Genomic DNA, 50,530 nt, shown 5'->3' with positions numbered 1-50,530 from the left:
GCCCCCGCCAGACGCTCGACTGGGCAACCCCAGCCGAACGCCTGGACCACCTCATCGCTACCTAACGATTGCACTCACCCCTTGACCCCAAGCCGTGGCGCATGACAACAACCTCATGATCAACCACGCGACTCGCGTCCGTCGTCGGTCACCCGTCGCCGGCGGCGCGGTGACGATCGGCCTCGGCGTCCGCGGCACCTGTCGGCACGCCGCCGCTGTCGCGGGTGGCATGGGACAGGTCAACATCAGCGCCGGTACGGGCGGCGTCGGCCGCCGCGTCGTCCGCGCCGACAATCTCCCCGCCGGAGTCGGCGCCCGCCCCGTCGTCGTCGATGAGCTGTTCGGGGGCGGCCACTGCAAACGGTACGTACCTGGGCTCGGTCATCTCGTCCTCCTCCGGGGTTTCGGTGTGCCTCTCTACCGCTACCCCGAGGAGCGCTCGACACAACCTCGACCACACCGCCGAGTTATGACCGACGTCGATCGCTCGGCGCCGGGCGCGCCAACCACCGGAGGGCCTCGTCCCCGTGCCCTGACCTGGGGATTCGGACCGGCCGGGGCCTCCTGGGTCAGCGGTCCACACTGCCGGTTGGTGCCACGTCGCCGTCCGACGTCATACGTCAGACGATGATGCTAATCTATTTCGGCGCGGTAAACGGATCTCGACTGCGGAAGGATCACGATGCCATCGGATCGGTCGACAGTCGACTCCGCGTCGCCCGTCCCTGCCCGCACGGACGTCCGCACCGCGTCAGCCACGCCGTCCCCTGCTGGCCGCCGTCCCGACAACCACAACGGGACGTCCGTCCAGCCGCGTGTCGCCGACGCGGATCGGACGCCGCACATCGTCAACAACGCAAACCCAAGGAGGTTTGACTGTGCCACTTCGTAAACTCGCCACCCCCTGGATAGGGGCGGCCATGGCCGCCATGATGCTCGTCGCCGTCGGGGCGTACGTCATCATGACCGGCGCGTCGGCGTCCGCGGCCAGCACCGCCGGCTGCGGCAAGGCGCCCGGGTTGAACAGCGGCACCCACACCATCCAGAGCAGCGGAAAGACCCGCAGCTTCATCCTTCGGCTGCCCGACAACTACAACAACACCTATGCCCACCGGTTGGCCTTCGGGTTCCACTGGTTGGGTGGCACCGCCAGCCAGGTCGCGAGCGGCGGCACCGACGGAGCCCCGTGGGCCTACTACGGCATGCTCTCCCAGGCGAACAACACGACGATCTTCGTCGCGCCGCAGGGCATCGGCAACGGCTGGGGTAACTCCAACGGTGAGGACGTGACCTTCACCGACGACATGATCCGCATGATCGACAACGCGCTCTGTGTGGACACCACCCAACGCTTCTCGGTCGGGTTCAGCTACGGCGGCGCGATGAGCTACTCGTTGGCGTGTTCCCGGCCGACGGTGTTCCGTGCGGTCGCGGCAATCGCGGCCCCCGGGGCGATCAGCGGATGCAGCGGCGGCACCCAGCCCGTGGCGTACCTGGGGATCCACGGCATCAACGACAACATCGCGAGCGGACGGTCGCTGCGCGACAGGTTCGTCCGTAACAACGGTTGTGCCGCGCAGAACCCGCCCGAGCCGAGGGCGGGCAGCCTGACCCACATCACCACCGCCTACTCCTGCCGGGCCGGATACCCGGTCCTCTGGGCCGCGTTCGACGGCGGCCACCAGCAGGGCCCGGTCGACGGGTGTGCCGGCTGTGAGAGCGGCGCGCGGAGCTGGGTCAAGCAGGAGGTGTGGGGGTTCTTCAGCCAGTTCGGGTCCACCCAGCCCACCAGCGCACCGCCCACCACCACGCCGCCGCCGTCGAGCCCGCCGCCGGGTGGTCAGCAGAACGTGCTGATCGCGGGTAACCAGTCCGGGCGATGCATCGACGTCCCCGGTTCCAGCACCACAAACGGGGCTCGCCCGGCGCTGTGGGACTGTCACGGTCGCACCAACCAGCGCTGGACCCACACCACCAACCGCGCCCTGACCGTCTACGGCAACAAGTGCCTCGACGCCAGCGGGGCGGGCACCAGCAACGGCACCGCTGTCATCATCTGGGACTGCAACGGTCAAGCCAACCAGCAGTGGAACCTGAACTCCAACGGCACCATCACCTCTGCCCAGTCGGGGCTCTGCCTCGACGCCGTCAACTCCGGCACGGCCAACGGAACGCAACTGCACCTCTGGGCCTGCCAAGGCAGCGCCAACCAGCAGTGGAGCACGCGCGCCTAGTGCCGCATCCGGCCTCTGCCGGCGACGCGCCGCCCGGGTCCCATCCCGGGCGGCGCGTCGCCGTCCGGCGTGCGAAAACCCCCCACCCCACCCCACCCCGCGTTGATCATGGAGTTATTGCTGCGACACGCCGGCGCGCAGGGCAATAACCTCATGATCGACGAGGCCCGGGGCACCGAGCGGCGCTTCGCCGGGGTCGGCGCCGTCGATCATGGCCGACCGTCATGATCATGCGGCTGATCGACGGATGGCCCGCGTTGACCTGCTCCGTAGCATCAGCGGCGATCACGGCCCAGACGGAGGACACCATGAACCAGAAGCTTCAGACCCGCGCGTTCGAGCGGGTCGCGCCGATCCTGCGGCCGGGGGAACGGCCGATCACCGCGACCCGAGCGCTGGTCGGGAAATTCTCGGCCAGTCGGCTGGGCACGGTCGTCGCCCAGGGGCTGATCCAGGCGGGGGCCGGAGCGACGGGTGCCGCGCTGGCGCGTACCAAGAAGCAGTTCCTCGTCGTCACCGACCAGCGGCTGATCTTCCTGCCGCAGACCTTCTTCGGCGGGCCCGGCACCGGCGTTCTCGGCGAGGTGCCCCGGGAACACGTCGCGCTCGCCGAGGCGAAGATCGGCATTGTGAGCCTGTTGCGCGTCGCCTTCGGCGGTGCGGGCGACGGCATCACCCTGACCTTCCCCCGGGTGGACAAGAAGAACGCCGAGGCTCTCGCGGCAGCCTTGTCGCCGGTGCCGACGGCCTGATCAGGCCCGGCCCACGTGGGCTCGACCGGGAACCATCGTCCCGGTCGGGCCGCCCTCGCTTCCGCCGACCGAGCGCCGAGTCCTCGGCGACATGCTGACGTCGCGACTGGTGGCGAGCAAATCCACCAGCACGACCTACGGCACCGAGTTGGCAGCGCACTTCCAGAACTTCTGGAACGCCTACCAGAAGATGACCCCGGAAGAGCGCGCCAATCTCGCCTCCCACGCCCGACAACAAGAATGACGTCTCGCTGACAAGCTCTCTGCAGCGCGTCCGTCTGCGTCCGGGAATGTTCGTCGCCTCGGAGTAGGGACCTGCGCTGTCCTCGCCTGCCCATCCTTGTCCAGCGCGGTTGCTGTTCGACAGGTCATCACCCAGGGCCCCGGCAAAGTCGGGCCACTAGACTCCGCGCATGCAGCAATGCCGACCTTCCTCCGCCAAACGCACAGCGATCGGGGCGTTACTGCTGGTCTTGGCCGTAGCCGGCTGCAACTCCAAGGCGGAGTCGTCCTCCGATGCCACGTGGTCGAGCCCTGACACCGCCGCTACCGCGACAGCCTCCCGCGCTGCTTTTCCTCCATCAAGTCCCCGTGACGCCGAACCTTCCGCATCTTCCTCCCCCACCGCGGACGAGTCACGGGAGGCCGAAGCTGCACAGGAGCCCAAAGCGGCACAGAAGACCGAGCCGCCGAGCGGGGGCGGCACCAAGTACACGGAGTGTGCCGACGGCGACTGCAAAGTGTCCTTCTCCGGTTCGGTCAAATTCCCACTCGGCAGATGGACGGTGTCGTCCTCCGTGGAGAATGGCGGTGTCCGGGTGCGACTGACCGACGCCAATGGCAGGGGCGGCGGTGGCGGCTTCATGGCGCGCCCCGGGTGCACTGTGGCGATACACGCAGACGGCGGCGGGCAAGTCGGATGCGACCAACCCGGAGCCGAGCCGAAACCGGGAGGGTGGGTCGTACACCTGCTGGAACTGGGCGGGAAAACCGCGGTCATCCGAGCGATCCTGGGCTGACTGTGAGGATCACTGTCGCAGCCTGATTGCGCTGGGGTGACCGCTTCCTGGTAGCGGGCGACGGCGGTGTCGAGGTGTCCGCGTGCGCGGTGGCAGTTGCCGAGGCCGAGCAGGGACATGCCTTCGCCTCGCGTGATGCCGGTGACGGAAGACCTCCCGTGCCTGGCCGTAGAGGTCCATAGCCTGGTCCATCTGCCCGAGTTCCTCGTGGATGAGGCCGCCGAGTCCGTGATGCATCGGCGTGTGAGTCGGCACGACGTGCACCTGAACGTGCGGCAGCGTGGCATACGCGGGTACGGCTCACAATGAGTCGCGCTTGCAGCTCCGGTGGCCTGGATGGTCTATTCCAAGGGGCTCGGTGAGCAAAGTTGCTGGTGCGTCTGATGGTCGAAGACAGTGCCGGCGACGGCGTCCGGGGCGCGGGAGGCAGTTGGCAGGGTGAATCTTGGACACTTTCCGTTGGCGGCTAACGGAAAGTGTCCAAGATTGCCAGCGAGCGCGGGTGAAGCGGCCCGAGGTCGTGCCGCACGGGAGCATCTGGTCCCTGTCGTCCGGCGGAGGTCAACTCGCCGCGAGACGTGACCGACCGACGGGCGTTCGGCGGTTAGACCCCCTGGAATAGGTCATCTAGGTAGACGACGGCGAGGCACCGCGGGCCGAGCGTAGGTTGATCGCTGCCTGCCCGAGGTGGCAGTGCCCAGGCGGCAGTGCCCCAGGCACGCAAAAGGCCCCCGACCTGCGCCGAGGGCCTTCGCGGTGTCCTCGGTCAGCCGGCGTCCCGCGCCATCGTGACGAAACCCCGCCACGCGGCGGGGCTGAACGCCAGCGTCCCGCCGTCCCGGTCCTTCGTATCGCGGACAAGGACCACGCCCGGCATGTTGTCGGCGACCTCGACGCACGCGCCGCCGTTGCTGCCGCTCTTCGTGCTCTTGCGCCACTGCGCTTGGGTCATGTCCATGATGCCGCCGCTTTCCTGATGAGGTCCAGTGATTGCGCCCGGGGTAGGGCCTCGCCAACTATGCGCGCCCACCGCCGCCCCAGGGTAGCAATTTCCGCCGCATCGTCGATGATCTGCGCACTAACCTGACCGTCCTCGTGCGCCAACTGCGCGCCGTCGGGCATTTCCGCGATGATGAACGGCCCTCCCATCCCGAGGTACATCGGTGTGTCGGCGGGCACGACGTGCACCTGAACGTGCGGCAGCGCGGCACACGCCGCAATGTGCTCGCACTGCTCGCGCATGACCGTGCCGTCGGCCCCGACCCGGCGCCGAAGTACCGCCTCGTCGAGCACCGCCACAACCAGCGGCGGGCGGGCGCGGTGAAGGATCGCCTGCCGCTGCAACCGCGCGTCTACGCGTTCGTCGATCTCGTCCGGCGTCAGCGATTCCATGGCGAGCGTCGCCCGCGCGTACGCCTCGGTCTGTAAGAGCCCCGGCACCCACGCGAGTTCGAACCACCGCAACGCGACCGCCTCGCGCTCGATTTCAACCCACCGTCGGAACCACACGGGCGCCCGTCGCTTAAGGACGTCCGGCCATAGATCTTCCACACTCCGCCCGAGAATTTCCGACGTCTCGGCGCGCTGGCGGGGCCTCGGCGTACGTCCGGGGCTGACCCACCGCTGAACGGTCTTCGGATCTACCCCCACCTGCCCCGCAAGGCTCTCGGCGGTCTCTCCCGCCTCACTCATTGCGGCAATTAAGAGGTGGTTCACTACGCCTCCATTACGGACGTCCCGAACATCCCGTCAGCATACGCGCACGGCGTGTGATCGTCCCAGCACAAGGCGGCAGGGTGTTGGGTGAGCGGCACCGCTGGTGGAGGCGCAGCCCGGCGGCGGTGTCAGCCCGGGGCCGCCCCTTGGGCAAGCACTCACGGGGCGGCCCCCGAGCCCACCGAGGGGGAGCACATGCCGGATAGCCCGAAGCCGGAGCCGAAGACCGATCCGAAGCCCAGCCCGCCGCCGGTCCCGTGGCCACCGGGGACCATCGTCCCGGTCGGGCCGCCCTCGGTTCCGCCGATCGAGCGCCGAAACCGCGTACCGGAATCCCGCTGGCGCTCGTCGGGGGTGGTCGCATGACGGGGCCGCGCTTGCGCGGAGGCGACCTGGTCCGCCTGACCGTCACCGCAAGCGTGCAGTTCTTCCGCCCGATCACCGTTCGGGTTATCCGGGAGTTGGAGCACATCACGTACGACGGTTGGGTCTGGCTGGACGGGTACGAGTTGGACGTGAAGGGTGCCGCTGTTGCGCGGCGCGAGCTGTATGTCCGGCGCGTGGGCGTGCAGCTGGTGAAGGCCGCCCCGACCGCCGCCCCCGGCATCCGCCAGCCGGTCCGCCGCGCCCCGGTGCGCGTCGGATGACCCCCCGCCCGCGTTCGCGTGCGCGTTGGATACGCCCCCGGCCGCACCACCCCGGATGCCCGCACTGGCGCTGCACGACATGCGGTGCCCTGTGGCCGTGCTCGCCTGCGCGGCTGTCGCTGTTGCGGCAGTGGGAACGTGACTTCGACGGCTTGGGGCAATTGATGCACCTGCTCGCGGTAGAGGCACTGACGGATGCCTTCAAGCTGGGTCTGGATCCCAAGCCCGCGGCGTACGCGGAACGGTTTCTTGGCTGGGTGCTCGACCGCGCCCGGAAAGACGTCGAGACGTCGATTGTGGGGAGAGGTTAGTAGCGCGCGGCGAGGTCGTCGCGCTCTTGGGTTGTCATGCCCTGGTAGGCCTTCCAGAAGGTCCGGAAGGGCTGTGTCAGCTCGTCGCCGTACGTGGAGATACTTGCTGCCTGCCGGAGAGTGAGTTGTCCGTCCTGGACGGCAGCGGCCATCTCTCGAAGGAGCGGGTTGTTGCTCTTACCGAGGTGCCCGAGGGCGTCTCGTAGAGCGTCGGCTCGTCGTGGGTCTCCGTCGACAATATCGTCCAGGTCGTCCATGGTTGCTATGCCCTTGCTCCGGCGAGAGGGTGGTCGTAGCGGCCCCCGTCGGGTAGCGCGGGTAGGGCCGAGGTGTCGAGGTCGTTGAGTATCCGGACGAGGGCGGTGCGGAAGACGAGGACTGCTGCGGCGATGTGCTGGCACAGTTTGGTCGCTTCGCCCCAGAGGCGGAACATGTTGGCGACCTCGGCGGCGGCGAGACCGTAGCCCACCACGGCGCCAATCCCCGTCGCACTGGTCGCGGTGCCAGCGACGGCGCCGACACCAGCGATGATGGCGGCGTCGATGATGCTCTTCACCACGCCGCCGAGCGATTCACCTGCTGACCAGACAGCGTCTGCCAACGCAAGGTAGGCCTTGCTGATCTCGCCCAGAGGTCCACGAAGGTCAGCAACGGCATTGGCGGTGGTGGTGAAGTATCGGAAGGCCCCGTCGCCGGCGACGCCCTGCCAGAGTGGATGCAGGGTGGTGACGCCGGACTGCACGTTGTAGGCCAGCTCGTACGAGGCTCGTCCGATGTTGTCGACGACCGGCGCCATCTTGGCCAGGGCTTCCCAGTCGCCGGAGACCCGGTTCTGGATCTCGCCGATCGGATCGAAGCCGAAGACGTCAGCGAGGATCTGGTTGATCCAAGACGATGGGCTGAGGTAGTCCATCCAACCCAGCGCATTCGACGGGTTGTCCGCCTCCCCCGGGGCGTCGAGTTGGCCTCGGACGTCACGGGAGTCGACGAAGTTCGCCGGGGTGCAGGGGTTGCTCGCCAACTCCAGCTCAAGCGGGGTGATGCAACGGTCGAATGTGCCGGGCAGGGTGCGGTCGAGACCGTCTGCGGCGGCGAGGTCGATGCTGCGGTAGTAGTCGGCGCTGACCCGCAGTTCGGGGGCGGAGTTTTCCAGGAGGCAAGCGAGCCGGATAAGGGTGGCGTTGATGACCTCGACCGCGTGCTCATGTGCCGCCTTGGCGATGTGCAGCGCCTCACCTCCGGTAGCGACCTCGGCGTGCCGGTTGAGGTAGCTGCGGATCTCCCAGACGTCGGCAGCGGCGCGGTCGACCTGACGTGCGAAACCAACCAGCGCATCGGGCTGAACGAACAGCGTCATCTCGCCGCCTACTCCACGAGGAGGACGCCGACCAGGCCGGCGACGGTAAAAGCGACGGCAGCGACGAGCACGTAGAGGCGCGCACGAGCCTCCCGCACGGCGTAGGTGCTCAGTCCGAGTGCCCCGCCCACGATGGAGGCGGCGTACCAGGGCAGACGCGCACCTGTGACGTCACCGATGACGATCATCAGCGCGACCAGGACAGCCCAGATTATCGTCCCGAAGGCGATCGACTGTCGGAGGTTTCGATAGGCCGTCGCCTGCAACCGCGCAACCGAGTCGCGGTAGGCCTCCGCTGCCTCGGCATGTTCCTCCTCCGGGACCTTCCGCCAAACGCTTCGGCTGCCCGGCCTTCGCCCACGACTCATGCCGGCGAAGATATCAACCACAGTCACACCGCCGCTGCCCTGCGTAACATCCAGCGCCGGCAGAGCGGTCGTCGGCACGCCCGCGTCGATCCGCAGTCCGTCAGGTGAGGTAGTCAGCAGACGACAACGGGAGGAACGCGGTTGGACGGGGCAGCAGACATCACCGAACGGTGCGTGGCGATCAGTCGCGCGGCCTTCGGCCGGGGTGACCTGGACGCGGCGGTCGAGGACCTGCACCGGCTGCCGGCCGACCTGACCATCCGGGGTGTCCTGGCGGCCGACCTGCTCGGTGCCCTGGTCCGCGGCGGTCCGACGGCGGATCTCCACCGGCTGCGGCAACTCGACAGCCTTCTCGAGATCGCCGAGAGAAATCCACCCGACACCCCGGAGTGGCCGATGGTGCGCGTCGCGACCCGGGTGACGGCCCTGCTACGCGCCGGGATGGAGGGTGAGGACGCCGACCCTCGGGCCACGCTCGCCGAGGCGGAGTCCCTGCTCGCCCTGGCGCCGAGTGTCGGCGACGACCCGACTGTGGCGCCACTGTGGGACGTGATGAGGACCATGATCGGTCTCCTGCGGGCGATGGAGGACGGTGACGAGGCCGCGATGGGCCGGCTGCCCGAGGAGGCCCGTCGGGTCCGCGAGACGTTGGCCGGGAACCCGGCGCTGACGACATTCGGTGACGCCTTCGCCAGTCTGACCGACATGGTGACGGTGCACCACAGCGGTGGCGACTTTCGGCCGGCCTTCGGCCTGCTCCGCGAGACGGTGCAGCGGTTGCCGGCCGAGGATCCGCTGCGGGCCTCGGTGCTGTCGCTGGAGCCGATGCTGATGCCGCTGGCCGCGGTCTTCCGCGAGGACGTCGACGAGACGGGGTCGTCCGTCGTCGCCACTGACGAACAGCTCGCCGCCATGACCGCCATGGCGCAACGGCCTGACCTCTCCCCCGGCGACCGTGCGATGCACTACGCCGGGATCGCCGGCACGATGCTCGGCCTCGGCGAGGAGACCGATCAGGCCCGTGTCAAACAGGCCGTCGCGCACTTCCGCACGGCGGTGGACATCGCCCCACCCGAGGACCCCCGCCTCACCTCCCATCTCGTCGGCCTGGCGCTCGGGCTGGTGACCCAGGGCGAGGTGACCGGCAGAATGTCGGACGCGGTCGAGGCCGACGAGGTGCTGGGGCGGGCGAAGCGCCTGGCCGGCGGGCCGGCGCACCCCCTGTGGTCGGTCATCAACGAACTGCTGGCACAGGTACGGCGGCGGCACGCCGGGGTGGCGGAACCACACGCGGTCGCCCTGGAGGGCCTGCGCGAACACTCCTGGCGGGTGCTGCTCCAGACCGACCTGCGGGCGGCCAACTCGGCCGCCCGCCGGGCCGCACAGGAGGCCGTCGACGTCGCCCGCCAGTGCCTGGTGTTCCACGATCCGGCCAGCGCGATCCGGGCACTCGACGCGGGCCGGGGCCTGGCCCTCTACGCGGCGACCGAGAACCGGCAGATCCCCGGTCGTCTTGCGGACGCGGGCCGACCCGACCTCGCGTCGCGCTGGCGGACGACCACGGCGACCGGCGCGGCGGAGGAGGCCCCGATCGACCTGCGTCGCGAGGTGCTCACCGTGCTCACCGAACAGAGCAGCACGGGAGCACTGCTCGACGCGCCGACGCTCGGCGAGATCCGGGCCGCGCTGCACACCGTGGACGCGGACATGCTCGTCTACCTGGTGCCGAGCACGGCACCCATACCCGGCTACGCGGTCATCGCGCCCGCGCAGGGCCCACCCGCCTACCTACCCCTGCCCAACCTGCATCTCTTCGACGACCTGGACGTGGAGCGCTACCTGACGGCCCTGGTCCGACGCGACGCGGTCATCGCCGACCCGGAGCGGGACCTGACCGCGCTCGACGACCCCGACGACCCCGACGACTTCGCCGGCAGCCTCGACGCCATGTGCGACTGGGCGTGGCGGGCGGCGATCGGCCCACTCGTGCAGCAGTATCTGCCGACCCTCCCCCGCCCGAGCACCGGGCGACCGCCCCGGATGATCCTGGTGCCGATGGGCGAACTGGCCCGGATCCCGTGGCAGGCGGCCCGCCGGCCGGACGGCACGTACGCGGTGCGGCTGGTCGCCATCTCGCAGGCCGCCTCGGCCCGGATGCTCTGCCACTCGGCGGCGCTCCCGCCGATCGCGCCGACGCCTGTCGGCCTGGTCGTCGGGGATCCGGACCCGGGCGGCGCGGCACCGGACCTGGCCGCGGCCCGGGCGGAGGCGTACGCCATCCACCGGTCCTTCTATCCCGGCGGCCGGTACGTGGGCCGGCGGCCCGACGGGTCGACGAGCCGGTCCGGTCCCGGCAGCGTCGAGGAGGTGCGAGCCTGGCTGACCGGTGCGCACCCCGGGGCCGGCGGGATGCTGCACCTCGCCTGTCACGGCGTCATCAACACCGATCCGGCGGCGGCCACCTCCTACCTGCTGCTGGCCGGCGGTGGACGGCTGACCGCGGAGGAGTTGGTCGAGCTGACCTCGCGCTCCCCGGAGCGCGCCATCGGGCTGATCGTGCTCGCCGCCTGCCGGACGGGTCAGGCGATCAGCGGCTACGACGAGGCGTACAGCCTGGGCACTGCCTTTCTCGCCGGCGGCGTCCGGTCGGTGCTCTCGACCCAGTGGGCCATCCCCGACCGGGCCACCTCGGTGCTGATGTACATGTTCCACCACCACCTGATCACGAAGGGGTTGCCCGCGTGGGAAGCGCTGCGGCAGGCACAGAGCTGGATGCTCGGCCCGGACTGGCCCATTCCGGAAGGTATGCCGGAGCCGTTGCGCCGGCACCTGGACCAGGACGGGCTCTCCCATGTCACGGCCTGGGCCGGGTTTGTCCACTGGGGGCAGTGATGCGACCACGCGAGGACGAGAGGGGCCAATGGTGAACGACGACAAGGAGAAGCGTCTGCGGGATCAGCTGGCCCGGCTGACCGGGCCCGCCCGCGTCCGCCCCCTGATGGAGCTCTCCCAGATCCTGGCCGACCGCTACTGGCGCATCGGCCCCGGCCAGGCGAGCGGCCGGCCGGCGCTCGACGACGCGATCGCCTGCCTGGTGGAGGCGCACGGCATGTTCGACCCGGGTGACCCGCTGCGCGCGCAGATCGCCGCCCAGTCGGGCTGGCTGCTGAGCGCACGGCACGTTGCCCACGGCAGCCCGAACGAGGACCGGGAGCAGGCCATCAAGCTGCTGGAGGAGGCCGTGGCGGCGGTCGGTCTGCCACCCGTCTTCCCAGTCATCGCCCGCTTCGCCCTCGGTCAGCTCTACGTCACCGGGCTGGCGCGCAGCCTCGCCAGCGGGAACCTGGCGGGACGGCTGAGTGGCGCCCCGGCGGACCCCGCCACGCTGGCCGAGGCCGAGCGGGCGGTGGAGTGCTTCCGCGAGGTGACAAACGCCGAGCAGTTGGGCGCCGAGGTGGCCGAGGCCACGAAGGTCATGCTGGAGTTGGCCGAGGCGATGCGGGACTTCTACGGTGCTCCCAAACGCGGCGCCGCCCCGTTCGATCTCGGGCCGATGATGCGGTTGATGACCAAGATCCAGGAGATGCAGCAGCGGATGCAGGGCGGGGTCGGGCTCCAGATGCCCTCCCTGTTCGACCTGTCCGCCCAGGCCACCGGTGACCCACTGGACCGCCCTCTCGCCGTGGTGACCGTGCCGGACCGCGTCGAGGAGACCTTCGTACCCACGCCCCGGCCGGCCGCGGCACCGCCCGACCCGGCGACGCTGCGCCGCGCGCTCCGGGAACGACTCGGCGACGGTGAGCTCGACACCGCCCTCGCGGCTCTGCTGCGCCCCGGCGCTCCTGCCCCGCAGGTCGGGCTGGTGGACGACCTGGTGGGGCTGGCCAGCTCGGTCGCCCACGCGGCGGGAGTCGCGGCCACCGCGCAGGACCGGATCACCCTGGCGGTGGCGTTGTACCTGCGCGGCCGGGACGACGCCGACGACGGCTGGGGCGACACCGACGACGATGTCCGGTCGGCCGCCGCGCACCTGCTGGCCGCCACGGACGCCCTGCCCGCCGAGCCGTTCGGCGTCGTCCCACTCGCCGTGGACCTGGCCAGGCTGCTCGACGAGCGCCACCCCGCCGGACGGCTGGGCGAGACCCTGCGCGCCAGCTTCGCCCCGGTGGCCGCGGCGCTGCACGGCGTCCGGGTCGCGGCGCTGGGCTGGCCCGGGGCGGACGGGATGCTGCTGCTGCACACCGAGACCGGCCGATTCGACCGCGTCGGGCCCGGTCGGGCCCTACCCGACCGGCTCGCTGTCGTCGGCGGCCCGTTGCCGGACGACGACCAGGTGGTGGTCTCCGCGGTCACCTCGGCCCACCAGGCGACCGAGTTGGCCCGCCGGGTGCCGATGCGGGTCACCGAGGCACCGGTGCTCGTCAGCGATCCGCGCGGCGACCGCGGCCCGGCCGAGATGGAACGGCTTCGCCGGCTCTACCCACGGTCGGTCGTCCTCGGCCGGGTCGGCCCGGGCGCCGACGGCGCCGGCACCCCGGACGACGTCCTTACCCACCTCGACGCGTCGATGCTGCACCTCGACTGCGACGTCGACGCTGACGGTGCGCTGGCCCTGGCCGGGCCGGCCACGCTGACACCCGCCGCCATCACCGGGCAGGCGGGCCGGGCCGGAGCCGAGGGCGGGTTGGCCGTCCTGCCACCCGTCGGCACGCGATCCGCACCGCTGGCCGAGGCGTTGCTCACCGCCGGATTCACCGCCGTGGTCGACTGGGTCCGGCCGGTACCCCGCCCGGTTGCCACGCTGATGTTGACCCTCCTGCACACCGAGCTGGTGCGCGGTGGGTTACGCCCCGCCGCGGCCGTCCGGGCGGTGGGCCGACGGCTTCGGGACCCGGGACGAATCGCGCCCGCCCTGCTCCCGGCGACCCTCGCCGGCCGCACCGACCTGGACCTCACCGACCCGGCCTATCGGAGCGCCATGGTGCTGCGAGGGCTCTGACCCGACCGCTCAGCTCCGGGGCACCTCCACCTCGAAGGGAACTGTCACCGTCGTCCAGTCGTACGCGCCGTCCTCGGCGGAGGCCACCAGGTCGCGGTGCTGCACGGCGCGCCCGATCCGGTCGAGGAACCCCCGGACGGCCAGCGGCCCACGGTCGACACCGCGCGGCGCGCCGAGCGCCGGCAGCTCGAAGGGTGCCGGGCTGAACTGTTCCTCGGCCACCACCAGCTTGAGCCAGTCCCGCACCCGGGCACCCGGCTCGACTGCCTCCCCCGGTGGTAGGGCTGCCACGACTCGGCGCCCCCGCAGGGCCGCCGCCCGGGCGCCGGGGGCGACGAAGCCCCCCGGGAAGAGCTCGGCATGCGCCCGGAACCGCTCGGTCAGATCCAGCAGAACGCAGAACAGCATGCGGTCACTGCGGTTGTGCAGGCGGACGAAGATGGTCGGCGGCGTCCAACCGCCCGGCCCCCGCTTGTAGCGCAGGCGCAGCACACCGTCGGCGTCGGCGGCGACGGGCGGCCGGTCGAACGGCGCGATGCGCTCGCCCGGTCGTGCCGCGACCACCTCCACCGTCACCGCGCCGGCCAGGCCGGTCACCGGATTGTTCAGCTCCCGGATCTGTCGCCACCGGGCGATGTGCTCCAGGACCTGGACGGTCTGCCGCGCCCCGTCCCGGTCGATGTCGGTCACCTCCTCGGCGAGCGGTGTGCCGCGGCGGTCCAGCACGATGGCCAGCCCGCGCCGCGGCACCCGCACCAGCAGCTCCGGCGAGGTGTCCACGTCCGACGGATCGACCGGGCGCAGATGCGGCGACGGCCCGCCTCCGGGGCCGGCGGAGCCCAGCGCGGCAAGCACCGTCGCGGCGGTGACCGGATCCTGGCCCGGCCCGCCCACCAGGACGGTGGTGGCCGGCAGCGGCACCCGGCTGAGCACCATCCGGTACTGCCGGTCCCGATCGGGCTGCCAGCCGACCGGCTCGACCAGGCTCCGTTCGGCGAGCACCTGGACCGTACGGACCTCCCGGACCGAGGGCTCGCCCACCACGGCCAGCCGGATCTCCTCAGTGGTGCTGGCGACCAGACCGTGACAACTGCCGGCGTCGACCTGCCAGCCCTGTCGCACGTAGCGCAGCAGCAGGCCGGAAGCGGGTGGGGCCAACGGGCCGCCGAGGAAGGGCTGGTCGGCGACCCCCAGGTGGGCCGGCGCCAGCTGCGGCACCTGCCGGTAGGCGTTCTGCTCCACCTCCGTCTGTGCCGCGGCCAGCAGATCCCGGTACGTCGCCGCCGGGCCCAACCGGCCGAGGGCGTTGAGCAGAGCCCAACTGAACAGGCCCCGCCGCCGGCCGCCCAGCCTCATCTCCTGAGCCAGCTCGTCGGACCGGCAGGCGGCCAGCGCGACGTGCTCCGGAGCGGACGTCTGGCCGGGCACCGCGACCAGCAGTTCCGGAATCAGCAACTCGCGGACCGGCGCGGCGGCCATCGGCACCGCCATCCGGGCGCGGGTGCCCGGCAGCTCGCGGTTGCCCGGCAACTCGCGGGTGGCACCCGCCGAGTGGCAGCAGTCGAGGACCGCCGCCACGTGCCCGGCCCGCAGGGCGACCTCGTCGAGCAGGATCGACAGCTCCTTGTCCAGCAGGTCGGGCACCTCGCCGTCCCTGCTGTCCGCGCAGACGAGGGTCTGCAGCATGCCCGTCGACTCCTCGAACCACCACTGCGGGGCGGGCGCCTCGGCCCCGTGACCGCTGAACCAGAACAGGACGGAATCCGCCGGGCCGGCCTGGCCCAGGTGGGACCGGATCGCCTCGATCACCGCCGCCCGGGTCGCCTGGCCGTCGTACAGCGACAGCGGTGCGAGGGCGACGCCGGGCGCCAGCCGGGTCTCCAGGAAGGCCCGCGCCTCCACCACGTCGGTGCGGCAACCCTTCAGGTCGGCCACCGTCGGCGCCCGGTACGAGTCGATGCCGACCAACAGGGCGTAGAGCGTGCTCACACTGACTCCTCGGGTCCGATGTGCAGCCAGCCGTGCTCGACGAACCCCTTCGCCGGCAACTCCACGGTGACCGGCGTGAAGTCCGCCGGCAGCGGCGGCTCGGTGGCCTGCCGGATGACGTCCTGGAACAGCACGTCCGGAACGCCCAGGACGAAGTCGACGGCCGGACGGGCGGTCATCGCGTCGCGCAGGGGCGAACTGTCGAGGATCCGGTGCACCGCGATCGCCGCCACCCCGACCCAGCCGTTCGACCCCGGCTTCACCAGACCCCGGTGCAGTGCCACCCGCATCCGCAGCCGCTCTGCTACCGACCGGCCGGCGTTGAGCGCACGCAACTGCCGACCCAGGCCGGCGACCAGACGGGAGATCACCACCGATTCGTCGATCCCGGCCGGCAGCACGGTGAACTGGCCGTCGCCCTGCGGCTGGGGCCGGACGGACGACTCCGCTACGCCAGCGCCCTGTCGGACCCGGGACAGCAGCTCGACGAGATCGCGCTGAACCTGCTCGGTGCCGGCGGTGCTGCGCCGGCTGTAACCGGTGACGTCGACGGCCATGCAGAGCCGGACCGCCGCGCCCTCGGCCGCCCCGCCCGCCTCAAGCGCCTCGTCGAAGGTCACCGACTCGCGCAGCCCCGCGCCGTACGGGTCGCGCCCACCCGTCACCCGCACCCGCACGTCGAGCGCCCCGGCGACCCGGGTCACGCCGGGCGGCAGCTCCAACAGAGCGTGCATGCCGTGCGCGCGGGGCACCAGCAGGTCCCCCCGGGGATCCTCGTACACCCAGCCGAACTCGTGGCGGTGGATGCCGAAGACGTGGGCGCGGGGCGACTGCGCCCGACTCGCCAGTCGGGCCAGCCAGCCGGGCCGAGCCCGGGCCGCCGCCACCGCGTGCACCGCCGTCGCCGAGGTCGGCTCGGCGTGCGCGTCCGGCCAGCTCAGGCCGAGCGTCCCACCGTCGCCGTCGAGGCGTACCGCGAGGGCCGCCGGGTCGGTCAGGATCACCTCGAACCGGGCGGCCGAGTACCGCTGCCGCCGCGGCAGGGTGTCGAGGTCGAAGGCGAACAACGCCCCCACGTACCGCCGGCCGGTGGCCTCGGCGCGGCGGCGCAGGTGCACGGGCAGATCCTCGCCGGGCACCGGATACAGCAACGGCCGCCCGCACCGTACGCGGATCGGCTCGGTCGGCCGGTCGTCCCCCTGGCCACGGCCATCGGCCGGCACCAACTCGCCGAGGGCGAGGAGGTCGCTGTCGCCAAGCGGCACCGCCGCGCCCGGGCCCGGAGCGGATGCTGCCGGGCCGCCCTCCCCGGCCGGGCCGCCGATCACCGCGACGGCCCGGTCAGGCCGCTTCTCGCGGCGGAAGCCACCGGTGCCGTGCTGCGCCAGGTGAAGCCGACACCGCCCAGTTCGACTGTCTCGTCCGGGCCGCAGGTGCCGACCTCCCGGGCGGCGGCCGAGCCGTCCCGGGAGTAGCCGATCACCAACCGGACCTCGGACGCCCCGACGGAGGACCGGCGCGCGGTCACCTCGCCGTACCCGGGCAGCCCGGTCGAATCCGCGGTGATGGCGGTCCGGCGGCCGCTGAGCACCAGGTCACGTTCGGCGCCGGAGGCGTCGCGCAGACGCAGGGTGCCGGCGAGAGCCGGCTGCCGCCGCCGCCCGCGCCCCCACCACCCGGCGACTGCCATCGCCGCCAGCAGCACCGCGCCCAGGGCCCACCACCCGATGCTGCCGCGTTGGGCGGAGAGGCTGCCCCGGGTGGGGCCGCCGTCCAGCCGTGGGGCGAAGTCCACGCCCAGCTCATCGGTGAGAACCCCGGCCCACGGGGAGTCGACCTCGCCGTCCAGCGTCAACGCCGCGTCCGCCGTGACCCGGGCCAGCGGCGCCACCCGCCGGGGGCCGGCGTCCCACTCGACCGTCACCGGAACGACAGCGGTGCCGCCCGCCGGCAGTTCCACCGGCCCGTCCGGCACGGACAACCGCACGTCGGGCCGGTCACTGCGGACGACGAGGTGGTCGACGACAAGCGGAACTCTGGTGCTCGTCGACCGAAGCTGGACCTCCAGCCGGGTCCGGCCGGCCCCCAGCCGCCCCGCGTCGGCCGGCCAGACGACCTGGACACCGCGGGACGCGTCGTCACCGAGGACGCTGCGCGCCTTCGCCGCACGGGCCGACGCCTTCGGCTGTTCGAGTTGGTCGCCCAGCCGGTCGATCGCCGTGGGCGCGAGCAGCCTGGTGCCGGGATAGACCCGGGCGAGCAGCGGCGCACCCGTCGAGCCGGTCAGCGGCACGGCGTACGCCGTCAGGGAGGTCTTCGTCAGCGACCGGCCGGCACGGGTCAGCTCGTTCCAGGCGTAGCCCTGCTCGAACGGGTACGCGCTGCCGACTGGTGGATCGTGCCGCCCGTCGGTGAGCAGGACGACTGTGGCGATCTGCGGCGCGTCCCCGCGCGCCAGCAGCCGGAGACTGGTCTCGACGGCCGCGCCGATGTCCGTGTACCGCCCGTCCGCGCTTCTGGGCAGCTTCGCCACCAGCTGGTCGGGGGCACGGCCGGCCGGCCCGTCGTGGACCACCCGCGCCGAATCGGCGAAGGTGACGAGCGCGACCCGGTCGTCCGGCGCGAGCGCGGCCAGGAAGGACCGCAGCGCCCGCCGCACCTGCTCGTACCGGCCGCCGTCGCGCATCGACCGGGACACGTCGACCAGCACCACGTAGTCGGCCGCCACCTGGTTGACGCCGAGCGCCGCGTACACCTCGTCACTGCTCACCGGCGCCCCCGCCGCCGGAGCGACGGGCAGGCAGACCACCGCCGCCGCCGTCAGTGCCGCCGCGGCGGCTGCCGCCGTACGCCGAATCATGCTGATCGCCCTCCGCGTCTGCCGATCGTCGTGTGTCCCTGACGGACGACGCGGCTGTCCGTCAGAGACACACGACGAGACGCCCACCGTGGCGGCGGACGGATCAGGGGAGGAACACCGGTGCACGAGGAAGCGCACGGTCCCGCGCAGGAGGCCACCGAGCCGGTGGCCGAGCCGCCGTCGGAGCCGACGGCCGAGCCGCCGAAGCCGCCGGCAGCGGCACTCGGGGAGCCGGCGAGCGAGGCTGCCGCAGCGCCGCCGACCGAAGCCCTCGCGGAGCCGGCGAGTGACGCCCTCGCGGAGCCGCCGAGCGAGACCCGCGCGGAGCCGGCGAGCGACGCGCCGGACCGGCTGGACCGGCTGACCGAGCGGCTGGGGGACGAGCTGGCCGGGCTGGCGGATCGGGTCACCGGCGAGTTGGCCGGGCTACGGGCCGAACTCGCCCGCACGCAGGACCGGGCGGCGGCCCGCGAGCAGGTCATCGACCGACTGCACGAGGAGAACCAACGACTACGGGCCGGTGAGCGGCGGCTCCTGCTGCGCCCGCTCCTGACCGACCTCCAGCGGCTACGCCACGACCTGCTGCGCACCGCCACCGGGCTGCCCCCGACGTTCGACGCCACGGCCGCCGCGGAGATGCTGCGCAGCTATGCCGCCAACCTCGAACTGACACTGGAACGGGGCGGCATCAGCGTGCTGGCACCCGCGGTCGGCGCCGTCTTCGACCCGTCGACGCAGCGGGCCACCGCGACCGAGCCGGCGAGCGACCCCGCACAGCACGGCACCGTCGCCGCCGTGGTCCTGGACGGCTACCACGACGTCGAGGCGGGACGCACCGCCGTGCCCGCCGCGGTCCGCGTGCACCGCTGGACCTCCGACCCGGAACCTCCGGCGGGCGAGCCCCATCCGGAGCCGGGGCACGGCAACCAACACGCGCCCACACCGTGACAGCCGATCGATCGGCGGACAGGAGCAGGATGTCGGACGAGGACCTGACCTTCTACGGAATCGACCTGGGTACCACGTACTCGGTCGTGTCGTATGTCGACGAGACCGGACGGCCCGCCGTCGTCCGCAACGTCATCACCAACAACGAGACCACACCCTCGGCCGTCTACTTCGAGCAGGACACCGGTGAGGTGGTGGTCGGCGAGGCCGCCAAGAACGTGTCCCGGCTCTACCCGTCCCGGGTGGTCGAGCGGGTCAAGCGGAGCATGGGCAAGGAGGCGCAGTGGGAGTTCGACGGGACGACGTACACCCCTGAGTCGATCTCCGCGCTGATCCTCAAGCAGCTGGCCCAGGACGCCGAGTACTACACCAACCGCCCGGTCCGCAAGGTCGTGATCACCGTTCCCGCGTACTTCGGTCTGTTGGAGCGCGACGCCACCCGCAACGCCGGTCGGATCGCCGGCCTGGATGTCGTCGAGGTGGTGCCGGAGCCGGTCGCCGCCGCCCTCCAGTACGACCTCGGTGCCGACACGACCCGGACGGTGCTCGTCTACGACCTCGGTGGCGGCACCTTCGACACCACTGTCATCCGCATCGCGGCGGACGCGGTCGAGGTGCTCTGCACCGACGGTGACCAGCAGCTCGGCGGCACCGACTGGGACGCCCGCCTGGTCCAGTACCTGGTGGACGAGTTCGTCACCCGCGCGCAGCCGCCCGAGGACCCGACGCTGGACGAGGAGTTCATGCAGGATCTCGCGCTGACCGCCGAGGAGGTCAAGCGACAGCTGTCGACGGTGACGTCACGCAAGGTGCCGATGCGGTACGCGGGTGCGTCCGCCTCCGTGGAGGTCAGCCGGGAGACGTTCGAGGAGATCACCGGCGACCTGCTCAACCGGACGCTGGTGTACACCGAGCGGACACTGCGCACCCTCGGCGAAAAGCTCGGGGTCGACGACCCGGCCGCCGCCATCGACGACGTGCTGCTCGTCGGTGGTTCCAGCAAGATGCCCGCCGTGGCGCGGCAGCTGACCGAGAAGTGGGGTTGGACGCCACGTCTGCACGACCCGGACCTCGCGGTGGCGAAGGGCGCGGCCCGCTACGCGCTGAGCCGCGCCGTGTGGGCGTGGGACGGCGAGGGTGCCGCACCCACCGCCGAGGAGAAGCGTGAGCGGGTCCAGGCGCTGTCGCTGGCGACCGGGGTGGACGAAGAGGCGCTGTCCGCCAGCGCCAACAAGCGGATCGTCACGGTGCTACCGAAGTCGTTCGGGGTCAGGCTCCAGGACACCACGGCGGCCGACTGGGCGGCCCAGCCGGACCGGCACTACGTCGAGCACCTGGTGCACGCGAACGAGTCGTTGCCCATCAAACAGCGGGAGCTGCGTGCGAGCACGGTGGTCGAGGGCCAGACCGCGATCGAGATCGAGCTGCACGAGCAGGCCGGCGCCGAGGAGAGCCCCGAGCTGTCGGCGAACAAGCCGGTGGACAACGGTGCGCGCCAGATCAGCGGGCTACCCCCGCTGCCCCGGCACTCGCCGATCAGCATCACCATGGATGTCAGCGAGGGCGGTCAGCTCACGTTGCACGCCGTCGAGCCGACCAGCGGCAAGGAGCTACTGATCGAGGTGCAGGTCAGCGTGCTCACCGAGGAGGAAGTGCAGAAGGCTCGGAACATCGTCGCGGGGATCACGGTGCGGGGCTGACCACGATGGCGTTCGACCAGCGCGCATACCTGCGCGAGGTGATCGGTCCGCTGCGGGACCGCCCGGGCGGCCTGTCGCCCACCGACCTCGCCCGGCACTACGCGGTCAGCCCGGAGATGTCCGCGGCCGAGCTGCGCGAGCAGCTGATCGCGGTCCGGCGACTGTGGAACCAGCGCTCCAGCGGCGTCGACTCCGCCGCCCGGGTCTGCGCGCAGCTGCACAGCCGGGACGAGCAGCTGCGCAACGAGCACGGCACTGCCATGTTCGAGCCGTCGTGGTGGCGGGATCGGATCGAGGAACACGGTCGCGGAGCACGGGCGGAGTCCGAGCGGTTCGCCCGGGACCTGGCCCAGTCGTACGGCGCGCTCGGCCGGATCACCCAGGCGCAACTCACGGAGATCGCCGAGCACTGGCCGGGCCTGGACGCCGAGCAGATCGACACGTCGGTCCGGCGCGCCGGCCTGGCCGTGGTCGACCCGGTGGAACTGCCGACCGGGCCGGGCATGGAGCGCACCGCCTACCGCTCCCTACTCCGGCTACAGGACCTGCTCGGCGCGCCCACAGTGGTCCAGGTGGTGCATCCCGGCGCCGCGCCGTTCCGGCTGCTCGGCGCGGAGGCGGTGCCACTCGACGCCGCCACCGTGCGAGCCCGGACGCAGGAGGCGAACCGGCTCGCCGACGCCGCCGCGGTGCGCAACCGCAAGGAGGCTCTCGGCCTGCTGGAGCGGGCCGCCGCCGACGGTGTGGACCTGCGCCTGTTGGCGCTGTTCCAGGTGGTCGACCGGCTCCGGTCGGGGCGGGCCAGAGGGCTCGCCGACGGGTTGCTGGTGCGGATCGCCACCGACACCGGGCTGGAGCAGTCCGACGCCCGGTCGGTGGTGGCCAACCTGCCGCTCGACGCCGGCCAGGACGCCGGTCCGGCGGGTCGGATCCGTGACCTGGTCGCCGACGGGCAGCTGCTCGCGGCCCGGCAGGCCGTCGCGGTGCTGCCCGTGGACGACCCGCACCGGGATGAGCTGCGCGGCCAGGTCGACACCCTGCTGGGCGAGGTCGAGTCGCTGCGGCGGGCCGCCGAGGAGGCCACCCGGTCGGAGCGCGAGGAGGAGGCCACCCGGCTGCTCCGCTCGGCGCTCCGGATCGCCGCGGACGACGACGACCTCGCCGAACGGCTCGCCGCGCTCGCGCCTGCGCCCCCACGCGGCCTGGCGGCCCGGGCGACGGAGACCGGCGTACGGCTGACCTGGACGGCCCCGCCCGGGCAGGTCGCCGAGGTGCGCTACCGGGTCGTCCGGTCCGACCGGCCACCCCGCTCGGCCGCCGAGGGCGAGACGGTCAGCGAGAGCGCGCTGGCCGAGGCGACGGACCCGGCCGCGCCGCCCGCCCGGTCCCTGCACTACGGCGTCTTCGCCAGCGTCGGTGGGGACTGGTCGCGCCCGGCCACCGTGGCGACGCGCATCGTCCCGCCGGTCACGGCCGTGCGGGTGTCGGTCCGCCCCGACGAGCTGTCCTGCTCCTGGCGGACGCACCCGGCCGCGGAGGGCGTCCGGGTGCGTCGCACCCTCGGTCGGCCGCCGTCCTCCGCCCAGGACGGGGAGCCGGTGCCCGCGAGCCGTGCCGGGCTGTCGGACGACACCGGGGACGGCGTCACCGACCGCTACTACGGCATCGTCGCGGTCTACCGCGACGAGCGCGGCGCCGAGGTCGAGGGGCCGTTGGTGGTGGCGCGCGCGGTCCTGCGGGACGCGGCGCCGTCGCACGTGGAGCGGCTGCGCGCCCACGTCACGGCACTCGACGCCCAGACCGCGACGGCGCACTTCGCCTGGCTCACACCGGTCGGCGGGACGGTGTCGATCCGCCGGTCGGAGCTGCGCCCCACCTGGGCGCCGGGCACGCGGATCCGGCGCGAGGAGATGCAGGGGTACGGCGAGGCGCTGGTCAGCGACCGGATCGTGCAGGAGGCGGAGACCCTGCTGGAGGTGACCGTCCCGACCGGACGCTTCGTGTACGTCCCGTTCACCCTGGACCGGGCGACGGACACCGCCGTGGTGGGCGAACCGCTCGCGCTCGGCGTGACCGAGCCGGTCCGGCAGCTCATCGCCCGCCGCACGGGTGACGAGGTGAACGTGGCCTGGGTGTGGCCGCCCTCGGTCAACCTGGCCGAGGTCACCTTCACCCCACCGCACGGCGTGCCGACGGTCCAGCGGCTGACCCGGGGCCAGGTCACCGAGTCGGGCTGTCGCCTGCGGGTGGGTCCCGCCGGCGGCCGGGTCTCGGTCCGGACGGTGGAGCGCGGCCCCGGCGGCGAGGCGTACTCCGCCGCCGAGTCGGTGCCGGTGGACGGGGTGCCCGTCGCGTTCCGCTACCGGATCCGGCGAGACGGCGGCCTGTTCAGCCGCAAGCGGCTGCTGAGCGTCGACGTCGACCAGCCGTGCGAGGGAGTGGAACTGCTCCTGGTGGCCGCGTCCGGGGTGGCGATGCCGGCCCGACCGGAGCGGGGCACGGTGCTGAGCCGGGTGACCGGGCTCTCGCTGCACCCGGACGCGCCGTGGCAGCTGCCCTTCACGCTGCCCACCGGGCTGACCAAGCCGTACTGGCTGCGGTGTTTCGTGATCCGACCGCCCAACGCGCGAGTCACCGATCCCATCGACGAAATGAAGGTGTCCTGAGATGACGACCCTCTCCTGCCCGTACTGCTACGGGAAGATCGACCCTCGCGGGCCGTGGTTCCGGTGCACCGGGCGGCGGTCGCCGGGCAAGGAACCCTGCAAGCCGCAGTGGGACGAGGCGCGGGAGCAAGGGCTCGGCATCAGGGAGCTGGTGCTGCCGTCGTTCGCCGGGCCCCGGCGCGCCCTGCGCCCGGTGGTCGCCGCCCCCTGTCCGGACTGTGGTAGCGAGTCCGCGGTCAAGGTCTGCCCGCACTGTCACAGCCGACTGCCCGCGGCGTTCGGCGAGGGACGCAGCCCGCTGATCGCCATGGCCGGTGCCCGGCACACCGGCAAGAGCGTCTACCTCAAGGTGCTGTCGCACCAGCTGCGCCGGGGCATGGGGCAGCGGTTCGGCGCCGACGTGCGGCTCGCCGGCGACGGTCAGTTCCGGGCCGAGACCGGTGGCGGCATCGACTTCCTCGATCCGGCCGGTGAGCTGTTCCCGGACGGGACGCTTCTACAGCGCACCAACCAGGCCACGCACGGCCGACGCGCACCGATCGTGTTCGCCTGGCGGCAGAACCGCCGCATCACCGGCTACGACACGACCTACCTGTCCTTCTTCGACACCGCGGGCGAGGATCTGCTCGACCAGGAGACGGTCGACAACCTCGGTTACCTCGGTGCGGCCGACGCGCTCATCCTGCTGCTCGACCCGTTCATGATTCCCCAGGCACGAGACCGGATCCGGCTGCCGGCCTCCGCCGTCGACACCCACGCCAGCACCATCGACGTGGTCAACCGGGTGACCGAGAACCTACGGATCAGCCATCGCCTCGGTGGTCGCCGCAACATCCCCATTCCGGTGGCGGTCGCCTTCGCGAAGATCGACGCGTTCTTCGACGTACTCGGCGCCGACCATCCCCTGGTGCGCCGCCCGGAGCCCGGGCCCTACTACGACGAGCAGGCCGGGCGGGAGACCCACGAACACGTCCGCGCGCTGCTGCACGACTGGGGCGCGGACGACATCGACACCCACCTGACCCTCAACTATCGGAACTTCCGCTATTTCACGGTCTCCGCGTTGGGCACCGAGCCCGACTACGACGCCAACAAGGTCGACGCGCGGGGAGTCCAACCGTTCCGGGTGGACGAGCCACTGCTCTGGCTGCTCAGCGAGTTCAACGTGGTGCCGCGCCGCCAGGCGGCCCGATGAGCGGTCGCTTCGAGACGTTGGTCTACACCGACTGCCGGCCGGGGCAGGGGCTCAACGGCAACGCGGGCCTACAGTTCCAGGCCCGGTCGGCGGACTCCGCCGCGGCGGCGGAGACCCTCGTCCGGGACCATCTGCTCTACGAGCCGCCGTCCCGGTGGATGGCCGACCGGCGACCGGTCGAGCAGTACCCACCGTCGTTCGCGCACATCAGCTCCGATGGCATCCTGGCCACGGCGAGCGGGCTCTACCTCGGCCGGGAGGCCAACGGCACCCGGGAGGGCAACCAGCTGACCCACGCCGTCGTCACCACTGACCCGGCCAGTTACGCCGACCTGCGTCCGGCCCAGTTGTTCCAGGCCGGGTTCTGGTCGGGCGTGCCGGCACCGACCACCCGCTCGGACCCGGTGCGGCTCGGCGACGCGGTGGGGACCGACCATTCTCCGACGCACGCCCAGGCCTTCGTGCTCGGCCAACCACACGGCCGGGAGACGTTGCTGGCGCTGGTGTCCGCGCTCGCCGACGCCGGTCGGCCCGGACGGTCGCGGGTGCTCTTCGTCGGTGACGACATCGCCACGGTCGTGGGGTGGCTCGTCGCCGGCACCCTCCTGCTGCCCCGCGAGCGGGCGCTGGAGCTGGGCTTCAAGATCTTCTCGACCGACCCGGCACGCTCGGCCCTACCGGTCGTCGCGGTCCTGCCGGAGTTCGCGGGCCCGGCCGGCCGGATCGACAACCCGCTCGGCTACGCCGTGTTCGACCTGCTCCGGCACCAGCACACACCGATCGAACCGACCCCGTCGGCCAGCCGATGGGTCGATCTCTTCCTGACCGAGGACCCGCGGGACGTGGTGGACGCCCTGGGTGTCGCGACGGCGTCCGGGCTGGCCGGCGACGACGGCCGCGAGGAGGCCGCCGCCGCGCTCGGGTTGGCCGCCATCCTGCACCGCCGTCCCGATCCCCGGCACGCCGAGGCCATCGTGGGGTGGTTGCGCACCGGGCCGGAGGGGATGCGCCACGCGTACGGCCCGGACGTGGCGGACCTCTTCGCCGAGACACCCGAACGGTGGCCGCAGCGGGTGCTGGTGCTGCTCGACGAGGTCGGCTGTGACGGCCTGGTGCCCGGCCGGGCGGCCGATGTCCGGCTCGCCCTGATCATCAGCGAGTTGGAGGACGCCCGCGTCCGGGGCGCGGTGACCGACCGTCGGCTGCCCCCGCTGCCGGCCGGCGAGTGGCACCCCGACCACAGCGACCACGTACGGCAGCTCCTCACCGAGGCCCTCACCTCGGGCGTGCCGCCGCAGCGGTTCGAGGCGCTACTGCGGGTGGCGACCCGCTTCGAGGTGGACGTGCGGTGGCCCGACATCGCCGGGGCCGCCGAGAGTTTCGTCAGGTACTGGGCGGACCATCCCCGGGATGTACGGCCCGCCGGGCTCGCCTGCCACGACCGGTTGGAGGAGCGGCTGCTGTCGGTGTTGGAGGACCGCGCCCGGCTCGGTTCGAAGGACCAGGCGGAGGTCGGTGACGGTTGGTGGCAGTCGCTGCTGCCCCGGCTCGAGACGCTGAACTCCCCGTTGGCGGAGGCGGTGCTCGGCGCGGCGGTGCGGCACCGCGACGAACGGGACAGCGTCGTCGAGCGGCACCTGACCGCCCACCGGCACGATCCCGGTGGTTTCTCCTGGGTGGCGGGGGCGTTGTGGAGCCAGTCCGCGCCGACGACGGCGGAGCTGGAGCTGCTGCTCGACGTCGCTCCGAAGGGCGCCCGCCTGACCCGCCAGGTCTTCTGGAAGGTCACCGACGAGGTGACCCGCGCGGCGGTGGCGGACCTGCGTCTCTTCGACCTCTGTCGCCGGCTGGTCGCCTCCGGCCTGATGACACCCAGCACTCGGGTCGCCGCCACGCTGGCCGAGGACGAGGAGCTGACCGACATCCTCACCGAACTGCGGCACCGCCCCGACGGAGGTCGCAGTTCGGTGTTGCTGCGCCGGCTGCGCGACTGCCCCGCGCGGTTGGTCCAGATGCGGCAGGCCGAGGTGGTTACGGCGCTGAGCCGGGTGGTGGCCCTGCTCAGTCTCGACGGTGTCCTCGACCAGCATCCGGCCCTGCTGGACCCCTTGGTCGACCGGCTCGTCGACGCGTTGACGACGGAGGACGGGGAGGCACCCGCGGTGCTCGCCTACTATCTGACCGCCGGCTCCGGCGCGCCACCCGCGCCGCAGGTCAAGCGCCTCGAACAGGCGCTCGGGCGGTGGCTGACCCGGGTCCCGGACGCTCAGCTCGAACGGGCCGCCCAGCACTTCGCCCGGCACAGCAGTGACTGGCGCAAGGGTTGGCAGCGGTTCGCCGACACCTACAGCGGTCGGCGGCGCAGGTACCGTATCGCCCACCCGTTCCGGGACCGGTGAGCCGTGCGATTCCTCGGGCGTCTCCTGCACCTCGCCGTCAGCGTCACTCTGCTGTTCATCGTGACCCTGCCGTTGGCCAACCTCGCCGCCCTCGCTGGCCTGGCCGCCGGGGCCGCCGTGGTGCTCGGCGTCGCCGGCGTCGTCCTGCTCGGACGCGCCTCCTGGGTTCGGGTACGCACACCCGACGACGTGCACGGCGGCGCGCTGGCGGGGCGGGTGGCACCGGCGTTCGTCCGGCGGGACCGGGCCTGGCCGCAGTACTTCGCCGCCCAGGTGCTGCTCGACGCCCGGGCGCTCGTGGAACGCGTACGGCTGATCACCCGTGCGGTCTGGGTCCGGCCCCACCGGTGGGCCCGCACCCACCGGTGGCGGTTGTGGTGGCCGTTCTACGTGCCGGTCCTCGCCGTCCAGGCCGGGCTGACGGTGGGCGTGGTGGCCGGGGTGCTGGGCGCCGGGCTGGTCACCGCCGGCGTCTCGGCGGCTGCCTGGCTGGTCGGCGTACCCGTGGTTCTGCTGCTCCGCGGGTTGGACGCGGGCTGGCAGGCGGTGTTCGGCGCGCGGGCGAGCTGCCGGCACTGCCACCAGCTCGCGGCGGTCCCGGCGTACCGCTGCCGTGGACCGCATCCCCCCGGCCACCGGCTGACCGGCGCGGACCTGCACCGGGATCTGCGTCCCGGGCGCCTCGGCGTGCTGTGGCGGCGCTGCGGCTGTGGCGACCTGCTGCCCACGACCGTGCTGCGCGCGGCGTTCAGCCGCCGGCTGGAGGCCTGCTGCCCCAGCTGCACCGAAGCGCTGCTGCCGGGCGCCGGGGTGGTCACCGACGTACGGATGCCGGTGTTCGGGGCCGCGTCGGCGGGCAAGACCCAGCTGATCATGTCGGCCCTGGCGGGTCTGGAGCAGGCCGCGAAGCGGGTCGGCGTGACGGTGGCCCTGCCCGACGAGCACAGCCGGCAACAACACGAGGTGTACGCGCGGCTGATGCGCGAAAAGGCGTCGCCGGCCAAGACCGAGGCGTCCGGCCCACCGGTGGCGGTCACCCTCCGGTTGGCCCGAGGGCCACGGGTGGCGCTTGTGCACCTCTTCGACGCCGCCGGCGAGAACCTGGTGGACCGCGAGCAGAATGCCCGCCTCGCGTACCTCGACCACGCGCGTTCCCTGATCTACGTACTCGACCCGTTCTCGGTCCGTCGGGTACGCGACGAGTTCGCCGCCGGGGCGCCGGAGGTCTTCGCCGCGGCGAACCCGGCGAGCTACGACCCGGAGGACGCCTACAACGCGACGGTGCAGCGGTTGCAGGAGTTCGGCGTCCCCACCGGCCGTCGGCGGCTCGCCTTCGTGGTGTCCAAGGCGGACCTGCTCGAGAAGATGTCCGCCGGTCCCGACGGTTCCGCCGGGGTGCGGGCCTGGTTGCGGGAGAACGGGCTGGGCAACCTCGTGCTGGCGGTCGAACGTGACTTCCGGGAGGTGCGTTTCTTCCTGGTGTCCGGGCGCGAAGCCGGCCCGGACGGCGGGTTCGGGCCGGCGAACTGGATCCTCACCAGAGAGTGGAGCGGTCTTGACTGAGCAGGGGCAGGGAGGGTTGCCGCCCGGTCACCGGGCGGCACGGCTGGTGCTCCTCGGCGCGCTGGTGGCCGCGTTGGCCGCCGGTGTCGTGTCGCCGGCGGCGGACGGGTTCACCAGGGGCGCCTGGGACCAGGTCGGGCAGGTCGTCGCGTACTTCCTGGCGCCGCTGCGGGACCGGGCCACACCGCCGCCCACGCCCACGCCGTCGCCGTCGCCCACCCCCGTCAAACCGAAACCGAAGCCCAAGCCGACCAAGAGCCCGGCCGGCTGAACTCAGCCGGCGCGGATCACCGTGCCGTGCGGCTGCACCGACAGCCGCAGCGCCGCCTGCCCGGGACTGGCGAAGACGTGCTCGACCAGGGGCTCTCGTACCAGGCGGTCCAGGACGTCCCGGATGCTGCGCACCCCCAGCCGCAGCGCCTCCGGCCGGCGCATCACCTCCTGCACCCGGGTGACGACGCTCTGCTCGTCGAGGGTCAGTCGGATCCCCTGCCGGTGGGCGCTGGCCACCAGTTGCGCGAGCAGCTTGCCGACGATCCGATCGACGAACTCCGGTCGCAGGATGTCGAAGACGGTGATGCCGCCGCCGAGGCGGCCGAGCAGCTCCGGCCGACCCAGGGTGCTGGTGAAGTGGTCGCGCACGGCGCGTTCGAAGTGGGCGGTGACCTTCTCGTAGTCGGGCAGTTCACCGCCGTCGAGCCAGCCGTACGTCTCGGCGGCCCCCAGGTTCGAGGTGAAGATGATGACGGTCTCGGAGAAGTACGCGGTGTTGCCGAGCGCGTCGGTGAGCCGACCATCGTCGAGCACCTGGAGGAACTTGTCGAACACCGACGCGTGCGCCTTCTCGATCTCGTCGAAGAGCAGCACGCTGAACGGGCGCTGGCTCACCCGGTTGGTCAGCTCACCACCGCGTTCGTGGCCGACGTACCCGGGCGGTGCGCCGGTGAGCCGCTCGGCGGAGTGCGCCTCGGCGAAGGTGGACATGTCGAAGCGGGCCAGCGCGGTCTCGTCGTCGAAGACGAACTCGCTGAGCGTCCGGGCCAGCTCCGTCTTGCCCACCCCGGTCGGCCCCACGAAGAAGAAGATCCCCTTGGGCCGGGACTCCGCGTTGTGCGGGTCGGCGACGAAGTCGATGCCGACGGTGGCCGAGGTCAGCGCCCGGCGGACCCGGTCGACCGCGACGGGCTGGCCGATGACCCGTTCACCGGCCATCGGCCCGAACCGGGCGAGCCGGTCACGCACCCGGCGCCACGGATCCTGGCGCGGGCCGAACAGGGTGCGCTTCATCAGCGTCCGAGGTTCGTCGAGCGGGATCTCCTGGAGGTTGCTCATCCGCCACAGCCCGTCCAACTCGCTGATCGCCATACCCTCGCTCAGGTTGGCCAGCACCCGCAGATCCTCCGGTGCCTTCTTGGCGGTGGCCGCCTGGTGGAAGTGGCGGGCCTGCTGGTGCAGGTAGACGTGCCGCTCGTCGAAGGTCGGCAGGGCCGCCTCGACCACCTGGACGTACGGGCGGTCCCGGTAGAGCCAGGCCGGCAGGGCGGCGAGGTCGTCCGCGACCAGCACGAGGAGGTTGCGCAGCTTGCCGGTCTGGGCCGCCTCGGTCATCGCCTTGGCCATCGTGCCGAGCAGCCGTCGCTCGGCGTCGCCGCCCCGCTCGGGTGGGGAGAGCATGAGGTCGGCCTGGTCGATGAGGAACGCCGACGACGTGCCAGTCTGCCGCAGCACCCGCCGGATCGCCGCCACCGAGTCGTACGGGCTGGTCAGGGTCGGCGCGGGCGCGTCCCGCAACGCGGTGGAGAACCGGCTGCGGGCCGTCGCGGCCCGGTCGTTGACGGCGGACGGCTCGGCCGCGGCGGGCCGGCCGACATCCGGCACGACGAGCAGCCGGTGGAACTCCCGCTGGTCCTCCGCGTTGCCGAAGCTGAGCCCGTCGATCGGATCGAAGTAGCCGGTCAGCTGGTAGCCGAAGATCGACAGCAGGCCGGAGACGGCGGTACGCAGCGGGTGGAACGAGCGGTCCCAGCGGACCAGATCACGCACGTTGCCGTGGATGACGACGTGCCGGCCACGGGCGATCTCGGCGGTGACCCGTTCCAGCCAGGCCGCCGCCGGTGGCGCGGTGGGCCGGCCCGGCTGCGCGGTGGTCACGACCGGCTCCGGTCGTCGTGCCCCGGCCGGCGCAACGCCTCCACGGCCGGTGGCCGGGGCTGGCCGGGCTTGCCCTCCCAGTGCAGGCCGTCGGCCGCCACTCCCTGGTCGGCGAGCTCGGTGTGGAAGCGCTCGAGCAGTTCCTCGGTCAGGTCGCAGCGGGAGATCACCCCGTCGACCGTGTTCTCCACGACGATGTCGGAGCCGTCGGTGCGGTACTCCAGCCGGTTGCCGTCGGTGTCCCCCGCGTAGACGGTCATCTCGACGGGTGAGCCGTCGGCGCGTTCGGCAACGAAGACCACGGAGTCGGCGCGCTCCGCGAGGCTGTCCGGCACTACCCGAAGGCCGGCTGCCGGCAGCGCGGCGCTGGCCGCCTCGACGATCAGGGCCATCCGGTCGAGCTGATCGAGTCGCTCGTCGGTCGCCTCGGTCACCGCCTCGACCCGGTCACGCAGGCCGGCGACGCGCCGCTCCCACCTGTCGACGTTGCCGCTGGACGCCTCGTGGCGCAGACCGGTCAGCTCGGCGCGCAGCGCGGATTCCTCGGCCACCTGGACGCCCGCCGCCGCCGCGTCGGCCAGCACGTCGACGAGCTGGGCGGCGAGCTCGTCGGTCTCCGTGGCGAGGCGCAGCAGGTGCGCCTGCCGGTCGCGGACCGTCTCCAGATGGGCGCCGACCGCCTCGCCGAGCCGCTGGTGCAGGTCGGCGAAGCCCCGCGGGTCCCCCGCGCGCCGCCTGGTCTCGTCCACCAGCGAGGCGATGGTCCGGTGGCCCACCGGGTCGAACTGTTGCCCGTCGGCCAGTCCGCGCAGGGGCGCGACGGCCAGTTCCACCGCCCGGCCCTGCTCCTGGCGGGACAGTTCCCGGGACACCGCGACGGTGAGTTCGTCGGCGCGCCGTTCGGCGCCGCGCAACTCCCGGCCGATCCGGCGCAGCCCGGCCTCGTCGGTGGGGCGGCGCAGGTCGACGACCTGGTTTCTCGCAGCGGTCACCTGGGCCTGCTGGGGCAACCCACGCGACATGTCGGCCAGCTCGCCCAGTCGCGCCGTCAGCGTGTCACGGCGTACGTCGGCGGCCCGGATGCCGGCTGCGAGACGACGTTGGCGGTGCTCCTCCCGACGCCGCCGGCGCTCCTCCGCACGCCGTCGCCGGGCGGCCTCGAGCTCGGCACGGCGGGCGTTGTTGAACGCGACTGTGGTGTACATCGGGCTGCCGGACATCATCGGCCTCTCTCGTCGGCGGGGTCGGTGGGCGGGTGCGGTGCGATCTCGACGCCCTGGGCCCGCATGGCGGTCTCGAACCCGGCGCGGAAGTCCGGCACCGGAGGAACGCCGATCCACTGGACGCCGTCGTCGGCCAGCTGCAGCTCGATGCCGGCGGACGTGTCCTGCGCCGCCGGCGCGTGCCGGTCGGTGAGGAAGTGCAGCCGCTGGTTCGTCGACCCGCGCCAGAGCAGGTCGGCGTGGCGGGCGGCGACGTACGGGCCGTCCACCAGGATGTCGAGCTGGCCCAGCAGCCGGAGCTGGTCGGGGTCGTGCTGCCGGCGCAGGTGTTCGATGGTCCACCCGGTGAACGACAGCACCGACCAGTCGCGGTCGGCGCGGATCCGGTCGACGAGCGCGCTGAGCCCGGCCGCCTGGGCCATCGGCTCGCCGCCGGAGAAGGTCACCCCGGTGATGTCGGACGGCAGACCGCCGAGCCATCCGGCCAGGTCGTCGACGGTGCGGGTGACCCCTCCGTCGAAGGGCAGGTCCTCCGGCGCGACGCAGCCGGGACAGCGCAACGGACATCCCCGTACCCAGATCACCGCCCGCAGACCTGGCCCGAGCACGGCGGTCCGGTCGGCGACCCGGCTGATCTCGATGGTCGTGGTCATAGTCGACTCCCGGGAAACGGATCGGGTGCACCGGCGGCCACCATCGCGCACCAGGGGCAGTCGCGGTGCTCGCGCGAGAACACATGAGTCGGCCTGGTGGAACAGTCGACAAGTTGGTCCCGCAGGTACGCCAGCGCGGCGGCCCAGGACTGCGGGCCGGGCCGCACGCCCGGCGCGTCGTACCCGAGGTCGAGGGCCTCGGTGAGGCGGCGACGCAGCACGGCCGGCAGCGCCTGCGGCGGTACCGCGGCGATCGGCGCCCGCACGTCCGCCCCGAGCAGCCGGCAACAGCGCAACCGGACGTTGTCGACCTCCTCCACCGGGCCGGTCGCCTCGGGCCGCACCCCGCCGTACGGGTGGAAGCCGAGGCAGACCAGTTGGGCGGTCAGCACGGCCAACGCCCAGTTGTCACTGGCCACCTCCCGCCGCCGGCTCGAACGACCGAGCTCCTCGGGCGCGGTGTACTCCGGGCGCGAGAACTCGCACGGCAGGTCCTCGCCGGTCTCCCGGTCGTGCAACTGCCAACCGTCGACGTCGATCAGGCAGACGCCGCCGCCGGCCGAGACGAAGATGTTGGCCGGCGCCAGGTCGCCGATCACGTGCCCGCGCGCGTGCACGGACTGCACGAGCCGGGCCAGATCCTCCGCCAGGGTCAGCCACCAGGCCCAGGTGGCGCCGGGCAGCATCCGGGCCCGTACGGCGGGGTTGAACAGCAGCGGCAGGGGCGCGAACCGGGGCGGCGCGAGCCGCGGGGCGGCGTAGCCGAGGAGCCTCCCGTCGTCGCGGCGGTGCACCGCGGCGGTGGGCCAGGCCACCACGGGTCGTCCCGCCCGCACGGTCCACCCGGTCGGCTCGGCGAGCATGACCCGGGTACGGGCGGCCAACTCCTCCGGGTCCGCGCGGTGCAGGATCTTCGCCACGGTGTCCGGCCGTTGTCGCAGCCGGAAGACCTGCCCCTGGGAGCCGACCGAGCCGATCGGCGTGTCGAGGGTGTCGGCCGCCCGGTCGCCGTCCGGGCCGGTCAGCCACACGTCGACGCTCATCGGGGCACCGCCAGCAGGAGGGTCCGGTCGTCGTCGGTGAGGGCGCCGACCCGCCTGCCGTTGAGCAGCCGGACGAGCGCCGACGGGTCGGTGTCGGCGGCCTCGACGAGCGTGAACAGCTGCGCGAAGGCCGCCGCGCCAGGCTCGCGGGGCCGGCTGCCGTCGTACTCGACGAGGAGGCTGTCGAGGCCGTCGGTGCACACGGCGAGCCCGGTGAGATCGGGCAGTCGGGCGACGAGCCGACGGGCCTGCCTCCCGGCGCGGACGTTGGGCAGGAGCGTCGTCGCGCCGGGCTGCCGGTCGGCGCCGCCCGGCGGGGCCAGCAGCAGGTCGAGGGTGCCGTCGGCGGCCCGGACCACCACGAGGCCGTCGCCCACCGCGAGCACGGCGACCCACGGCGGGCGGGCGACCACGACTGTCACAGTGGTGGCCAGGTCCTCCGGCTCGATTCCACCGACGGCTCGGGCCACCGCTCGCGCCGCACGGCGGAACCGGCGGAACAGCCGGTCCCCCACCACGTCGAGCCACCCGGACCAGGCGGCGGCGCAGGTCGGTGGCCGGTCGCGCAGGAGCGGGACGAGCATCTCCACGGCCAGGGTGACGACGAGGGACGCGCCGGTCGCGGCGCAGCGGCGGCTGCCCGCACCGTCGGCCGTCACCAGCAGCAGGGTGCCGTCGACCTCGTGGACCGCGTAGGCGTCCTGGCCGCTGACCCCGGCCCGGACGTGCGCCCCGCCCGCCGCGCTGCCGCCGAGGATCGACCATCGCGCCGTCATGAGAGGTCGTACCCGTACACCTGGCTCCGCACCCGCTCGAAGTCGACGTGGTCGGAGGTGGCCACCAGGATCAGGTCGAGCAGCTTGCGCAGGTCGAGGTCGTCCAGGGGAAAGTAGCCGCTCGGGGTGGCGAGGGCCCGCATCACCTCGTCGTCCACCCCGGGCACGCCGAACGCGAACAGTTGCAACCGCCCCGTCGACCGCCACTGCTCCAACCGTCGGGCGAGCGGCCGCCAGTCGTCGCTGGGGTTGCCCTCCTCGTCGGTGGGGGTGCCGTCGCTGACCAGGATCAGTCGGGGCCCGCCGGTCTGCTGGGCGTGCGCCGTCTGGACGTGCTGGCGACGCTGCTCGACGAGGGTGAGCGCCAGGTCCACCGCCGCCACCATCGGCGTGGCGCCGCCCGCGACCAGGGTCGGCAGCTCCAGCCGCGCCGCCGGCACGAACGCGCCGTCGTCCTCGGCCGATGGCGTCCCGTTGCCGGAGACCACGCTCACCCCGCCCGCGCCGAACGTGACCACCAGGAACTCGACGTCGCGCAGGGAGCCGCGCCCTTCCGCGCGCACGGCGGGCAGCCACCGCGCCAGTTCCTGGTTGAGCGCGTCGATCGCGCGTACGCCGTTGCTCTGGGTGGCCGCCATCGACCAGGAGGTGTCGATCAGGAGCGCCACGAAGCGCCGCCGGTGGGTGTCGGTGATGAAGGCGACCTCGTCCGGCTCGTCGGTGTCCTCCTCGAACAGGGCAAAGGGGTTCATGCTCCGACCACCGCCTCGGCCAGCCAGCGCTCGCCCGGGTCGGGCCGCCGTCGGACGCGCGCGCCGGCCGCCGGCGGTGGCCCGTCGCCGACCCACCAGGCCGCGACGATGACCCCGTCGGCCTCGACGAGCCCCCGCGGCCGCAACGTCGCATGCACAGTGCCCAGTTCCGGACCGGGTCGCGGCGCATCACGCCGGACCAGGTGCCGGGCCCCGAACTCGCCGGCCCGAAGCCGGGCGGAGAAACTCGCCACGTTCTGATCTGACGGACGGCCTCCGAACGGGCCCGCCGCGACGCGCGAGCCACGGCCGTACGAGTCAGGTGCGCGGATCATCGGCGAAGGTCCACGCGATCCCGTACGCGTAGCCCTGCTGCAACCCGTCGAAGACCGCCGTCACCTCGCCGACGGTGTCCGGGTGCAGCCGGTCCGGGCCCGGCGTCCGGTCGTCCACCGCACGGGGCGGGACACCGTCGAGCCGCCAGGCCGTCGCCGGCCCGGAGTCGGCCGGGAACCGCAGTCGGACGGTGCAGTGCGCGCACGGCGTCAGCGGTTGGAAGACGTAGTGCTCCCGCATCGGTTGCCCCTCGGGCAACCGGTAGTGCAGGCAGAGGTCGTGCCGCTCGCCCGGCTCCAGCGTCCTCGGCAGGGCGAGGGTGAGCCGGAAGCACTGGTCCGAGATGTGCCGGGTCAGCGCCCGGATCCGGGCGCCGAACAGCACGTCGGCGTGCACGCCGTGCTCCGGACCGACGTCGTCGGGTTGGCGCGGCAGGCTGAACTGCACGGTCAGCTCGTCGATCGGGCGGGTGGCCACGACGCTGCGCGCCTCGTAGAGCTCCGGTGTCGGCGTGTCGAGCCGGAGCAGCGCGTTCACCGCGCGCAGGTGCCAGCCGGGGCCGGTGTCGGTCGCGCTGGCCGGGGTCTCCGGTACGGCGGCGCGGACCAGCCGGGCCACCGCCTCGTCGATCCGGCGACGGGCCGTGCGTTGTTGGACCGACAGCTCACGGGCGAGTTGGTCGGTGCGGCGGTCCAGCCGGAGATAGGCATGGGTGGGATCGAGGGCGTACGCGAGCACGACGGCCCGGCGCAGGTCACCGGGCATGTCGGCGGAGAGGGCGAGCAGAGTGCCGCGCACCTTCGCCCGTACCGCCGATTCCGACTCGGCCGGCGAGACGCCGCAGAGGTCGGCCAGCCGCGGCCCCAGCCGACGGTGCAGCGGGCTGCTCTGCAGGCCGGGACCCCGGCGAAGGCTCAGCAGCTCCTGCCGGAGCCCGTCGGAGGGATCGGTTTCGTTCCCGGGAGACAGGGCCCTCTCCTCTTCTGTGGATGGTCCGTCAGGACCGTGCGGAGGTTACCGGCACTCCAGCGGGCCCGTGGTCCTGTCGTGCGCCGAGTATCCCGTCCACGGCCATTATCTGGCCAGGAAAAGGGCCATTTTCTGGCCAGTGTCGATGCCCCCTGCCCACGAGGATGGACGCGTCACGTCGCCGTCTCAGCGAACGAGGGATCGATCCGCGCCATGCGGGTGAAGACAGTGGATGGTCATAGCACACTTCGGCCCAGGTGCCGAGCCGCCGATCGGCCGGGCTGCGAACGGGGGTCGGTCGCCCTGACGGCCGTGCCGGGGTCGACGGGAGGGCCGGCACGGCTCGCCGGATTCGCCAGCGATGCACGACGAACCGCTTCTTCGACGAGCGAGGGCTCGCCATCGCCGCCTACTCGCCACATTGTGGTTGGTAAGTGCCGGATTCTTTTCCGGCGCAATGTGCAAGTCGCCGGCGACGTGACTCATTTCGCATTCTGGAGGGGGCGTCATGACGATCGCGGATGATCCGACCGTGCGACGCTCTCCGGTTCGCACGGCTGGGGAGCACTGCGCCCGTGCCGCCGTGGACGACCTGCGCGACCTGGCCCGTCGCGGCGAGTTGTCGACGGTGGTCGCGTCCGCGACGCCCGAGGTCCACGCCCGGCTCAGCGGAGCCGCGTACGCGATCGTCTGGCCGATCGTCTTCGCCCGGGTGACCCGTCCGATGGAACGCCGGCGGGGGCACTGGGTCTGCGCCACCTCGGTGCAGCGACTCGCCGACGACTGCCTCGACCGACACCACGACGACGTCGAGGCCGTCGTGTCCGACCTGCTCACCAACGCCAAGGTGCCGATCGTCGACGTCGAGCGGTGGCTGTCGGCGCGGCTCACCGCGGCCACCGTGGACGGTCACCGCCGTCGGCGCGGCAGTCGGGGCGCGTTGCAACGCCCCCGGGTACCGGCCTGGCTCGCCGCGGAACTCGACGGTGATCCCTGGCTGACCGAGCTGGCCGTGCACATCCTCACCTGGGTCGGCGTTCCCACCACCGCCGGGACGCAGCTGTGGCCGCTGGACAGCTGGGCGCAGCGGCGGGAGGCCGCCACCGGGGACCTGGCCGGCAGCGACAGCCCGCTGCTGTCGCTGGACATCGAGCGGGTGCTCGCCGCGATGCGGCGGCGGCCCCGGTGGTACGCGGACTACGTGGAGCGGCCGCTCGGCCACAAGTGCGCCCCCGTGCTCGCCGTCTCCGACGACGGGGTGGCCGGCCCCCGACCACTTGTCGTGATCGATGCACACGAGCGGGACGAGGGGCGGCTCGCCGATCTCGCCGCCGCCGCCGTCGAGCTGATCGGTCATCGTCTTCGCGACGGCGCGGACCCGGCCGACGCGGTGGTGGAGGTGCTCGGCGTGGTCTTCGGCGCCGGCACCGGAAGTGAGCGGATGGACCGTACGCCAGACGATGTGCCGGCCCCGGAGGAGCGGCTGTCAGTCCTGCTCGCCGACGACCGGACGGTTCGCCGGATCGTCGACGAGGTGCTGCGGATCGTCGCCGACGGCGGCGCGTGACCACATCTCCCGCACCTGGTCAGCGGTGGCGTCCGCGAGGGTGGCCGGGTTCGCTCCGGCCGCGAGGGTGGCCCGCCACGCCGCGCCGAACTCTCGTTCGAAGAGCCGCAGGAGGCGGGCCCGTTGCTCGGACGAGAGTTCCCCGGGCGGCTCTCCGGCCGGCGGCGGCGTGCTCATGGCCCGGCCACCACCCAGCGGGTGTCGGTCGACGGGTGACAGGTAGCCATATCCCCTCCGATCCGTGCCGCACCGCCCTGCGGGTCATCTGTCACACATCTGACGGACCGGCGGGCGGATCGCCGGCCCAGCGGGGTGCGTGCCCGCTGGGCCGGCGATTCACCATTCGAAGGGAGCGGTACGACTGTCAGCGATGGGATTCCACGGCAACTCCCCTCGTCAGGTAACGCATCCGGTCCTCTGCGGGTATTGCATCCCGGCCCGACGAGCGGTATTCCGGGGAAGGACGGGTTCTCGCCCGGTTCCACCCCCAAGGAGGCCCGGTCATGTCTGCCGTACCGCTGGACGTCGACGCGGTCTGGGCGGAGGGGTCGTTCCTGGACCGGATCACTCCCGCCGACCGCACGGAGCTGCTGGCGCTCGGCGTGACCCGTACGGTCTCGCCCGGCCGACGCCTGCTGACCGAAGGAGCGCGGGACACCCACGTCGAGGTGATCCGGCGCGGCTTTGTCAAGATCACGACGAGCGCGGACGGCGCGGACCGGCTGCTGGCGATCCGCCTGCCTGGCGATCTCGTGGGAGAGTTCGCCGCGATCAGCGGTCAGGGTCGCTCCGCGACCGTGACGACCTGCGGGGAGGTGGTCTGCACCGTCATCCGGCAGGCCGATTTCCTCCGCTTCCTCGACCGCCGCTCGGCGGTGGCCGCGCAGGTCGCCGCGACGGTCGGCCAGCGCCTGCGCTGGGCCAACGATCGCCGGGCCGACTTCGCCGCCTTTCCGGTGCACGTACGGTTGGCCCGGGTGCTCGCCGAGATCGCGGCGAGCTGCGGCTGGACCAACGACGACGAGCTGGTCATCGGTGTCGAGCTCAACCAGGCGGAGCTTGCCACCCTGGTCGGCGCGGCGACGGACACCACCCAGCGGGCGCTGCGCACGCTCCGCGCGCAACGGCTGATCCGCACCGGGTACCGCCGGATCGCGGTGCTCGACCTGGCCGGTCTGCGCGCGCTCGCCGCCCACGGCGAGCCGCGGTGACGCCGACCGGTCGCCCGAGGCGTGTCGCGGCCGTCGACAGCGTCGACGCGACGACCCGACCCCACCCGCGGCGCGGTGCGACCGCGGGCAGGCCGGCCGCGCCCTACCGGCCGCGGTCCGGACGCGGTCGACGCCAGCACGGCCTCAGGTGGGCGGTAGGGCTCCCTTCAGCAAGCCGTCACTGCGGGCGACGGCAGTAGTACACGAGCGCGGGCGGCAGGTTCGCCCACTCCGTCCGGCTGATGACGACCTCGTCGAACATCGCCCGCGCGGATCGCAGTAGACGCCGCGCGGGCGCCGTCCACCGGGTGTGCACGTACGCGAACGTGGTGAACACGCCGTGCGGTGGCAGCGTGGCGACCACCGAGTCCAGCACGTCGCGCTGGTGGTGCTCCGCGAAGGCCGCCCACGGAAGGCCGCTGACCACGACATCGGCCTGACTGAGCCCGCGCCCCGCGAGCACCCCGGCGAGGTCTGTCGCGTCCGCCCGCACCACGTCGACCGCCGGGTGCAAAGCGGCAAGTCGCCGCGCGAACCGTGGGTTGACCTCGACCGCGATGTGCCGGCCGCGTCCTGCGAGGCGCTGCTGGATGGCGGCGGTGAAGGCACCCGTGCCGGGCCCGAGTTCCACGACGACCGGGGACCCGGTTCGAGGGACCGCCGCCGTGGCCACCCGGGCCAGCGCCGTGCTGCTGGGCGCGATCGCGCCGACCGTACGGGGATCGCGGACGAACTCCAGGAGGAACGACACCGTCAGCGCCCCGGGTGGGGCTGCCCCGCGCGGTGCGATCCGGCCAGGAATCTTCTTGTCGCCCAGACGTGGAATGCCAGCCCGACACCCCAGCCAAGGATCGACCACACCGGCCAGAAGAAATGGTCGGGCGTGGCGAACCACCACACCACGATCTGGGCCGGATTGGCGATTACGTAACTGAGAACGTGGAGCCGCAGGCCCAACATCATGGCCGCTTCGCTCTTCATCGACGTCATGATCGCAGATTAGGTCGACGGACTTGACGAAGACGGAATTGGTCGATGACCGGCCGGCGGCATCGTTCAGTGCTCGTCAAGTAATGCGATCTAGGTTGAGCCGGAATCACGACCGAGAACGATTATCGAAAGGTCTACTTCAATGACGACAACTCGTCGATCGTTGCTTGCCGGTTCCGTTGCCGCCGCGACCGGCGCCGTGCTCGGGGCGCCCGCCGCGCAGGCCCACCCCCGGCCCGGTAACCAGCCCAAGCCCACTGTGGTCCTCGTGCACGGCGCCTTCGCCGACGCGTCCGGCTGGAACGACGTCGCCACCCGACTCATCCGCGAGGGCTACCCGGTCCTCGCACCGGCGAACCCGCTGCGCGGCGTCGCCGCCGACTCCGCCTACCTGGCCAGCGTCCTCGCCACCCTGGGTGGCCCGATCGTCCTCGCCGCGCACTCCTACGGCGGAATCGTCACCACGAACGCCGCGGCCGGCAACCCCAACGTGAAGGCCCTGGTCTACGTGGCCGCGTTCGCGCCCGATCAGGGCGAGACGCTGCTGGGTCTCCAGACGACATACCCGGGGAGCAGGCTCAGCGAGGCGGCACTCGACTTCCGGCCGTACGCGGAGGGCCTCGTCGACGGCTACATCAAGCGGGAGTTCTTCCGGGAGGTGTTCGCGGGTGACGTGCCGAAGACGACCACCGAGCTGATGTGGGCCGGGCAGCGGCCGGCCGACCTACGCGCCCTCGGGGAGTCCTCCGGCGCCCCCGCGTGGAAGACCATCCCGTCCTGGTATCTCGTCGCGCGCAACGACCAGGTGCTGCCGGCCGCGGCACAGCGGTTCATGGCGCGGCGGGCCGGTGCGCAGGTCCGGGAGGTTGGCGCGTCGCACGTCGCCATGATCTCGCAACCCGCCGTCACGGCCGACCTCATCAAGCGCGCCGCGCGCTGACGCGACGCGGTCCGACACCATGCACCAGCACGCGTACGAAGGCCAGTGCGCCGCCGAGGAGAGTCGGCGCGCATCCACGAAGCCACCGATCAGATATCCGAAGCTGACGTTGCTCGCGTTGGCACTGGGCACCTTCGCGATCGGCACCGGCGAGTTCGGCAGCAACGGCATCATCCAGCTCTTCGCGTCCGATCTGGACGTGTCCATTCCCGTCGCGACGTACGCGATCACCGCGTACGCCATCGGGGTGGTGCTCGGCTCCCCGGCGATCATCCTGCTCGCCGCCCGGGCCAACCGGCGCACCCTGCTGATCGGCCTGATCGTGCTGTTCCTGGTCGGCAACGGGCTCTCCGCGCTGGCACCGAACATCACGCTGCTCGTCCTCTTCCGATTCGTCGCCGGCAGCGTGCAGGGCGCCTTCTTCGGTGCGGGAGCCGTCGTCGCCGCCTACGTGTACGGGCCGGGCCGGGGCGGCAAGGCATTCGCCACCGTGATGGGCGGCCTCACCGTCGCCACCATCGCCGGGTCCCCGCTGGGCACCCTCATCGGTCAGAGCGCGGGCTGGCGCGTCATGTACTGGACGGTCGTCGCCGTCGGTGCGCTCGCCGGTGTCGCCCTGGTCGCCTGGCTACCGCGAACCGACGACCTACGCGGCAGTTCGGTCGCGAACGAGCTGAGAGCGCTGCGTCGGGGCAACGTCTGGCTGATGGTCGCCGTCGCGGCGCTCGGCATCTCCAGCATTTTCGCCGTCTACACGTTCATCGGCCCGTTCGTCACTGACGCCGCACGGCGGGACGCCTCGCTCATCCCGCTCGCGCTCGCCGTCTTCGGCCTCGGCATGGCGGTCGGCAACCACCTCGGTGGCCGGGTCGCCGACCGGCACGAAAACCGCGGTCTGATCTGGGGTTACGGCGCCGTGCTGGGGCTCCTCGTGCTGATCGGGTTGGCCGGCGGCAACCTGGCGGTTCTGCTGCCGTGCCTGTTCGGCGTCGGCGCGACAATGATGTACGCGATCCCCACCATCCAGGTGCGACTGACCGGCTTCGCACCCGACGCCCCGACGCTGATGGGTGCCCTCAACCTGGCGGCCCTCAACCTGGCCAACTCTCTCGGCGCGATCGGCGGAGCGGTCACCCTCGACGCCGGCTGGGGAACCCTGTCCACCGTGTGGGCCGGTTTCGTCCTCACCACCGCCGGCCTGCTCCTGTACGTCGTGGCCGTCGTCCGACGCGCGCCGGATCCCCCGATCGACCTGGCTCGGCCACGACCTCGGCAGACGATCGGGTCCGGCTCGACGGGACCTGGCGGATCCGGGTGAGCGACGGCGCGGCCCGGGGCAGCTCGTGGAGAGACTGTCCCGGGCCGTCGCCCCGGCGGGGCCGCTGTGGTCAGCGTGCGGTCTCGTGCGCCGCCTGCTCGATCAGGGCCACCGCGGTCTCCGGGTGCGAGACGAACACCAGGTGCGAGGCGCCGTCGACCACTCGCACCGTGGCCCCCGCCCGCTTGGCCATGAACTCCTGCGTCTCCGGCGGGATGATCAGATCGGCGCCACTGATCAGGGTGAAGGCCGGGATCGTGGCCCACGCCTGCGGTCCGGCCGCGGGCTCGCCGAATGCCGCCGCGGCGGCCGGGCGCTGTGCGATCGCGTACACCGCCGCGTCCTCGGCGGGCACGTCGGCCGCGAAGCGGGAATGGTAGACCGCCGGGTCGATGTACAGGTCGACCTGGCCGTCCGTCAGCGGCACCGCCTTCAGCGACTCGTTCACCGTGCTCCCCGGGAACCTGACGACCAACTCCCCGACCGCCTCACCGGTGTCCGGGACGAACGCCGCCAGGTAGACGAGCGCCCGCACCTGGTCGCTGCCAGCCGCGGCGGTGGAGATGACGGCGCCGCCATAGGAGTGGCCCACCAACACGACCGGCCCCTCGACGCTGCCCAGCAACGCCCGGACGGTGGCCGCGTCGGAGGCGACGCCGCGCAGCGGGTTCGGGGCGGCGAGCACCGGGTACCCGTCGGCCAGCAGCCGCCGGACGACCGCGTCGAAGCCGCTGCTGTCCGCGAACGCGCCGTGTACGAGAACGATCGTCGGCTTGTCTTCCCCACCCACCATGGCATTCCCCTTCGTTGATCCCTCGTGCTGTCGCGTTCGACCGTAGGCACCGGGCGTGGACAGCGACTGAACGCGCCGATCATGGGGGCCGCCGGGCCGTCCAGCGCCCGTCAAGTCGACCCCGGCGAATGGCGGGGACGACGTGTGGGCACGGTAGAATCCGCGTGGTCCACGTACGTCGTGCAGGTGGGCGCAGGCGACGGTCGAGTCATGTCCATTCGGGGTCGGGAAGCGTGGCGGTGTCAGTCCATTCCATCCCGCCCGGCGGCGCGGAGGTGCCGACTCGCGGGTCCTCGGTGCGTCTGCAGATCCTCGGCCCGCTCCGGTTCTGGCGCGACGGCTTCGAGCTGAATGCCGGGCCCCGGCAACAGGCCTACCTCCTGGCTCTGCTGCTGGCCCGCGCCGGCAGGCTGACCAGCACGAACGAGCTGATCGACCTGGTCTGGGGCGATGACGCCCCCGCCAGCGCCCTCAACGTCATCCAGAAGTACGTGGGCGCGCTACGACGCCTCCTCGAACCCCAGCTTCCCGCTCGTGGCACCGGTTCGTTCCTGCACCGTCGCGGCAATGGCTATCTGTTCGCCCCTGCTCCCGGCACCTTGGACCTGGCCGATTTTCGTCAGCTCGTCGACGCGGGCAGGGCCGCGCTGGCGCAGCACCACCACCAGGCCGCTCTCGATCACTACGTCGCGGCGCTCGACCTCTGGCGTGGTCCCGCCGGCGGCGGCATCGTCGCCGGGACAGGCGCGACGGCGGTCTTCGCCGCACTCGACGACGAGTTCCACGACGCGTGCGCGGCAGCGGCCGAACACGCGGTGGCGCTGGGCCAACCGGAGCGGGTGCTTCCCGCGCTGCGACTCGCGGCATCGATGGCACCGTTCCACGAGCCCGTGCAGGCCGCGCTCATCGCAGTCCTCGGTGCCGCCGGACGCCAGGCGGAGGCGCTGACGATCTTCCAGACCGTCCGCGGACGACTCGCCGACGAACTCGGCATCGACCCGGGCCAGGCACTGGACGACGCACACCGGCGGGTCCTGACGCAGCTACCGGCACCGCGGCCCCCCGTCGGCACCGGCGGCGAGGCGGGGGCGACCACGGCACCCGACCTGGTCGGCCGGACCGAGGAGCTCGCCGTGCTGCGGCGCACCGTCGACGGTGCGGTCACCGGCGGCACGGCGATCGGCATCATCGAGGGAGAACCGGGCGTCGGCAAGACCCGCCTGTTGGAAGAGGCCGCGGCCATGGCGGACCAGCTCGGCGTCCTTGTCGTCTGGGGCCGCTGCCTGGAGGGCGACGGCACACCGTCGATGTGGCCCTGGGAACAGGCGCTGGGCACTCTCGTCGACCAGCTACCCGCACCGGACCGGAGTCAGTGGCTCGCCAGCGAGTTGGGCGGCCTTCTCGGGCGCGGGGACGGCGCCAGCCGGGCGGTTCCCGACAGCTTTGCCCAGTTCCGACTCTTCGAACAGGTCGTCGCCCTCGTCCGAGAGTCCTCGGCGGCACGCCCGACGCTGCTGATACTCGACGACCTCCAGTGGGCCGACGGCGCCTCCCGGCAGTTGTTCGGTCATCTGACCAGCCGGCTGCCGCACCGCACCGCCATCATCGGCGCTCTTCGTGACCGGGCGCCGGTGCTCGACTCGGGCCTCTCCCAGGTTCTCGCCGCGGTCAGCCGGCTACCCGGGCACCGCAGGTTCCGGCTCGGCCCGCTCGGTCTGGCCGACGTCGCCGCACTCGTCCGCCACGAGGCCGGCCACCGCCTCGACGACGCCGTCGCCCGTACCATCCACGCCCGTACCGCCGGTAACCCGTTCTTCGTCCGGGAGCTGTCCCGGCTGCTCAGCGAGGGCGGCGCGCTCGACGACGGCGCCGCACCCGCCGGGGTTCCGTCCACCGTGCGCGACGTCGTCCGGGACCGGATGGCCGGGCTCGACGACCGCGCCCGTGACCTGCTGCACGTCGCCGCGCTCATCGGCCGCGACATCGACGTGCGACTGCTCTCCCGCGCCGCCGACGTGGACATCGCGGACTGTCTCGAACGCCTCGAGCCGCTGCACGCCCTCGGGCTGCTCGAACCGGGGCCGGACGATCCGTCGTCGCTGCGCTTCGCCCACGACCTGGTGCGGGAGTCGGTCTCCGAGACCACGACGAAACAACAGATCATCCGGTTGCACCTGCGCGTCGCGGACGCGCTCGAACGGACCCACGGCGACGACGAGGACGTCGCCGAACGGCTCGCGTTCCACCTGTGGGCCGCCGGTCCCCTCGCCGAGCCGGTCCGCACCGCGCAGGCGTTGACGCGCGCCGGGCGCCGCGCGGCGTCCAAGCTCGCCTTCGAGTCCGCCAACCGGCAACTGCGCTTCGCCGTCCAGGTCACCCGGGCCGCTGGCCTGATGGAGCTGGAGTTGTCCGCGCTCACGCTGCTCGCCATCGTCGTGCGGCGGCAGTCGGGGTATGACGCGTCGACGTTCGACCTGCTGGAGCGTGGCGAGTACCTCGCCCGTGTCCTGGGCCGGGAGGCGGAGGCCGCGGACTTCCTCTTCATCCGCCTGATGGGCGCGTACACCTGCATCGAGAAGGGCCGCGACAGGTTGGCCCGCCGCATGCACGAGCACGGTCAGGCCTCCTCCGATCCGATCATCCGCCGCTACGGGCGGCAGGCCTGGGGCCTGCACCAGTGGGACATCGGCCACATCGACGCGGCCTACCGGGCGTTCACCACCGAGGAGCGCACCTCTCCCGGCGGTGCCGTCGCACCGGACGAGGAGACGCCGCTTCGGCGGGACGGCAGCATCCCGGGGGAAGGGCCCGGATGGCGGGCCGTGATGACCGCGCTGCGCGGCGACGTCGACACCGCGCTGGCGTTCGTCGACACCTGGGACGTGCCGGGTGATCCGTACGCGGCCTCGGTGTGGGTCTACTACACCACCATGATCGCGTCCATGGCCGGAGACGCGGCCCTGGCACGACGAGCTGGTGAACGGTGGGTCTCTGCCGGCCTCGGCCGCCTCGGTTCCCAGATCGACCACTACATCCGGCAAAGTTGGTGCTGGGCCCGCGCCCTCACCGGCGACGACCCGGCCGGGGCCGCGGCCGAGGCCGAGGAGCTACTGGTCGCCCACCTGCTCGACCCACCACAGTGGGGTGTCGCCTTCCACCACGCGCTGATCGCCGAGATGTGGCTGGCGGCCGACATGCCCGAGCAAGCCGACGCCGCCCTCGACCGGGCGGACCAGGCCATCTGGGACTACGGCCAGCGTTACGCCGAAGGGCTGCTCCTGCTGCTCAGGGCGCGACTGCTACAGGCACGCGGGGAGCACCTCGCCGCGGTCCGGGCGGCAGACGAGGCACACGCCCGATGCACCGCGTCCGGAGCCCATCTCTTCGCGCGCCGCGCCGAACGATTCCTCGCCGAACGCGGCGAGGGTCTGCCCGGGCGCTGACGCCGCCCCACACGCCGCCGCCGGACGGCTCGGCAGACGGTGGCGTCCAGTCCCTGTTCCGTGCCTGTTCCGTGCCTCTGCCTAGCGTTGGCCCCGTCACATTCCCATCCGAGGGGAGCCCGCGGTGCACACCAGCGTCAATCGGCAGACTGTCGACCTGTCGTCGTATCCGGACCTCGTGGTCGTCTATCTGGGCATGCGCGTCAACCGGCTCTACGGCCTGCGGACGCTGCTGGGCTACGGCCCGCAGATCGGCCGATCCGCGGTCGACAAGCCCGAGGGCCTGCTCCAGCACGAGTCGCTGCTGTGGTCGCTCTTTCCCATGCACGTCGGCATCCGCCAGTACTGGCGGGACCTGCCCGCACTCCTGTCCTGGGCACGCTCGGAGCCGCACCGACTCTGGTGGCGTAACTTCCTGCGCGACAGCGGCGGCACCGGCTTCTGGCACGAGACCTACCTGCTGCGCGGCGGGATGGAGGCGGTCTACGACGACATTCCGAAGCGGCAGGGCTTCGCCGCCTTCGCCCCCGTGCAACCGGCACGTGGGCCGCTGTTCGGTTCGGCCGCGCGGGTCGGGCGACCGGAGGACACCATCGCACCTGTCGTCACCGAGGAGGAGCTTTACACCCACGAAGCCGGCGGCTGAGTCAGGAGACCCCGAACTCCCAGAGTGAGTAGCCGTACTGGCTGACACGCTTGGTGCCCGTGACACGGACGAACCGCGCGGGCACCTTGTCCCCCGGGATGAGCACGGGGCCGGGCGCTCCCGACGTCGTGGTGAAGATCCTCTTCCAGGAGGCGCCGTCGGCTGAGACGTCGACGTGGTAGGCGGTGGCGTACGCGTGCTCCCAGTTGAGGGTCACCGTGGTGATCGCGTACACCTCGCCGAGATCGACGGAGATCCACTGTGGGTCCGAGAAGACGCTTCCCCAACGGGTCGACGCGTCGCCGTCGACCGCGTACGCGGGGCTCCACCAGTCCTTCTCGAAGCTGGAGGCGGAGGCCGGGCGGTTCAACGCGAGGTTCCTGCCCGAGGGGTTCGCCAGGCCGGAGACGGGGCCGTTGGTCTTCGGCGCCGAGTCGCCGGGAGGTTTCGCGGCGCTGCTGGCGGCGGTGCGGCTTGTCGCGGGCGGTGCCGGTACGGGCAGTGCTGGTACGGGTGACGCAGACCCGGACGGCGCCGCCGGGGCCGACGCCGACCGGGTCGGCGCCGTGTTGGGCGGGCCGCTCCCGGGCGGCAGTGGCGGCCCGTAACCCGGACCCGCGGTGATCACGAACCCACCGTCCCCGGGCGGGGTTGTCGGATCATCGGCGCGATCGTCGGGCAGGCGGCTGCCGAGCGTGACCGCGGCGACCGCCACCAGCCCGACCAGGAGGAGCGACACGGACCAGGGCCGCAGCAGAGTAGCGAAGGGGCGGCTTCCGGTCGTGTCACTCTGCTCGGGCTCGGGCTCGGGCTCCGGCACGGCGGGCTCGGCGGTCGAGGCGGGCGGGGGCGGCTGCACGCGCGGCGTGTCACCAACAACGGGTGCCACGTCGCCCGGCGACCTGTCGACTGGGGCCGCTGGCGGAGCCGCCGACCTGTCGACCGGGGCCGCTGGCGGAGCCGCCGACCTGTCGACCGGGGCCGCCAGCGGAGCCGCCGACCTGTCGACGGGGGCCGCGAGCGGGGCCGGCGGCAGGGCGGTCGGGCCGTCTGGTTGTGCCGCCGGCTGGCCGGTGGCAGCCTCCTGCCGAGCCGGCGGCAGGCCGGTCGCAGCGGCGGGAACCACCGCCATCGGCGCCGGAGCCTGCGGGAGGGTCGACGCCGGGTTGACCGGCCTGGGCGGCCGGAGCACCGTCGGTGCGGTATCCGATCGATCCGCGGCGGGCCGGCGCGCCGGCACCCGGGTCCGGTCGGCGATCGGGACCGGCGGCGCGGGCGGCAGCGCGGCCGCAGGCGAGGAATCGGCGGGCGGCGCCGCATAGGGTGGCAATCCGCTCAGCGCCACCGCTCGCTGCCCCGGGGGTCGGCGTTCGCCCTGGGCCGCTGGCACGTCCCCGGGGGCCGGGCCCCGGTCACCGGCCTCCGGCGACGGTTGGCGCGCCGTGGCCGGGCCGTCGCCGGCGGCCCCGGATTCCGGCGTCGCCCCTCGCTCAGGACTCTTCATGCTCGTGACTCTCCCGCTCCGTGAAGCTTCCGCGCCCGTCCTGGCCGGAATCACCCTCGCCACCGTCGACACGCGGTGGCACCGTGCACCATCCGGACGCCAGTGCGGCCGGCGGCGCGTCCTGCACCAGCCCGGCCCGCGCGCCGACCGGGCAGCCGAGGTAGTTGGCGAGCAGTCGCAGCAGGGGCTCCGTGAGCTGACCAGCCTCCACCCAGACGACGTCCCGCCCGCCGACCCAGCCCGGCCGCCGGTCGGCGACGACCGTGGCGAAGTCCCAGGCGGTGACCGGCTGGCCCGCCAGCAGGAACGGCCGCCGCCAGTCCGGGCCGCGCGCCGCCACCACGGTACGGAGACCGGCCTCGTGGGTTCGTTGCCGGATGTCCGTACCCTCGGGAATCCGGGCCAACGCCAGCAGTGGCTCGTCGTCGTCCGTGCCGTCCTGGACCCGCGGCGGCGTGGACCGGGCCGGTGCCAGCAACACGGTCAGGTCCTCCTCCCGAAAGGGAAAGGACGAGGCGAGACGCAACGCCGGGCGCGGCGTACGGTCCACCCGACGGGGCAGGCTGGCCCACCAGCCGTCCGTCCGCCGACCGATCGTCACGACCTGCATCTGGTCAGCCACCTGCTGCTCGATCTCCGGGGCGACGGGCGCGGAGGAGACCAGCAGGACCGGACGCGGATCGAACTCCCGGTACGCGGCGATGATCTCGCCCAGTTGCCCGGGTTCGACCTCGCCCGCATCGGTGTGCACCGTGCCGGTGCGGGCGTCGGCGGTGAGCAGGACCGCGAAGAGCCGGCTGTCGCGGCGCCACCAGCGCGGTGGTGTCGAGCGCTGTGCCGCGAGCACCACGTCGGGCCGGTCGACGGGGTCGGGCGCCAGCAGGTGGCTCAGCTCCTCCGGGACGAAACGCGTCCGGGCCCGCACGCCTGCCGGCAGGCGGTTCAACAACAGGTGCAGGATCGGCAACACGTCGTCGGGCAGGGGCAGACCCGGCAGGCCGACGGCGATGGTGAACCACTGTGGATGCCAAGGGCGACGGCGGACGTCGCCGGTGTGCTGGCCGGCGAAGGGGGGTCGCACCCACATCCCGAACTGGGTGGGCTCGACCACCCAGCGCTCGTCGAGCCGGAACGTGCCGGGGCCGGCCGGTCGCAGGTCGGCGAGGAAGTCGACAGGTCCGATCGGCATCGCCGGGACGCCCGGAGCGCACCGCAACCGTGCCACCGGGGGTGTCCACCAGGTGTCGCCGTCGGGATCGATCGCGACCGACACCAGCCGGTGCTCGTCATCCAGGATCGGCAGGCCGGCCGCGACCTCGACCGGACGCTCCCAGCGGTCGGCGATCGTGGCGGCCACGCGCACCGCCTCGTCCGCGGCCTCGCCGTAGGGGGCGATGACCATCGAGGGATCCAGCGCGTCGAGGATCGACAGCGTCGCCTCGACGCCGGGCGCGGCCGCCCCGGGACGCCCGAGCACCACCGTCACCTGGTC

The 50,530-nt window shown here is 72.5% G+C and carries 41 protein-coding genes and 1 pseudogene (1 of these 42 running past the window's edge); 19 read left to right on the top strand and 23 right to left on the bottom strand.

The window, feature by feature from the left end; genetic code table 11:
• Positions 1–148: 148 nt before the first annotated feature.
• On the bottom strand, positions 149–385 hold the full coding sequence (locus AB0B57_RS23530) for a hypothetical protein (protein ID WP_357073587.1): 237 nt from the start codon (positions 383–385) through the stop codon (positions 149–151).
• A gap of 544 nt (positions 386–929) precedes the next feature.
• Here AB0B57_RS23530 and AB0B57_RS23525 point away from each other — a divergent pair.
• From AB0B57_RS23525 to AB0B57_RS23515, 3 genes are all read left to right on the top strand, one after another.
• The gene (locus tag AB0B57_RS23525) at positions 930–2,234 is read left to right on the top strand and encodes an RICIN domain-containing protein (RefSeq protein WP_357073589.1); all 1,305 of its coding nucleotides are present in this window, start codon (positions 930–932) and stop codon (positions 2,232–2,234) included.
• 308 nt (positions 2,235–2,542) lie between these two features.
• Positions 2,543–2,986, top strand: a complete 444-nt coding sequence (locus tag AB0B57_RS23520) for a hypothetical protein (RefSeq protein WP_357073584.1) — start codon at positions 2,543–2,545, stop codon at positions 2,984–2,986.
• A 91-nt stretch (positions 2,987–3,077) separates the two neighbouring features.
• Positions 3,078–3,230 (top strand): hypothetical protein, encoded by a 153-nt coding sequence (locus AB0B57_RS23515; protein ID WP_357073581.1) that lies wholly within the window; start codon positions 3,078–3,080, stop codon positions 3,228–3,230.
• Between the two features lie 1,541 nt (positions 3,231–4,771).
• Here AB0B57_RS23515 and AB0B57_RS23510 read toward each other — a convergent pair.
• Positions 4,772–4,963: a DUF397 domain-containing protein gene (locus AB0B57_RS23510; RefSeq protein WP_357073578.1), complete on the bottom strand. Its 192-nt coding sequence runs from the start codon at positions 4,961–4,963 to the stop codon at positions 4,772–4,774.
• A complete protein-coding gene (locus AB0B57_RS23505; RefSeq protein ID WP_357073575.1) occupies positions 4,954–5,721 on the bottom strand; it encodes a DUF5753 domain-containing protein in 768 nt (255 codons plus the stop codon). Before AB0B57_RS23505 ends, AB0B57_RS23510 begins: the two co-directional genes overlap by 10 nt.
• 362 nt (positions 5,722–6,083) lie before the next feature.
• Between AB0B57_RS23505 and AB0B57_RS23500 the strand changes: the two genes are divergently transcribed.
• Complete coding sequence (locus AB0B57_RS23500) at positions 6,084–6,368, top strand: hypothetical protein (RefSeq protein ID WP_357073572.1); 285 nt, start codon at positions 6,084–6,086, stop codon at positions 6,366–6,368.
• Between the two features lie 307 nt (positions 6,369–6,675).
• On the opposite strand, the gene AB0B57_RS23495 is transcribed toward AB0B57_RS23500, so the two are convergent.
• From AB0B57_RS23495 to AB0B57_RS23485, 3 genes are read right to left on the bottom strand one after another with little or no spacing between them, the layout of a single operon-like run.
• Positions 6,676–6,936 carry a hypothetical protein gene (locus tag AB0B57_RS23495; protein ID WP_357073569.1) on the bottom strand — a complete coding sequence of 87 codons (261 nt, stop codon included), beginning with the start codon at positions 6,934–6,936 and terminating at the stop codon, positions 6,676–6,678.
• Between the two features lie 5 nt (positions 6,937–6,941).
• A complete protein-coding gene (locus AB0B57_RS23490) occupies positions 6,942–8,036 on the bottom strand; it encodes a hypothetical protein (protein ID WP_357073566.1) in 1,095 nt (364 codons plus the stop codon).
• A gap of 8 nt (positions 8,037–8,044) precedes the next feature.
• The gene (locus AB0B57_RS23485) at positions 8,045–8,482 is read right to left on the bottom strand and encodes a hypothetical protein (protein WP_357073563.1); all 438 of its coding nucleotides are present in this window, start codon (positions 8,480–8,482) and stop codon (positions 8,045–8,047) included.
• Positions 8,483–8,545: 63 nt separating this feature from the next.
• Between AB0B57_RS23485 and AB0B57_RS23480 the strand changes: the two genes are divergently transcribed.
• Both AB0B57_RS23480 and AB0B57_RS23475 read left to right on the top strand, forming a co-directional pair.
• A complete protein-coding gene (locus AB0B57_RS23480; protein ID WP_357073560.1) occupies positions 8,546–11,296 on the top strand; it encodes a CHAT domain-containing protein in 2,751 nt (916 codons plus the stop codon).
• Positions 11,297–11,327: 31 nt separating this feature from the next.
• Positions 11,328–13,403 carry a hypothetical protein gene (locus AB0B57_RS23475; protein WP_357073557.1) on the top strand — a complete coding sequence of 692 codons (2,076 nt, stop codon included), beginning with the start codon at positions 11,328–11,330 and terminating at the stop codon, positions 13,401–13,403.
• Positions 13,404–13,412: 9 nt separating this feature from the next.
• Here the strand turns inward: AB0B57_RS23475 and AB0B57_RS23470 are convergent, their stop codons facing one another.
• Genes AB0B57_RS23470 through AB0B57_RS23460 form a run of 3 tightly spaced genes read right to left on the bottom strand, consistent with a single transcriptional unit; the run spans position 13,413 to position 18,252 of the window.
• On the bottom strand, positions 13,413–15,392 hold the full coding sequence (locus AB0B57_RS23470) for a caspase family protein (protein WP_357073554.1): 1,980 nt from the start codon (positions 15,390–15,392) through the stop codon (positions 13,413–13,415).
• Entirely contained in the window at positions 15,389–16,657 is a 1,269-nt protein-coding gene (locus AB0B57_RS23465) for a hypothetical protein (RefSeq protein WP_357073551.1), read from the bottom strand. The genes AB0B57_RS23470 and AB0B57_RS23465 overlap by 4 nt, the downstream gene beginning before the upstream one ends.
• A gap of 59 nt (positions 16,658–16,716) precedes the next feature.
• The gene (locus tag AB0B57_RS23460) at positions 16,717–18,252 is read right to left on the bottom strand and encodes a vWA domain-containing protein (protein ID WP_357073548.1); all 1,536 of its coding nucleotides are present in this window, start codon (positions 18,250–18,252) and stop codon (positions 16,717–16,719) included.
• Positions 18,253–18,372: 120 nt separating this feature from the next.
• Here AB0B57_RS23460 and grpE point away from each other — a divergent pair, with 120 nt between their 5' ends.
• From grpE to AB0B57_RS23425, 7 genes are read left to right on the top strand one after another with little or no spacing between them, the layout of a single operon-like run.
• Positions 18,373–19,200 carry a nucleotide exchange factor GrpE gene (gene grpE, locus AB0B57_RS23455; protein WP_357073545.1) on the top strand — a complete coding sequence of 276 codons (828 nt, stop codon included), beginning with the start codon at positions 18,373–18,375 and terminating at the stop codon, positions 19,198–19,200.
• A 29-nt stretch (positions 19,201–19,229) separates the two neighbouring features.
• Complete coding sequence (locus AB0B57_RS23450; protein ID WP_357073542.1) at positions 19,230–20,900, top strand: Hsp70 family protein; 1,671 nt, start codon at positions 19,230–19,232, stop codon at positions 20,898–20,900.
• Positions 20,901–20,905: 5 nt separating this feature from the next.
• Positions 20,906–23,566: a hypothetical protein gene (locus AB0B57_RS23445; RefSeq protein ID WP_357073539.1), complete on the top strand. Its 2,661-nt coding sequence runs from the start codon at positions 20,906–20,908 to the stop codon at positions 23,564–23,566.
• Position 23,567: 1 nt separating this feature from the next.
• On the top strand, positions 23,568–24,761 hold the full coding sequence (locus AB0B57_RS23440; RefSeq protein ID WP_357073536.1) for a hypothetical protein: 1,194 nt from the start codon (positions 23,568–23,570) through the stop codon (positions 24,759–24,761).
• The gene (locus AB0B57_RS23435) at positions 24,758–27,160 is read left to right on the top strand and encodes a GTPase-associated protein 1-related protein (protein ID WP_357073533.1); all 2,403 of its coding nucleotides are present in this window, start codon (positions 24,758–24,760) and stop codon (positions 27,158–27,160) included. The genes AB0B57_RS23440 and AB0B57_RS23435 overlap by 4 nt, the downstream gene beginning before the upstream one ends.
• A 3-nt stretch (positions 27,161–27,163) precedes the next feature.
• Positions 27,164–28,723 carry a hypothetical protein gene (locus AB0B57_RS23430; protein WP_357073530.1) on the top strand — a complete coding sequence of 520 codons (1,560 nt, stop codon included), beginning with the start codon at positions 27,164–27,166 and terminating at the stop codon, positions 28,721–28,723.
• On the top strand, positions 28,716–28,994 hold the full coding sequence (locus tag AB0B57_RS23425; RefSeq protein WP_357073527.1) for a hypothetical protein: 279 nt from the start codon (positions 28,716–28,718) through the stop codon (positions 28,992–28,994). The genes AB0B57_RS23430 and AB0B57_RS23425 overlap by 8 nt, the downstream gene beginning before the upstream one ends.
• Positions 28,995–29,254: 260 nt before the next feature.
• On the opposite strand, the pseudogene AB0B57_RS23420 reads toward AB0B57_RS23425, so the two are convergent.
• From AB0B57_RS23420 to AB0B57_RS23385, 8 genes and pseudogenes are all read right to left on the bottom strand, one after another.
• Positions 29,255–29,848 (bottom strand): annotated as a pseudogene (locus tag AB0B57_RS23420) (AAA family ATPase); the annotation flags it as partial.
• A 1,022-nt stretch (positions 29,849–30,870) separates the two neighbouring features.
• Positions 30,871–32,094, bottom strand: a complete 1,224-nt coding sequence (locus tag AB0B57_RS23415; protein ID WP_357073524.1) for a hypothetical protein — start codon at positions 32,092–32,094, stop codon at positions 30,871–30,873.
• A complete protein-coding gene (locus AB0B57_RS23410; protein ID WP_357073521.1) occupies positions 32,094–32,750 on the bottom strand; it encodes a 4Fe-4S single cluster domain-containing protein in 657 nt (218 codons plus the stop codon). Before AB0B57_RS23410 ends, AB0B57_RS23415 begins: the two co-directional genes overlap by 1 nt.
• Positions 32,747–33,793: a hypothetical protein gene (locus tag AB0B57_RS23405; RefSeq protein WP_357073518.1), complete on the bottom strand. Its 1,047-nt coding sequence runs from the start codon at positions 33,791–33,793 to the stop codon at positions 32,747–32,749. Before AB0B57_RS23405 ends, AB0B57_RS23410 begins: the two co-directional genes overlap by 4 nt.
• Positions 33,790–34,569 (bottom strand): protein phosphatase 2C domain-containing protein, encoded by a 780-nt coding sequence (locus AB0B57_RS23400; RefSeq protein ID WP_357073515.1) that lies wholly within the window; start codon positions 34,567–34,569, stop codon positions 33,790–33,792. The genes AB0B57_RS23405 and AB0B57_RS23400 overlap by 4 nt, the downstream gene beginning before the upstream one ends.
• The gene (locus AB0B57_RS23395; RefSeq protein ID WP_357073512.1) at positions 34,566–35,321 is read right to left on the bottom strand and encodes a hypothetical protein; all 756 of its coding nucleotides are present in this window, start codon (positions 35,319–35,321) and stop codon (positions 34,566–34,568) included. Before AB0B57_RS23395 ends, AB0B57_RS23400 begins: the two co-directional genes overlap by 4 nt.
• Positions 35,318–35,575 (bottom strand): hypothetical protein, encoded by a 258-nt coding sequence (locus AB0B57_RS23390; protein WP_357073509.1) that lies wholly within the window; start codon positions 35,573–35,575, stop codon positions 35,318–35,320. The genes AB0B57_RS23395 and AB0B57_RS23390 overlap by 4 nt, the downstream gene beginning before the upstream one ends.
• Positions 35,576–35,639: 64 nt before the next feature.
• Complete coding sequence (locus AB0B57_RS23385) at positions 35,640–36,455, bottom strand: hypothetical protein (protein ID WP_357073506.1); 816 nt, start codon at positions 36,453–36,455, stop codon at positions 35,640–35,642.
• A 679-nt stretch (positions 36,456–37,134) separates the two neighbouring features.
• On the opposite strand from AB0B57_RS23385, the gene AB0B57_RS23380 reads away from it, so the two are divergent.
• Positions 37,135–38,193, top strand: a complete 1,059-nt coding sequence (locus AB0B57_RS23380) for a hypothetical protein (protein ID WP_357073503.1) — start codon at positions 37,135–37,137, stop codon at positions 38,191–38,193.
• On the opposite strand, the gene AB0B57_RS23375 is transcribed toward AB0B57_RS23380, so the two are convergent.
• The gene (locus AB0B57_RS23375; RefSeq protein ID WP_357073500.1) at positions 38,113–38,370 is read right to left on the bottom strand and encodes a hypothetical protein; all 258 of its coding nucleotides are present in this window, start codon (positions 38,368–38,370) and stop codon (positions 38,113–38,115) included. The two genes, AB0B57_RS23380 and AB0B57_RS23375, sit on opposite strands and share 81 nt — an antisense overlap.
• 326 nt (positions 38,371–38,696) lie before the next feature.
• Between AB0B57_RS23375 and AB0B57_RS23370 the strand changes: the two genes are divergently transcribed.
• On the top strand, positions 38,697–39,404 hold the full coding sequence (locus AB0B57_RS23370; RefSeq protein WP_357073497.1) for a Crp/Fnr family transcriptional regulator: 708 nt from the start codon (positions 38,697–38,699) through the stop codon (positions 39,402–39,404).
• A gap of 178 nt (positions 39,405–39,582) precedes the next feature.
• Here the strand turns inward: AB0B57_RS23370 and AB0B57_RS23365 are convergent, their stop codons facing one another.
• Both AB0B57_RS23365 and AB0B57_RS23360 read right to left on the bottom strand, forming a co-directional pair.
• Positions 39,583–40,155 (bottom strand): methyltransferase domain-containing protein, encoded by a 573-nt coding sequence (locus AB0B57_RS23365; protein WP_357073494.1) that lies wholly within the window; start codon positions 40,153–40,155, stop codon positions 39,583–39,585.
• 2 nt (positions 40,156–40,157) lie between these two features.
• A complete protein-coding gene (locus tag AB0B57_RS23360; RefSeq protein ID WP_357073491.1) occupies positions 40,158–40,394 on the bottom strand; it encodes a 2TM domain-containing protein in 237 nt (78 codons plus the stop codon).
• 142 nt (positions 40,395–40,536) lie between these two features.
• Between AB0B57_RS23360 and AB0B57_RS23355 the strand changes: the two genes are divergently transcribed.
• Positions 40,537–41,334: an alpha/beta hydrolase gene (locus tag AB0B57_RS23355; RefSeq protein ID WP_357073488.1), complete on the top strand. Its 798-nt coding sequence runs from the start codon at positions 40,537–40,539 to the stop codon at positions 41,332–41,334.
• 19 nt (positions 41,335–41,353) lie between these two features.
• Positions 41,354–42,652 (top strand): MFS transporter, encoded by a 1,299-nt coding sequence (locus AB0B57_RS23350; RefSeq protein WP_357073485.1) that lies wholly within the window; start codon positions 41,354–41,356, stop codon positions 42,650–42,652.
• A gap of 70 nt (positions 42,653–42,722) precedes the next feature.
• On the opposite strand, the gene AB0B57_RS23345 is transcribed toward AB0B57_RS23350, so the two are convergent.
• Positions 42,723–43,445, bottom strand: a complete 723-nt coding sequence (locus AB0B57_RS23345) for an alpha/beta hydrolase (protein ID WP_357073482.1) — start codon at positions 43,443–43,445, stop codon at positions 42,723–42,725.
• Positions 43,446–43,684: 239 nt separating this feature from the next.
• Here AB0B57_RS23345 and AB0B57_RS23340 point away from each other — a divergent pair, with 239 nt between their 5' ends.
• Positions 43,685–46,888 carry a BTAD domain-containing putative transcriptional regulator gene (locus AB0B57_RS23340; RefSeq protein WP_357073479.1) on the top strand — a complete coding sequence of 1,068 codons (3,204 nt, stop codon included), beginning with the start codon at positions 43,685–43,687 and terminating at the stop codon, positions 46,886–46,888.
• 124 nt (positions 46,889–47,012) lie between these two features.
• A complete protein-coding gene (locus AB0B57_RS23335) occupies positions 47,013–47,534 on the top strand; it encodes a DUF4188 domain-containing protein (protein WP_357073476.1) in 522 nt (173 codons plus the stop codon).
• Position 47,535: 1 nt separating this feature from the next.
• Here AB0B57_RS23335 and AB0B57_RS23330 read toward each other — a convergent pair whose 3' ends face one another.
• Both AB0B57_RS23330 and AB0B57_RS23325 read right to left on the bottom strand, forming a co-directional pair.
• Entirely contained in the window at positions 47,536–48,393 is an 858-nt protein-coding gene (locus tag AB0B57_RS23330) for a discoidin domain-containing protein (protein ID WP_357073473.1), read from the bottom strand.
• A 631-nt stretch (positions 48,394–49,024) separates the two neighbouring features.
• A protein-coding gene (locus tag AB0B57_RS23325) for a hypothetical protein (protein ID WP_357073471.1) crosses the window boundary here: on the bottom strand, positions 49,025–50,530 show its 3' portion. It continues 606 nt past the right edge of the window; 1,506 of the gene's 2,112 nt are visible here — the last part of the coding sequence; its start codon lies off the right edge, out of view; its stop codon occupies positions 49,025–49,027.

It is taken from the genome of Micromonospora sp. NPDC049101, from assembly GCF_040648675.1.
Classification (GTDB): domain Bacteria; phylum Actinomycetota; class Actinomycetes; order Mycobacteriales; family Micromonosporaceae; genus Micromonospora.
The sequence above is the reverse complement of the archived record's forward strand: the minus strand, read 5'-3'. Positions and strand labels throughout refer to the sequence as shown.

Bases quoted from the DNA above. Each gene is read 5' to 3' on its own strand.
- AB0B57_RS23530 (WP_357073587.1), bottom strand. From the start codon at position 385: ATGACCGAGCCCAGGTACGTACCGTTTGCAGTGGCCGCCCCCGAACAG.
- AB0B57_RS23525 (WP_357073589.1), top strand. From the start codon at position 930: ATGATGCTCGTCGCCGTCGGGGCGTACGTCATCATGACCGGCGCGTCG.
- AB0B57_RS23520 (WP_357073584.1), top strand. From the start codon at position 2,543: ATGAACCAGAAGCTTCAGACCCGCGCGTTCGAGCGGGTCGCGCCGATC.
- AB0B57_RS23515 (WP_357073581.1), top strand. From the start codon at position 3,078: ATGCTGACGTCGCGACTGGTGGCGAGCAAATCCACCAGCACGACCTAC.
- AB0B57_RS23510 (WP_357073578.1), bottom strand. From the start codon at position 4,963: ATGGACATGACCCAAGCGCAGTGGCGCAAGAGCACGAAGAGCGGCAGC.
- AB0B57_RS23500 (WP_357073572.1), top strand. From the start codon at position 6,084: ATGACGGGGCCGCGCTTGCGCGGAGGCGACCTGGTCCGCCTGACCGTC.
- AB0B57_RS23495 (WP_357073569.1), bottom strand. From the start codon at position 6,936: ATGGACGACCTGGACGATATTGTCGACGGAGACCCACGACGAGCCGAC.
- AB0B57_RS23490 (WP_357073566.1), bottom strand. From the start codon at position 8,036: ATGACGCTGTTCGTTCAGCCCGATGCGCTGGTTGGTTTCGCACGTCAG.
- AB0B57_RS23460 (WP_357073548.1), bottom strand. From the start codon at position 18,252: ATGATTCGGCGTACGGCGGCAGCCGCCGCGGCGGCACTGACGGCGGCG.
- AB0B57_RS23450 (WP_357073542.1), top strand. From the start codon at position 19,230: ATGTCGGACGAGGACCTGACCTTCTACGGAATCGACCTGGGTACCACG.
- AB0B57_RS23445 (WP_357073539.1), top strand. From the start codon at position 20,906: ATGGCGTTCGACCAGCGCGCATACCTGCGCGAGGTGATCGGTCCGCTG.
- AB0B57_RS23440 (WP_357073536.1), top strand. From the start codon at position 23,568: ATGACGACCCTCTCCTGCCCGTACTGCTACGGGAAGATCGACCCTCGC.
- AB0B57_RS23435 (WP_357073533.1), top strand. From the start codon at position 24,758: ATGAGCGGTCGCTTCGAGACGTTGGTCTACACCGACTGCCGGCCGGGG.
- AB0B57_RS23415 (WP_357073524.1), bottom strand. From the start codon at position 32,094: ATGTCCGGCAGCCCGATGTACACCACAGTCGCGTTCAACAACGCCCGC.
- AB0B57_RS23410 (WP_357073521.1), bottom strand. From the start codon at position 32,750: ATGACCACGACCATCGAGATCAGCCGGGTCGCCGACCGGACCGCCGTG.
- AB0B57_RS23405 (WP_357073518.1), bottom strand. From the start codon at position 33,793: ATGAGCGTCGACGTGTGGCTGACCGGCCCGGACGGCGACCGGGCGGCC.
- AB0B57_RS23400 (WP_357073515.1), bottom strand. From the start codon at position 34,569: ATGACGGCGCGATGGTCGATCCTCGGCGGCAGCGCGGCGGGCGGGGCG.
- AB0B57_RS23395 (WP_357073512.1), bottom strand. From the start codon at position 35,321: ATGAACCCCTTTGCCCTGTTCGAGGAGGACACCGACGAGCCGGACGAG.
- AB0B57_RS23380 (WP_357073503.1), top strand. From the start codon at position 37,135: ATGACGATCGCGGATGATCCGACCGTGCGACGCTCTCCGGTTCGCACG.
- AB0B57_RS23375 (WP_357073500.1), bottom strand. From the start codon at position 38,370: ATGAGCACGCCGCCGCCGGCCGGAGAGCCGCCCGGGGAACTCTCGTCC.
- AB0B57_RS23370 (WP_357073497.1), top strand. From the start codon at position 38,697: ATGTCTGCCGTACCGCTGGACGTCGACGCGGTCTGGGCGGAGGGGTCG.
- AB0B57_RS23360 (WP_357073491.1), bottom strand. From the start codon at position 40,394: ATGACGTCGATGAAGAGCGAAGCGGCCATGATGTTGGGCCTGCGGCTC.
- AB0B57_RS23355 (WP_357073488.1), top strand. From the start codon at position 40,537: ATGACGACAACTCGTCGATCGTTGCTTGCCGGTTCCGTTGCCGCCGCG.
- AB0B57_RS23350 (WP_357073485.1), top strand. From the start codon at position 41,354: ATGCACCAGCACGCGTACGAAGGCCAGTGCGCCGCCGAGGAGAGTCGG.
- AB0B57_RS23345 (WP_357073482.1), bottom strand. From the start codon at position 43,445: ATGGTGGGTGGGGAAGACAAGCCGACGATCGTTCTCGTACACGGCGCG.